This is a genomic window from Oscillospiraceae bacterium, from assembly GCA_009780275.1.
Taxonomy (GTDB): Bacteria; Bacillota; Clostridia; order Oscillospirales; family UBA929; genus WRAI01.
The window spans coordinates 1-54422 of record WRAI01000016.1 but is presented as its reverse complement, the minus strand read 5'-3'; the positions used below and the strand labels follow the sequence as shown (position 1 = coordinate 54422).

At 50.0% G+C, this 54422-nt stretch carries 45 protein-coding genes, 1 tRNA gene and 1 pseudogene; 20 read left to right on the top strand and 27 right to left on the bottom strand.

The features are described 5' to 3' along the window. The 3 genes from FWE06_06115 to FWE06_06105 all read left to right on the top strand — a co-directional run. The coding region (locus tag FWE06_06115; GenBank protein ID MCL2546754.1) for a hypothetical protein at nucleotides 1-853 on the top strand (853 nt) is incomplete at its 5' end. Between the two features lie 17 nt (nucleotides 854-870). Beyond that, nucleotides 871-1422: a hypothetical protein gene (locus FWE06_06110; protein MCL2546753.1), complete on the top strand. Its 552-nt coding sequence runs from the start codon at nucleotides 871-873 to the stop codon at nucleotides 1420-1422. A 91-nt stretch (nucleotides 1423-1513) separates the two neighbouring features. Then, nucleotides 1514-2194, top strand: coding sequence for a 3'-5' exonuclease (locus FWE06_06105; protein ID MCL2546752.1), 681 nt, complete (start codon nucleotides 1514-1516; stop codon nucleotides 2192-2194). 20 nt (nucleotides 2195-2214) lie between these two features. On the opposite strand, the gene FWE06_06100 is transcribed toward FWE06_06105, so the two are convergent. The 7 genes from FWE06_06100 to FWE06_06070 all read right to left on the bottom strand — a co-directional run bounded on the left by FWE06_06100 (nucleotide 2215) and on the right by FWE06_06070 (nucleotide 10700). Beyond that, the gene (locus FWE06_06100) at nucleotides 2215-2799 is read right to left on the bottom strand and encodes a hypothetical protein (GenBank protein MCL2546751.1); all 585 of its coding nucleotides are present in this window, start codon (nucleotides 2797-2799) and stop codon (nucleotides 2215-2217) included. A gap of 76 nt (nucleotides 2800-2875) precedes the next feature. After that, nucleotides 2876-5266 (bottom strand): DUF3488 and transglutaminase-like domain-containing protein, encoded by a 2391-nt coding sequence (locus FWE06_06095; protein ID MCL2546750.1) that lies wholly within the window; start codon nucleotides 5264-5266, stop codon nucleotides 2876-2878. Next, nucleotides 5263-6504: a DUF58 domain-containing protein gene (locus FWE06_06090; GenBank protein MCL2546749.1), complete on the bottom strand. Its 1242-nt coding sequence runs from the start codon at nucleotides 6502-6504 to the stop codon at nucleotides 5263-5265. Before FWE06_06090 ends, FWE06_06095 begins: the two co-directional genes overlap by 4 nt. Continuing rightward, nucleotides 6476-7414 carry a MoxR family ATPase gene (locus tag FWE06_06085; GenBank protein ID MCL2546748.1) on the bottom strand — a complete coding sequence of 313 codons (939 nt, stop codon included), beginning with the start codon at nucleotides 7412-7414 and terminating at the stop codon, nucleotides 6476-6478. The genes FWE06_06090 and FWE06_06085 overlap by 29 nt, the downstream gene beginning before the upstream one ends. 56 nt (nucleotides 7415-7470) lie before the next feature. After that, on the bottom strand, nucleotides 7471-8457 hold the full coding sequence (locus tag FWE06_06080) for a hypothetical protein (protein ID MCL2546747.1): 987 nt from the start codon (nucleotides 8455-8457) through the stop codon (nucleotides 7471-7473). Continuing rightward, nucleotides 8450-10321: a hypothetical protein gene (locus FWE06_06075; GenBank protein MCL2546746.1), complete on the bottom strand. Its 1872-nt coding sequence runs from the start codon at nucleotides 10319-10321 to the stop codon at nucleotides 8450-8452. Before FWE06_06075 ends, FWE06_06080 begins: the two co-directional genes overlap by 8 nt. 97 nt (nucleotides 10322-10418) lie before the next feature. Then, complete coding sequence (locus FWE06_06070) at nucleotides 10419-10700, bottom strand: hypothetical protein (protein MCL2546745.1); 282 nt, start codon at nucleotides 10698-10700, stop codon at nucleotides 10419-10421. A 120-nt stretch (nucleotides 10701-10820) separates the two neighbouring features. On the opposite strand from FWE06_06070, the gene coaW reads away from it, so the two are divergent. Then, nucleotides 10821-11642, top strand: a complete 822-nt coding sequence (gene coaW, locus FWE06_06065) for a type II pantothenate kinase (GenBank protein MCL2546744.1) — start codon at nucleotides 10821-10823, stop codon at nucleotides 11640-11642. A gap of 122 nt (nucleotides 11643-11764) precedes the next feature. After that, nucleotides 11765-12583 (top strand): hypothetical protein, encoded by an 819-nt coding sequence (locus FWE06_06060; protein ID MCL2546743.1) that lies wholly within the window; start codon nucleotides 11765-11767, stop codon nucleotides 12581-12583. 131 nt (nucleotides 12584-12714) lie between these two features. Here FWE06_06060 and FWE06_06055 read toward each other — a convergent pair whose 3' ends face one another. The 14 genes from FWE06_06055 to FWE06_05990 form a co-directional block, all read right to left on the bottom strand. Further along, nucleotides 12715-14919, bottom strand: a complete 2205-nt coding sequence (locus FWE06_06055) for an ABC transporter ATP-binding protein/permease (protein ID MCL2546742.1) — start codon at nucleotides 14917-14919, stop codon at nucleotides 12715-12717. Nucleotides 14920-14991: 72 nt separating this feature from the next. Continuing rightward, nucleotides 14992-16293, bottom strand: a complete 1302-nt coding sequence (locus FWE06_06050; protein MCL2546741.1) for a replication-associated recombination protein A — start codon at nucleotides 16291-16293, stop codon at nucleotides 14992-14994. After that, the gene (locus FWE06_06045; protein MCL2546740.1) at nucleotides 16280-16468 is read right to left on the bottom strand and encodes a hypothetical protein; all 189 of its coding nucleotides are present in this window, start codon (nucleotides 16466-16468) and stop codon (nucleotides 16280-16282) included. Before FWE06_06045 ends, FWE06_06050 begins: the two co-directional genes overlap by 14 nt. A 123-nt stretch (nucleotides 16469-16591) precedes the next feature. Further along, entirely contained in the window at nucleotides 16592-17821 is a 1230-nt protein-coding gene (locus FWE06_06040) for a serine hydroxymethyltransferase (protein MCL2546739.1), read from the bottom strand. Between the two features lie 243 nt (nucleotides 17822-18064). After that, complete coding sequence (gene tyrS / locus FWE06_06035) at nucleotides 18065-19306, bottom strand: tyrosine--tRNA ligase (protein ID MCL2546738.1); 1242 nt, start codon at nucleotides 19304-19306, stop codon at nucleotides 18065-18067. 90 nt (nucleotides 19307-19396) lie between these two features. Next, complete coding sequence (locus FWE06_06030) at nucleotides 19397-19657, bottom strand: hypothetical protein (protein MCL2546737.1); 261 nt, start codon at nucleotides 19655-19657, stop codon at nucleotides 19397-19399. 392 nt (nucleotides 19658-20049) lie between these two features. Further along, entirely contained in the window at nucleotides 20050-21732 is a 1683-nt protein-coding gene (gene recN / locus FWE06_06025; GenBank protein ID MCL2546736.1) for a DNA repair protein RecN, read from the bottom strand. A gap of 56 nt (nucleotides 21733-21788) precedes the next feature. Continuing rightward, nucleotides 21789-22100 (bottom strand): hypothetical protein, encoded by a 312-nt coding sequence (locus tag FWE06_06020; protein MCL2546735.1) that lies wholly within the window; start codon nucleotides 22098-22100, stop codon nucleotides 21789-21791. An 86-nt stretch (nucleotides 22101-22186) separates the two neighbouring features. Next, on the bottom strand, nucleotides 22187-22636 hold the full coding sequence (locus FWE06_06015) for an arginine repressor (GenBank protein MCL2546734.1): 450 nt from the start codon (nucleotides 22634-22636) through the stop codon (nucleotides 22187-22189). 4 nt (nucleotides 22637-22640) lie between these two features. Further along, entirely contained in the window at nucleotides 22641-25154 is a 2514-nt protein-coding gene (locus tag FWE06_06010; GenBank protein ID MCL2546733.1) for a YfhO family protein, read from the bottom strand. Continuing rightward, nucleotides 25151-25963 carry an NAD(+)/NADH kinase gene (locus FWE06_06005; GenBank protein ID MCL2546732.1) on the bottom strand — a complete coding sequence of 271 codons (813 nt, stop codon included), beginning with the start codon at nucleotides 25961-25963 and terminating at the stop codon, nucleotides 25151-25153. Before FWE06_06005 ends, FWE06_06010 begins: the two co-directional genes overlap by 4 nt. 5 nt (nucleotides 25964-25968) lie before the next feature. After that, nucleotides 25969-26685, bottom strand: coding sequence for a TlyA family RNA methyltransferase (locus FWE06_06000; protein MCL2546731.1), 717 nt, complete (start codon nucleotides 26683-26685; stop codon nucleotides 25969-25971). Further along, the gene (gene dxs, locus FWE06_05995) at nucleotides 26673-28502 is read right to left on the bottom strand and encodes a 1-deoxy-D-xylulose-5-phosphate synthase (GenBank protein ID MCL2546730.1); all 1830 of its coding nucleotides are present in this window, start codon (nucleotides 28500-28502) and stop codon (nucleotides 26673-26675) included. The genes FWE06_06000 and dxs overlap by 13 nt, the downstream gene beginning before the upstream one ends. 478 nt (nucleotides 28503-28980) lie before the next feature. Next, nucleotides 28981-29739, bottom strand: a complete 759-nt coding sequence (locus FWE06_05990) for a M23 family metallopeptidase (protein MCL2546729.1) — start codon at nucleotides 29737-29739, stop codon at nucleotides 28981-28983. Between the two features lie 285 nt (nucleotides 29740-30024). Between FWE06_05990 and FWE06_05985 the strand changes: the two genes are divergently transcribed. The 7 genes from FWE06_05985 (at nucleotide 30025) to FWE06_05955 (ending at nucleotide 37705) form a co-directional block, all read left to right on the top strand. Then, nucleotides 30025-30113: transfer RNA gene (locus FWE06_05985), tRNA-Ser, on the top strand. Nucleotides 30114-30537: 424 nt separating this feature from the next. After that, nucleotides 30538-31119, top strand: a complete 582-nt coding sequence (locus FWE06_05980) for a hypothetical protein (GenBank protein MCL2546728.1) — start codon at nucleotides 30538-30540, stop codon at nucleotides 31117-31119. Between the two features lie 1027 nt (nucleotides 31120-32146). Beyond that, nucleotides 32147-32329 carry a PspC domain-containing protein gene (locus tag FWE06_05975; GenBank protein MCL2546727.1) on the top strand — a complete coding sequence of 61 codons (183 nt, stop codon included), beginning with the start codon at nucleotides 32147-32149 and terminating at the stop codon, nucleotides 32327-32329. A 12-nt stretch (nucleotides 32330-32341) separates the two neighbouring features. Then, a complete protein-coding gene (locus FWE06_05970) occupies nucleotides 32342-32890 on the top strand; it encodes an inorganic diphosphatase (GenBank protein ID MCL2546726.1) in 549 nt (182 codons plus the stop codon). After that, on the top strand, nucleotides 32884-33246 hold the full coding sequence (locus tag FWE06_05965; protein MCL2546725.1) for a hypothetical protein: 363 nt from the start codon (nucleotides 32884-32886) through the stop codon (nucleotides 33244-33246). The genes FWE06_05970 and FWE06_05965 overlap by 7 nt, the downstream gene beginning before the upstream one ends. Nucleotide 33247: 1 nt before the next feature. Next, nucleotides 33248-34933: a hypothetical protein gene (locus tag FWE06_05960; GenBank protein ID MCL2546724.1), complete on the top strand. Its 1686-nt coding sequence runs from the start codon at nucleotides 33248-33250 to the stop codon at nucleotides 34931-34933. A 129-nt stretch (nucleotides 34934-35062) separates the two neighbouring features. After that, nucleotides 35063-37705 (top strand): cation-translocating P-type ATPase, encoded by a 2643-nt coding sequence (locus FWE06_05955; protein MCL2546723.1) that lies wholly within the window; start codon nucleotides 35063-35065, stop codon nucleotides 37703-37705. Nucleotides 37706-37954: 249 nt separating this feature from the next. Here the strand turns inward: FWE06_05955 and FWE06_05950 are convergent, their stop codons facing one another. Genes FWE06_05950 through FWE06_05935 form a run of 4 tightly spaced genes read right to left on the bottom strand, consistent with a single transcriptional unit; the run spans nucleotide 37955 to nucleotide 41114 of the window. Next, complete coding sequence (locus FWE06_05950) at nucleotides 37955-38203, bottom strand: DUF3006 domain-containing protein (GenBank protein MCL2546722.1); 249 nt, start codon at nucleotides 38201-38203, stop codon at nucleotides 37955-37957. Beyond that, nucleotides 38158-39096 (bottom strand): MBL fold metallo-hydrolase, encoded by a 939-nt coding sequence (locus FWE06_05945; protein MCL2546721.1) that lies wholly within the window; start codon nucleotides 39094-39096, stop codon nucleotides 38158-38160. The genes FWE06_05950 and FWE06_05945 overlap by 46 nt, the downstream gene beginning before the upstream one ends. 2 nt (nucleotides 39097-39098) lie before the next feature. Then, nucleotides 39099-39743 carry an HAD hydrolase-like protein gene (locus tag FWE06_05940; GenBank protein MCL2546720.1) on the bottom strand — a complete coding sequence of 215 codons (645 nt, stop codon included), beginning with the start codon at nucleotides 39741-39743 and terminating at the stop codon, nucleotides 39099-39101. Between the two features lie 48 nt (nucleotides 39744-39791). After that, nucleotides 39792-41114 carry an alpha-glucosidase/alpha-galactosidase gene (locus FWE06_05935; protein ID MCL2546719.1) on the bottom strand — a complete coding sequence of 441 codons (1323 nt, stop codon included), beginning with the start codon at nucleotides 41112-41114 and terminating at the stop codon, nucleotides 39792-39794. Between the two features lie 500 nt (nucleotides 41115-41614). Here FWE06_05935 and FWE06_05930 point away from each other — a divergent pair, with 500 nt between their 5' ends. The 4 genes from FWE06_05930 (at nucleotide 41615) to FWE06_05915 (ending at nucleotide 44911) form a co-directional block, all read left to right on the top strand. Then, nucleotides 41615-42880 carry a serpin family protein gene (locus FWE06_05930; protein ID MCL2546718.1) on the top strand — a complete coding sequence of 422 codons (1266 nt, stop codon included), beginning with the start codon at nucleotides 41615-41617 and terminating at the stop codon, nucleotides 42878-42880. 143 nt (nucleotides 42881-43023) lie between these two features. Then, on the top strand, nucleotides 43024-43392 hold the full coding sequence (locus FWE06_05925) for a GntR family transcriptional regulator (protein MCL2546717.1): 369 nt from the start codon (nucleotides 43024-43026) through the stop codon (nucleotides 43390-43392). Beyond that, complete coding sequence (locus FWE06_05920; GenBank protein MCL2546716.1) at nucleotides 43389-44087, top strand: ABC transporter ATP-binding protein; 699 nt, start codon at nucleotides 43389-43391, stop codon at nucleotides 44085-44087. The genes FWE06_05925 and FWE06_05920 overlap by 4 nt, the downstream gene beginning before the upstream one ends. Beyond that, nucleotides 44081-44911: a hypothetical protein gene (locus FWE06_05915; GenBank protein ID MCL2546715.1), complete on the top strand. Its 831-nt coding sequence runs from the start codon at nucleotides 44081-44083 to the stop codon at nucleotides 44909-44911. The genes FWE06_05920 and FWE06_05915 overlap by 7 nt, the downstream gene beginning before the upstream one ends. A 30-nt stretch (nucleotides 44912-44941) precedes the next feature. On the opposite strand, the gene FWE06_05910 is transcribed toward FWE06_05915, so the two are convergent. Beyond that, on the bottom strand, nucleotides 44942-46036 hold the full coding sequence (locus FWE06_05910; protein MCL2546714.1) for a trimethylamine corrinoid protein 2: 1095 nt from the start codon (nucleotides 46034-46036) through the stop codon (nucleotides 44942-44944). Continuing rightward, nucleotides 46033-46896 (bottom strand): MBL fold metallo-hydrolase, encoded by an 864-nt coding sequence (locus FWE06_05905; protein ID MCL2546713.1) that lies wholly within the window; start codon nucleotides 46894-46896, stop codon nucleotides 46033-46035. The genes FWE06_05910 and FWE06_05905 overlap by 4 nt, the downstream gene beginning before the upstream one ends. Nucleotides 46897-47058: 162 nt before the next feature. On the opposite strand from FWE06_05905, the gene purF reads away from it, so the two are divergent. From purF to guaA, 4 genes and pseudogenes are all read left to right on the top strand, one after another. Then, the gene (gene purF, locus FWE06_05900) at nucleotides 47059-48435 is read left to right on the top strand and encodes an amidophosphoribosyltransferase (protein MCL2546712.1); all 1377 of its coding nucleotides are present in this window, start codon (nucleotides 47059-47061) and stop codon (nucleotides 48433-48435) included. A 149-nt stretch (nucleotides 48436-48584) separates the two neighbouring features. Next, entirely contained in the window at nucleotides 48585-49631 is a 1047-nt protein-coding gene (locus FWE06_05895) for a carbamoyl phosphate synthase small subunit (GenBank protein ID MCL2546711.1), read from the top strand. Beyond that, entirely contained in the window at nucleotides 49631-53542 is a 3912-nt protein-coding gene (carB, locus tag FWE06_05890) for a carbamoyl-phosphate synthase large subunit (protein ID MCL2546710.1), read from the top strand. Before FWE06_05895 ends, carB begins: the two co-directional genes overlap by 1 nt. A 108-nt stretch (nucleotides 53543-53650) precedes the next feature. After that, a pseudogene (gene guaA / locus FWE06_05885) lies at nucleotides 53651-54422 on the top strand (glutamine-hydrolyzing GMP synthase).

Genomic DNA, 54422 nt, shown 5'->3' with positions numbered 1-54422 from the left:
TTCGGCAAAAAATTCCGAAGCTGTGTTGTCTGTGTTGGACAGAAAAGTAGATGACATTGACAGCGAAGTAGCACTGTTACATGAACTGAAAGAAATCGTATTGGAATTCATACGACAAATGCGCCAAGCCGATTTTCACAACGAAACCGACGTAAAAATGTTATTTGACAAAGCGATAGAGATTGAAACGTCGCTGACAAGCGCAAGTCCCGACATTGCGGGCTTGCTTGATACATCTGATGTGGTTGACGAGCAGTTGATGCGTGTTGTGGTGGATGATAAACCTAACGAGCCAAAGGAATATGACCGCTTTGAAATCGAAAAATGCGGGCCGTATCGTTTTATTGGAAAATCCGTGTACACGCGGGCATTTGATAAAAAAGGCTCTCCGGAATTACACAGCAATTTCAGGAAGCAATGCAATTGGGTATTTGAAACATTGGACGCGATGAAAGAGTTTGATTCTGATGTAGCCAACAATGCCGCAATTCAACACTGGGAGCGGTTTAGTCAACCACATGAAACTATGACGCATTGGCCCGATCAAATGTTATTCGGAGGAAATGAGCTTCTGGGGTATACAATCGGACGGTTTATGAAAGCCGAAACACCTGTGCCGGAGGATATGGACTGGATTGATATTTCAGAAATGTACATCGCCAAGGGGTGGAAAACAGTAAAACCTTGCGGCGACATCGGAATGCCCGATGAAGGCAGTATGTTTGTAGCGATTGAGAAGTCGGATAAATTCAAGCCCGCATCGTGGTTGTTTGCGGCTGATATTTTTCCGTTTGTGGGTAAAGATGGCACGCTGATACGCGGTACTTTTATGGCTTGTATTGAAAATGTATAATAGTGGAGAGGTACAAAATGTCAGACATCACTACTTTGAAAGTACAAAGGGAAACAAGGCCGAAAATTGAGGATATTATCCCTTTCGTTGTTGCCGACGATAAGCAACAAACCGCATTGGATTTTGTCAAATGGCTAAGAGAAAGTCAAATGGCTCCCGGATGGTCGGGCGTTCACAACGCATGGGATGCAAAATGCAGAAGCAAAACGATTTGCAAAATTAGTTTGATAGATAAAAACTGGGCTAATTCAGGGCATATTCGCGGCAAGTATTCGTGGGAAGTAAAGTTATATTGTCCCCATATCTTTTGGGAAAAATATGGGGAAGATATCGTTATTGCCGAGGGACTGCAAGAGATATTATGGAATAATATATACAAATGCACTCATGCCTGTCTGGACGCCGCAAAGCCCTGCATAGGCGGCGGTACACAGATGTTATATGGCAAAAAGTTCAAAAAGGTTTGCCCTTCATCAATGTGGCCTATATTATACGATCCCGATGACGTTACACTCAACAGTGTAAAGAGATTGTTGGAATTAGAGAAACAAGCGAGAGTGACAAAGTAGACACTTGCGACACACAGCAGCCCCTTATGCATTCATGCTTGCATTATCGGCACCAGCGATGTATAATGGCGAAAAATGGAGGCGTAGTATAATGCCGGATTCGCTGTTTCATCAATTTGAAAATATCATCGTCTTTGATGTCGAGACAACGGGCCTCAACCCCAGGCAAGCGGAAATTATTGAAATCGCCGCACTGCGGGTGGTCAGCAAGCAAGGTTCACCTGAAATTGAAGACGAGTTTAATCTTCTCGTCACATTGCCGCCCGATAAAACATTGCCTGCTGTCATTACAAACTTAACAGGCATCACTGAAGCGATGCTTATATCGGAAGGTGTCTCACGAGACGAGGCATATGAGGCGCTAGCAGAGATGCTCGGCCATCCCGATTCGTTATTGGTAGCATATAACGCCCAGTTTGATCTATGCTTTTTGTATTACTTTCTGCAAAAATTTCAAGATGAGGCATTGTTAAAGAACTTCAAAATGCTTGACGCAATGACTGTTTATAAAGACCGCAAGCCATTCCCGCACAAGCTTGTCAATGCCATTGCCGCCTATGCCGTAACCACACCCAATACACACCGCGCAAGCGATGACGCGCGCGCAACGTTTGAGTTGCTTTGCAAAATGAGCACAGAAGCCGACGACCTTGACCGCTATATCAATTTATTTGGCTATAACGCGAAATACGGCGTTCCCAAGCCCCAAATCTCATCGGTCAATTATTTGCCGCAACGGTATACCGGACGGGGGAAATTGTATGAGGTTTAATGGGCAAACAGTGTTTGTCCCTACAATATTTCTTCGAGCAATTTCCGCAAAGTGTCGGCCGTTTCGCGCTTGGTATTATAAGCATATTCGAATAATTCGCGCAGACAAGTATCGTCACCTATAAGGCCCGCTTGTTGATACTGCGTTGTCGCTTTTGTCTCTTGGAAAAACAATGCCCGCACATCGAGCAGCCAGTCGTCCGACGGTTTGCAGGGCATTTTTTTTGATGGCGGCAGGCGCTGTCCCGTCAGCAAATAGCACGCCGAAACCAGCCGCCGCGTCAACATTATCTGCCGTGTTTTGAGCATGGCAAATAACCGCGTAGCGCGACGGTTTGGCAGACGCGATGCCATACAGGTATAGGTATGTACCAGCGATTGCTCGCACTCAATGGCTGTGAATAGATGCTCGTGCAAACCCTCCCCTGCCGATTCGAAACAAGTCGTTTCGACAGGTTCTTCAAGCGGCATCTCGACAGGCACCGGCATCGGTTCAGCGGGGATTAAAAAATCAGCCGGTGTTTCGACTGTATCAATACGCTGGCGCACGTTGCTCCACAAAGTGTTCAGTCGCGCGGTCTCGTCAGGAGAAATAATGGAATTCATGGGACACCTCACATGATGATTTATAATATCATTCTATGAGTATAGGGGGCGAATTGTGTTCGCCCCTACCATTAGATTAAATCACCCCTGCACCAAAACGTAAAATTGCGTACCGCCACCATGACAAGCAACGCAGCGAATCGCGCCACGCATCGTAAAATTCGCCATACGGCGCGTCTTGCGGCGGCACATTTCCGTAAACCAAGGCATCCAGCTGCGCGGCATACGAGCGCAATTCGGGCAACGACAATTCACTGCTCAACCGCGCGGCATATTCACGGACGGTTTCATCATCATGTTTGCCCAAACCATACAACGGCATAATTTTTAACACCGTTTTCCATAACAGTTTTACGCCATCTGCGCCGCCATCTGCAATTCTTCTTGCCTTACGTGCTGAACGACGGTTGTTAAATAGCAGCATGGCCGCCTTTGCTGTGACTATGCCTGACACAATCCAAACCCATGGCGGAATCTCAATGCCACCGGTGTCACCGGGGTAATCGGGGTCACCGGGTCTTGGCGGCGGCGTGATGTCCGGCCTGTCTGGCGGCGTCGGCGTATATCCGGGCGGAGGCGTCGGGGTTGGTGGAGGTGGGGTCGGGGTTGGCGTTTGTTCGCCCGGCGGCGGTGACGGCGGCAACGGCGGCGCGATTGGCGGCGGCGCAGCATCGGCAAAGCCGGGTGTCGGTTCAAAAATTACCCACCCAAGGCCCTCAAAAAACACCTCTCCCCACGCGTGCGCATCCCAGCCAGTGGCCTCATATTCACCCTCTTCGCCGTCCTCAACGGGACGCAACACAAAGCCCTGCACATACCGTGCCGGCATACCCAGCGTTCGCGCCATAACGACGAAGGCTGAGGCAAAATATTGACAATGCCCTCTTTGTTCCTCAAACAAGAAGTGATCAACGAAATCGACGTTGCGCGGCGGGTGCCTCATTTCGGTATAATATTCAAAATTCTCGCGCAGATATCGCTCCAATGCCATAGCGCGATCGAACTGATTGTTGTATGGCGCGGTAATCTCACGCGCCAGCACTGCAACACGATGCCCTTGTCGATAATGCAACGCGCCCGGCAGTTCGCGTGCCTCGGCCGGCGTCCAGCGCGGCACAAGCCGGTTTTGCAGCAATTCACCGTGCGCAAAGAACAGCGTGCCTGCCTCCCGCACGGCTTCACGTTCGGCTGCCGCAATTTCCTCGGCGATTGTCCGCTCCTCTGATGTCATGTTATCTGTAATGCGGGCAACGCCCTGCGGCATACGCAAGATGGCATAGTAGTCTTCTCTGTCAATGCGCGGGTAGAATGCTGTAACGGTGTATTCAAAGCCTTGTCCCTGCACGGTATCGACATAGATAACATCGCGCGCCGGATCTTCAAATACGGTCACTTCTGCCGGCCCCGAATAGCGCACCATAAATTGCGGCCGCAGCAACAGATTGGTTTGCAAGGCTTGATATTCGATGGTCATTTGCCGCGTGCGTCCGTCTTCGAACAGCACTTGATCAAAAATCTCGGTATACGAACGTGCCGTGCGATCATCATCGATTCCCACGGAATGCCAGCGCGAGCCATCATAATGCAAGAATGTATACGCGCGCAAGTATGTCTGATAGCCATTGGTCACGCTGACCATTACGGTATCACTGCCACGAAATGGACCGCCCAACTGTCCGCCGCCCAAGTTTCCTGCGCCAAACGTGGGGCGAAACATCGCCCAGTTACGAACGTCTAAGTTGAGCGCATCGACAATGTCACTGACGGCGGGAATTTGCAGCGGCGAAGGCGACTTCGGCGTAACGACGCTCAACAGCAACGCAATCACGCACAACGGAATGATGCCACCAAACAACGTACTTAACCCTGTTCGATTATGTTTTGATACGACTTGCCATGCCATGACAACCACGAGCAGCAATAGGAACAACACAAAGAGCGGGAGTGAAAACTCGTCAACCGGCTGCGACAAAAAGAGCATGGCACCGGCAACAAAAATTGGGATATACAAATGAATGCGCATACAGACGTACGCCGCGACAAAAAACGCAAGCAACAATGCGCCATATGTAAAGTCAATATAAGCGCGGTCGTAGCGGATTTGTACCGCGATGAATTCGTACAGCCACTGCGCATAATCGCTGATAAAGTTGACAAAAAAGTTATCCAGCGAAAGTGCAAATGAAACACCGACAAGTACGGCTAGCAATATGCCCACGCCCCACACCACCAAGCGGAACACGCGGATGTGGAGCAGTATAATGACAGGCGCAAATAAAATTAACCGCGTAACAATAAAAAGCGGCTCGATCGGAATGGCGAAAAAGGCACTCATTGCCAGCAAAAGACAGAACGTAATCATCGCGGCAAAGCCTAAATCAATGCCGCGAAGCTTCCATATATTGGTTTTATCCTTCGGCATTTTACCAATGGCGATTTGCTCGTTAGTCATACTCTTTTTGCTCATGAAGCCACCTCCAATGTGCGGCGCACATCGGCGTCGGGCGCGACGGTGTGTACTTTAAGTGAATGGCTCGGCGTGTGCGTCCGCGGCTTGTCGTTGTCATTGCTGACAACAAAGGCTTCGACGCGGCGATTGGGGTTGTCCAGCACCACATTGAAATCGGCATCTTCTTGTGTGGTGAAAACAAGTGTCTCACGCACCGGCATTTGCTGCTTGATAAAATCGCGCAACGACACTGCCTCATCAAAAGGTGCCGATGCCAACGCAGCGTAAATCATTTCGAAATCGCCGATGGTTCGCGCCTCTTTTGTGACAAGCGCGCCGTCGCAATGATAGCATACCATCAGCGGAATGGCGTTGCGCAGGCAGAAATCGACCACAGAGGCCACAAGTTCCATCATCTTTTCCTGCATTTGCAGGCTGTTTTTGCTGTTGGGACGAAACATATCAAGCCAGAGCAACAGCTCGTCATCGTCGCTTGTTTCGTAGTGCTTGCTCATTAAATTATCGCGCGCCGCACTCAATTTCCAGTGGATGCGCGATTGACTGTCTCCGGGTTGGTACTCGCGGATATCGCTGTACAGCCCGCTTTCTTCGAAGCCGCGCTTTAATACACGCTCCTCATGCTCGGATAAAATGCGACTGCGCCCCATGACTTTGACTTGGTGCAGTTTAGGAAAAACCGTGATTTTCGTACTTTGATTGAGCCTCTTGTCACGAAAGCGCGCAATGCCCCACATATCACGGTATAAACCCGATGTGGCAGTAAATTCATATACGCCGCGATATTGCATGGTGATGGGCGTTGCCTGCACACTTGTCGCTCTGGGCGGCACGGCAAATGAGCAGTACATCTGTTGCTCAAACCCTTGCAAGTCCGACTGCAACGTACAGGTAAACAGCGACACAGGCAAGCGCGAACCGTTTCGCACTACCATATTCAGATTGGTTGCCGCGCCACTGACATAGCGGCTGCTCCCGTGCCGCAGCTGCAGACGCAATGATTTTCGCAAAAAATAGATATTGAACGGCACGAGAATCACCAATGCGCCAAGCATATACAACAGCGCATACGGCACAAAACCACCGTAATGCGATGCCATGATAAACATGAAAACGGTAAGAATCAAAAAGGGAAGCTGCACGCGCACATGCCTGCGCTGCTGTTTTTTTCCCACCGGATACATACCAACCTTGTGCTTTGCCATGACTTTATAATTTGGCGATGGGCGCGGCGACACGCGTCAAAGCCTCTTCAACAATCGCCTGTGCCGTGATGTCGCCCAAGCGCGCCTCTTGCTTGAGAATGACGCGATGCGCCAGCACGGGCACAGCGAGCAACTTGATGTCATCGGGCAGAACATAGCTACGGTTGTTGTACAACGCGCAGGCCTGTGCCGCGCGGCACAACGACAAACTGCCACGCGGGCTGACACCCAGTGCTGCCGCCGCGTGGTTGCGCGTATAGGTCGCCAAGTCAACGATGTATTGGTGCACCAAATCGTCGACAAAAATTTCGTTGACTTTGGCTTGCAGCGCCGTGATGGCAGCGCCGTTGACAACAGCTTGCAGGGCTTTGAGCGGGTTGGTGCCCTGATAGTTTTTCAGAATAGCGGCTTCCTCAGCTTTTTCGGGATAGCCCATGGATATACACATCAAGAAACGATCGATTTGCGCTTCGGGCAGCGGATACGTCCCAACATATTCGATGGGGTTTTGCGTCGCCAATACCATAAATGGCTCGGGCAACTTATGTGTCACGCCATCAACGGTAACTTGCGCTTCTTCCATGGCTTCGAGCAATGCCGACTGCGTTTTAGGTGATGCACGGTTGATTTCATCGGCTAACACGAAAGACGCAGATACTTGCCCCATGCGAAAATCGAAATCACCGGTCTTTTGGTTATAAATGCTAAATCCGGTAATGTCGCTGGGCATCAAGTCGGGTGTAAATTGGATGCGTTTGAATGAGCAGTCTACACTTTTTGCCAATGCGGCGACCATAGAAGTTTTGCCTACGCCAGGCACATCCTCAATAAGAACATGACCTTGGCACAGCAGTGCCATGAGCAGAAATTCGATGGTTTGTCGCTTGCCGAAGATAGCCTTTTCCATGTTTTCGACGATGTGGTGCAGTTCTTGGTAGTGCATGATGGTGGTTCTCCTGTCTTTTGTGTGGGGCATACTTTCACTTTCCGACCATTCTATCATGAATCGCTATTTGGCGCAACCTTATTTTTACGTCGGCGTATGATACGCATTGTTAACGTCACTGCCGCCGCGATGGTTATCGCCGCGATGAGGTAGTCGACTGCGCCGAAACGACGCACCGACGCATTGCTTCCGGCAGGTTGTCCATATTGCTCATACATACGACGCAGCTGTGACGGGTCGTGTGTGATCAAGCCATCGGGCGCCTGAGCGACCATACCATGCAAGTCGGTTTCAGCGACATCGGGCGGCACATCGACCCAGACCTCTAATCCGCTGTCTTGCAGGGCCTGTATGTATTCTGTCTCTACGCGACTGCTACCGGGCGGCCCTGCGGGCAAGACAACAATGTTTGCCTCGCTAAGGCGCGCGTCTTCAACAATATATGCCGGATTTTCCGGCCGCATAGGTATGTTTGAATCGCCCGGCGGCGACTGTTCATCGAGAGGGATATCCCAAAACATCGGCCGCACCCAAAAGGCACGTGCCATGTTCGGACGCTCTGCCGCCACACGGCGCAAAATAATAAAGTATTCGCTCATGATAACGCCATCTTGCAGATCAAGTTCATCAAATAAGTTGAATAGAGCATCCAGCGTGTCTTCATCATAGACCGAAAAAATGGGCAAAATGCCGTATTGTTGGCCGACAGTTAAAATGCGCCGCAATTCGCTTTCACCGCCGTCCCATTCGAGCGTCAGGCGCAATTCGCGCTCTAACTCGTTATATGCATCGTCCCACCAATGCCGCAGTGACATGGTCAATACGACAGCTGTTGCGTCTGTCATACGCTCATCCCATGCCCCCGACGCGATAATGTGCGGCGGGTCTTGCACCACTGTTTCGGGGAAGTTGAGGTGCTCAATCGCGGGAAAGCTTGTGGCCTCCGGCACGTCAAATTGATGAACTGTCGGCGGTGCGGCGGCAAATGCCACCGGCACGAATACAGCAAAGACCAGCAGAATAACGGAAAATTTACGCATGGTTATTTCTCCTTTTTTTAGTGCGCCGTATTATCAGTGTAATTATCACCACTGCCGCAACAACCACTACGCCGCTTAGAAGGAGCGTGAGTGCGTTAATACGTCTCTCTATAACCAATGAACCGGCATCTCCCGTTCCCTCTTGCTCGAATGGCTCACTGAGCAGCGCGAATTCATATTCACCCAACGAGATGATCGTTTTAGCTACTTCTACACCATCTGCAAGCGTTAGAATTTCAATCTCAACTTCAGTTTGCGTACCATCCCGCGCCGTAGCAACGCCATCCCGCGTCAAATGCACGGGAATGGCCGCGCCGACCGTCACATCAGCCGTTGTCATAACGGCCATGCCCGTGACATAGTTGGCCGCAAAGGTCGGGAACGTTGCCTCTTGGCCGAGCAGCGATGAATTATACGTCCAACCGCCTGTCAGCACACCGCGGGCGCGGGCGTCGCGCACTTCCTCCATCGTAAAATCGCCGGCGTTACGGTTGAGGGCCGCGAAGTTTGACGTTGTCAATTGCACCTGGGTGCGCGTGCCGAAACGTCCGCCCGAACGCGATGTCAAGTAGGTCATCGGCACTTCAGGCAGCAATTCTTTCATGCGCTGCGACTGCTGGCTCAAATTAAACGAAATGAAGACAATGCGGTCTTGGAAATTGAACTCTTCGACTAAGTCACGCAACAATTCAGCGTCAATGTCAAACAATTGCCCTTGCGACTTGATTTCGATAAATAATATGCCGTCGAGATGATTTTCGTCAAAATATTCAAAGTATTCCCGCAATGTCGGCACGCGAATATCGGGAAAATCTTCCGGCAACCATTGCGCGACATCGGAGCTGGTGTAGTTGGTGTCCATGACGTTGGCCGTCAACTCGCGGATTTGTTCCAGTGTCATGTCACGCACGCGTCCGCGCCCGTCCGTCGTGGCATCAACGGTGTCGTCATGCATAAGGACCAGGTGACGGTCGGCAGTATGTAGTGCATCCATTTCAACACCATCGGCACCTTGCGCCATCGCCAGCATCGCACCTTCGAGCGTATTCTCCGGCGCCCACATCGGTGCGCCGCGGTGACCGATCAGCAGCGGCGAACGGAGCAGGATAGGCGTGCCGGTATATTGTTCTATGGCGTTGCGCAACAGCGTTGGGTCGCCCATCAAGCCGTCGGGAGCTTGCAGTATCGACTGATGCCACGCATCAAAATGACCATCGGGCAAGCTAACCCATACCGTCAGCATACGTCGTTGCAGGGCACGTATGTAGGCCTCCATCTCGGCGTCCGTCGGCATGACATTGTGCGTCACAACAATACTTGCTCCGGCGCGATGCGCCTCGGCCGCGACTTCAATGGCATTTGGCTCGTCTGACGCCATAGCCCACAACGCCCGCGACATTTGCGGGCGTTGCGTGTGCATTCGGCGCAAAATGTCTGCACTCACGCTCAGTATAACGCCATCTTGCATATTGATGTCATCGAGGAATTCAAGCAAAGCATCGACAACGTCCTCTTCCCAAACCTCGAAAATCGGCAAAATGCCATGTCGTTGGCAGAGCGTCAACACACGCCGTAAGTCGCTTTCGTATCCGTCATAATTGAGTCTGAGTTTTCCGTCCTCGTCGATTGAAATATACAACCGCACAGCCGTAGCGTCAAGCATGCTTTCGCTCCATGCGCTGCCTATCACCATCGGCGCATCAATCAGCGCAGTGTCCGGCCAATTAAGTTGCTCTATAAAGGGAAAGTCTGTCGCTTCCGGCACGTCATCAACAAACGGCCATTCCCACCGCGGCTGCGCAGCTGCCAACCCCATCGGTGCGAGGATAACAGCGGCGAGCAGAATAACGACAAGTTTACGCATGACAATCACTCCTAAAATATAGTATAAAAGTAATACACACCACGGAGCCGAATCAATGACTACTCTTTTGGTATTATACGTTAATTCCCGCCAGCCGTCAATGCACAAGCACCCAAACTAAACTTGCCAGCCCCGCACCCCACACAAGACAAAAAATCCGCGCGCCCCAACTCAGCCGCGACCGATGAGAGATTTGCACAGGCTGATACGCTTGCTCACGCTGAACTTGCGCGGCAAGCTCATTGGCCTCTTCTAAAATCTGCGCCTCAGTCACGCCCTCATTTTCGCAACCGTCACGCATAAGCAAGATTGCCTGCTCGAACAGCTGCACATCGGAAAAGCGTACAACAACGACGCGCTTTGCAATGCCTTTGACCATAGAATAATCCCCCTGATGATGGTAATCAAGGGGATTATTGCCGGTTTTGGGCAGGAGTATACTTGCAATCATGGCATTTCTATGTCATAATGAGGCATCAACCTTGAAAGAAGTGATTTCATGTCTATCATCATCGGCATTGACGTCGGCGGCTCGACGACCAAAATCGTCGGCATGCGCGACGGCACCATGCTCCAACCCCTGCTCGTGCGCGCTGATGACGCTCTTACCAGCGTTTACGGCGCATTTGGTAAACTATTGAGCGAAAATAAGCTATCTCTGCACGACATTGAGCGCGTGATGATTACGGGTACGGGAAACAGCTATGTGGAAGGGCCGTTGTATGACCTGTCGACCTATCGCGTCAATGAATTCCAAGCCATCGGCAAAGGTGGTTTGACCCTGAGCGGCATGGACAAGGCACTCATTGTCAGCATGGGCACCGGTACGGCGTTTGTGCTGGCTGAGGGCGACGATTGGACGCACTTGGGCGGCACCGGCGTCGGTGGCGGCACATTGCTGGGCTTGGGCTACGAGCTACTCCATGTGCGCGGCTTTGATGCCGTGATGGAAATGGCCTTGCAGGGCGACTGCCACAAAGTCGACCTGCGCATCGGCGATATCAGCATCGGCGAATCGACAGGCTTGCCGCCTGATATTACCGCTTCAAATTTCGGTAAAATTGAAGACATGGCAACTAAGAACGACACCGCCGCCGGCATCGTCAACATGGTCATCGAAACCATCGGCATGACATCACGGTTCGCGGCGCGGTCAGTAGGGATTAAAAACATTGTGCTGATTGGCAATCTATCCGTTTCTCCGCTGGGGCGTAATATTTTCGACAGACTGGAAGTGCTGTTTGATGAGCGGTTTGTGATACCTGAGAATGCCGAATTTGCCACGGCGATTGGGGCGGCGAAATCGCCGGCGGTTGAATAGGGGACAATGGTAATTGGCGAAGGACTTACTGCCCAAAGAGTCACGGTAGAAACACTCGCTACATCACGCATACTCGCGCCATGTGGGCGGAATATTTATATTATTTGCACGGAGAACAGGATATGAATAAGATGGTGAACCCTTATATAAATTACCTGCTGGATAATGAGCCATCTCCGTTTTGTGAGTATATTATCGAAAAAGAATTATTACAATCCGATGCGCAGACCATATATGACGCATATGAATGGACGAAAAGGTTCACGTTGTACACAGAAATGGCGGAGGAGCAGTTTCCGGACGGTTCGTGGGGCGATTTTTACCCAATGGACACAAGCCCTTCCGCAAGGAAAAAGCATAAAATAACTGACAGGTCCACAATCAGGCGATTACACGACTTGTCACTTCCAGTCGATGATGAGATGGTCGCTAAAACCCTTAAATTATGCCGTGAAATTATCACTGGCGAGTTCACGTGTGATAATCGGCGAGGTGACCGCGCCACGCATATTTCCCCGGCTTGCAATGTTTTATACAGCTTCTGTCCTAATGACCCGCTTGTCGCGAAAATACAGGCAGAGCGGACGCTCAACGATGAAAAAGAACGCGCATATATGATTTATTGGTGGGACCACGGCCCGTTCGATGCAGTTAAACTCTCTGACTTAGTCATGCCCGATGACAAAAGCTTCGTTTTTTGGATGGCCGGACTTGAAGACGCCGCACATAACAGATATTTTGGCGAGTTCATGGCGCAATCTACCGTGCCGTTTTTGCATTCACTCTGTGACAGGCTTGTTAATCTCGACGATTCTATATCGATACTAACAAATAGATACTATTCCAAAGTTGGGCAATATAGCGAAACGTGGAATAACCATGCCATAAAAAAGAAAGATTTGCTGTTGAGGATTGTGCGTCTGCTGGATAAATGCGGCTAACTTCACAGTAAACAAGCATTTGCAACATCACCGCGAAACACAGCAGTTTATATTAAGCGGTATGCCATGTAGGGGCGGCAATCACCATATTCAAATAAAACAGGCGGGCATGGAAACCCGCCCCGACCATTTTACGCACTCGCTCCCCGCACCCTATGCGTCTGCAACTGCGCCATCACCAAGTTGTAATAAATGCCTTTTTTGCGCAACAACTCATCATGCGTACCAAGCTCCATACAGGTATGTTTGTCAATGACCATAATCCTGTCGGCATTGCGCAATGTTGACAACCTATGTGCAATCGAGAATGTTGTCCTGCCCTTGATCAAACGATTGAGGGCTTCTTGGATTTGAAATTCGCTCTCACTGTCAAGGCTGCTGGTGGCTTCATCCAGGATTAAAATCGACGGGTCGTTCAAAATCGCGCGGGCGATGGATAACCGCTGTCGTTCACCACCGCTGAGCATAAAGCCGCGTTCGCCGACGCGCGTGTTGTAGCCGTCGGGCGTTTTGCAAATAAAATCGTGTGCGTTTGCCATTTTGGCTGCCAAGATAACATCTTCTTCAGTAGCGTCAGGCTTGGAAAATTTGATGTTGTTGTAAATTGTGCCGGCAAACAAGAACGGCTCTTGCAATACCACGCCGATTTGATTGTGATAACTCTCTTGCTTGTAGTCGCGGATGTCAACGCCGTCAATGAGAATTTTACCCTCATCAACGTCGTACAACCGCATAATGACATTGATCAGCGTCGACTTTCCCGCACCGCTGGGGCCAACTAAGCCTATCATTTCACCGGGCTGCACTTCCAAATTGATGTTTTCCAACACTGGCTCATAGGACTTATACCCAAAACTGACGTTTTCGAGCACAACGTGCCCTTTCATGCGCTTGTCGACAGCATCTTCTGCGTCAACTTGATCTGGCTCTTCATCCAACACGTCACCAATGCGCTCCATGCAAGTCATTAGCGTAATAATGTCGCGCGGCAAAAAGCTCATCCAGCCCAGCGGACCGTACAACATATTGGCATACGCCATAAACTGCACCAGCTCACCCACCGTCATTGTGCCGCCTAAGATCAAGCGTCCACCGAAATAAATGACAATGCAAGTTGTCAGGCTCAACAACAACGTCAACAAGGGATAAAAGGTAAAGAAGAACTTTTCGTTGCGGCTGGAAACATCGGCAAATCGTCCTGTCAATTCGTTAAACCGCTCGGCCTCCGATGCCTCACGCCCATATGCCTTGACCACGCGAATGCCGCTGATGACATCTTGCAGGCGTGTGCTGATGTCATCGTAACGCCGCCGCTGCATACGGAAAATGCGGATGATAAACTTCCAAAACACTTGGTTGAGAACGATAATCACCGGCACCATCGCCAACAGGAGCAGCGTAAAGGCCCAGTTGAGGATAAACATGACAGTAATCGCGCCTGCCATTGTGATGATGTTGGAGAACAGGAAGGTCACGTTGTCATTGATAAATCGCTGAATATGCGCTGTATCATGCCCCACGCGCGCAATAATTTCACCGGCCTTGCGCTTATCAATAAACGCTAGTGATAGTTCCTGAATTTTATGGTACAACGACTGCCGTAAATCGGCTGTAATATCGGCACCCAGTCGTACTGTCATGCGAAATCGCATGTACATTGTGAAAATATTGAAGAACGCAATCGAGCTGATGACGGCGATAAAGACAATCAAGCTGCGCACCATTGTCGGTGTTGCGCCATCACCATGGTATTGATCGAGCGTACCGTCGATGAAGTTCTTAAAAAATTCCTGTTGCCAAATCATAATGCCGGCACCTACCAGCATCATCAAGGAAATCATCGCCACCCGTTTCCAATGCGGTTTGCAGACTTCCAAAAGCCGTTGTATTGAACGACTACGCCCATCGCACTTCGGACAATGGCGTGTGCCACGCAGAGCGAGTCCGCACAACGGACAATGGTTTTCCACCTCGGTGCTCTCAATCAAGTGCGAGCCGCCCTTGACAAAGACACGGACGCCTCGTGCAACAAAGGAAAACCGTGACATATGCCGCATGCCGTAACGCAAAATAACTGTCTTTTCGCCATCTTTCTCAACGTACAAAAACCCGCACCCAACACCGGCTTCCGATTTAATTTCGTCAATGTCAGCATAGTGGAATTGCCGAACAATTTCGCCATCTAAGAAGACCGTCAACGCCGTACGCGTCGCGGCAAACCAACCGTTCTCAATGTAATTACCCGCCATATCAATATCAAACGGCGCACAATATTGTATGTCGTTATCTTCCAGCAGCGAGAATTCTCGCTCTGGCAACTTAAATCTTAGTCTCATGAAAATCTCCCAGATTGCAGGGCACGGCGACCTCGACACACCGTGCGCACTAAAGCAAACAATACAGTATAGTTATTGCTGCGGCGCGTCGAGGTCGCCGCGCCCTACGATTTTGTCCCAATACGTTTTTGCCGCTTGCTCAACTTTGTTGTCACCATAGCTATAATACGCCACACAATCCAGCGCGTCAGGCAAATATTGCTGTTTCACATAATGGTTGGGAAAATTGTGCGGGTACTGATACGTCACACCACGCCCCAGATTTGCCGCCCCGCCGTAATGCGAATCCCGCAAATGTTGCGGCACTTCGCCGCCACGCCCTTGCTCAATATCGGACATTGCCGTGCCCAACGCACCCGACGCACTGTTTGATTTCGGTGCCGTCGCCAATAATACAGTGGCCACCGCCAATGGGTGCATGGCTTCAGGCAAGCCCAATTGCACAGCACTGTCACAGCAACTTTTCACAATCGCGCACGCCTGCGGGTACGCCAAACCAATATCCTCATGTGCCGTAACGAGCAACCGCCGCACGGCAATCGCCAAATCGCCACCCAACAACAACCGCGCCAAATAATGTAGCGCCGCGTCAGGGTCAGAACCGCGAATCGACTTCTGTAACGCCGAAATAATGTCGTAATGCGCGTCACCGTCACGGTCGTAGCGCAATGCCGATTTCTGCACAACAGCTTCCGCCGCATCAAGTGTCAGTGTCGCCACGCCGTCATGCACATCGGCTGTTGAAACAAGCAATTCCACAGCGTTTGCCGCCTTGCGCATATCACCGCCACAGCCGTGTGCCAATATATCGCATACTTCATCGCCACATTCTACTTGACAATGATACAGTTTCCCCGCTCGTGCAAACACACGCGGCAATGCTTTCAGTACATCACCGGGCTCAACAGGCTTAAATTCAAAAACCGTCGAGCGCGATAAAATGGCGGGATAGACATAAAAATACGGATTCTCCGTCGTCGAAGCAATCAGCGTAATTTTACCATTTTCCATATGTTCGAGCAGTGACTGCTGCTGCTTTTTGTTAAAATATTGGATTTCATCCAAATACAGCAACACACCGTCCATTGCCATCATGGTATCAAGCTGCGATACAATGTCTTTGATGTCGCTCAACCCTGCCGTTGTGGCATTTAGTTTATACAGCGTCCGCTTTGTCTGCGCCGCAATGATGTTGGCAACTGTCGTCTTGCCTGTGCCGGGCGGACCGTAGAAAATTAAGTTTCCCGTATTGCCCCGCGCTATCAACTTGCGCAACAGCCCCTTTTCTCCCAAAATGTGAGATTGCCCGGCAACCTCGTCAAAGGCTATCGGGCGAATCTCATCAGCAAATGGCGTGTGATTATTTTGACTCATCTTGGCTGTTAATAAATAATTCTTCCGTCTTTTGTTGAGCGAGTTTCGCTTTTTCTGTTAACTCTACCAATTCCTTAGAAATTGAGTGCAACGAGTTTGTCGTTGTTTCCAACAGCTCAATGACTGTTTCCATACGCCCTGCGAGGTGATGGTACCTTGCTTTGTAATCTGCCATATAAACCTCCCATCATACGTTGCAGGGGACGCACACCCGAACGTCCCGTGCACGTTGAAACAAAATCAACTTATACGATGTAGGGCCTCGGGTGTGCGTCCCCTACAAATTTATTGCCAATCCCTATGCGTATAACGGATACCGCCCACAAAGCTCGTCAATTGTCGCTACAATCTCTGCCTTTTTGTTTTCAAAATCAGTTGCCGTCATATAGATGCAATCGGCAACCGTTTCCATGTCCGCCGTAGTAAATCCACGTGCTGTAACGGCAGGCGTACCCAGCCGTACACCGCTTGCCACAAACGGCTTTTCGGGGTCAAATGGAATGGCGTTCTTATTCGCTGTAATATGCACAGCATCCATACGTTTTTCCATCTCACGACCTGTGATTTTGAACGGCCGCAAGTCTACCAGCATCAAATGATTGTCGGTGCCGCCGGAAACAAGATCAAAGCCCTTAGCCAACAATGCTTTAGACAATGCTTGCGCGTTGTCTAAAATACGCTGCTGGTACACCTTAAAATCGGGCTGCAATGCTTCGCCAAACGCCACGGCTTTGCCTGCGATAACATGCATCAACGGGCCGCCTTGTTGTCCGGGAAAGACGGCTTTATCAAACAGCGGGCCGTCCTCTTCATTGCACAAAATCATACCACCACGCGGTCCGCGCAATGTCTTGTGTGTCGTCGTCGTCGTCACTCGCGCATGTGGAATGGGTGACGGATGCAAGCCTGCCGCAACCAAGCCGGCAATATGTGCCATATCGACAAAGAGCGGAATGTCCAGCTCCTTAGCAATGTCGGCAAAGGCTTTGAAGTCAATGATCCGCGGGTACGCCGACGCACCGGCGATAATCATTTTAGGTTGTTCGCGCTTGGCAATGGTGCGCACTTCATCGTAGTCGATCAAGCAGCTGTCCTCACGAACGCCGTAGAACACTGCATTGTAATGCTTGCCGCTGAGATTCAGTTTCATACCGTGCGACAGATGTCCGCCATGGGCTAAATCCATACCCAGCACGGTATCGCCCGGCTTGACAAGTGCGAAATGCACCGCCGCATTGGCCGATGCACCGCTGTGCGATTGCACGTTGGCATGTCCCGCGCCGAACAGCTCTTTAGCACGATCACGCGCAATGTCTTCCATCACGTCAACACAATGACAACCACCATAATAACGTTTGCCGGGGTAGCCCTCGGCGTACTTGTTGGTCAATACCGAACCGACGGCGTGAAGCACCGTTTCACTGACAAAATTCTCGCTGGCAATCAGCTCAACGTGACTGCGCTGGCGTTGCAGCTCGGCAGTAATGGCGTCCGCCACCGCAGGGTCTTTGGCCTTGATATAATCAATTTCTTGTTGAATTAGCATAGTGATATTCTCCTTAGTATTTATGTTTTATTGCTTTTTGCGATGTAGGGTGCGATATCTTCAGCGCGCCGTGCCGTCAACAGACGACAAAATCCATAAATCACAGGGAGTATCACCCTCGATACGCCGTCACGAATTCAATCATCAATTGCATTTTAATTGTCATAAGCGTATCTCCTTGTTTGATTTGCACAACCTTGATAGTATCACAGAATTCGCCGCATGTCAAAGGTTTATTGGGCCTCTCAACGTAATTTTGTGGTAAACTTTTTTACCTTTACGCAACACCACGCCGTTTTGCAATACTTCCCGCGCTATCGTCTGCGCAATATCGGCCACTTTCTGCTCATCCACTGTCACGCCGCCTTGTTCTATTAGTCGCCGTGCTTCACCTTTAGACTTGGCAATGCCACACAGCACCAGCGCGTCAATGACGGTCAGCGCGTCGTCCATCAATTGCGCCGCCGTGATTTCCGTTGACGGCATGGTTTCCGCTGCGCCGCCTGAAAATAGCCCACGTGCCGTTTCTTTTGCCTTGTTGGCCTCTTCCCCGCCATGCACCATCGCCGTCATTTCAAACGCCAACCGCTCCTTGATTTCATTGACAGCACTGCCTGTCAGCCCCTCGTATTCACGAATTTCGTCCATCGTCACGAAGGTCAGGCGTTTCAGATAGCGCAAGGCATCATCGTCATGCACATTGCGGAAAAATTGGAAAAATTCATATGGCGATGTTTTGCTTTTGTCCAGCCACAACGCGCCTTTTTGCGTTTTTCCCATCTTCTGCCCGTCATGCGTCAAAAGCAATGCAATGGTCAACGCATGCGCCTGTTTGCCCGATTTGCGCCGCACCAAGTCGGCACCCGCCAATATATTTGACCATTGATCGTCGCCGCCAAGCTGCAAGTTGCATCCAAACTGCTCATTGAGATGGTAAAAGTCGTACGCTTGCATAATCATGTAGTTGAATTCGAGGAACGTCAAGCCTTGCGCCATGCGGTTTTTGTAGCATTCGGCAGCCAACATGCGATTGACCGAAAAGTGCACACCGATGTCGCGCAAGAAGTCTAAATAATTTAACTTCATCAGCCAATCGGAATTATCCACCGCCATAGCGTCAGTTTTGCCGTCTCCAAACGTCATAAACCGCTCGAATTGCGCTTGAAACCTCTTAGCATTGGCGCGAATATCATCAATGGTTAACATCGAGCGCATATCCGTCCGCCCCGATGGATCGCCCACCATCATCGTGCCGCCGCCGGTCAATACAATAGGCTTGTTGCCCGCACTTTGCAGGCGTTTCATCAACGTCAACGGCACAAAATGCCCTGCGGTCAAGCTATCGGCAGACGGGTCAAACCCTGTATAGAATACAGCCTTACCGTTGTTAATCAGCTCGGCAACCTCATCGTCACCCGATGTTTGTGCGATAATTTCGCGGGCTTTGAGTTCTTCAAATAATGTCATGGTTTTTCTCCTTTGGTGTGTAGAAAATGCTCATATTATGCGCGCTATGTAGGGCGTAAACTGGATGTCACTGCTGCATGTGTTCCGCACCTAATACAATCCCAAGCCACTCAACAAGGTCATAAGCCACAGCAGTGCCATGCCAAACCAAATGTAAGGATATATTCTATTGGATTTTCCATCATTACGTTTCCGCCAATAATCACAACCCCAAAGCAGTGACCAAAGCATCACAACTAGCGATTGCTCGACTCGGAACAGCATATATGTGCCAGCAATCAGAGAATGCAACGAAATGACTACAACAAGGAGTGAAGTTGCGATAACGCCGTATTTAACATACTTTTTCATAGTGAAATAGCCTCCTGCTTGTTTATGGGATTGTCGTCCGTGTAGCCCGTGAAGTGACCCTCATATACATTTTCTACACTAACATTTCCCCAAACAAAAATACCACCCAGATCCGTAATCTGTGTGGTGTCGTCACTCTTCCGAGCTACTATGCCGCGCAACACAAATTACCATTACTCCTTGCAGTAATAGTTCCCCGTCCCGAAAACGTTGTTGCGTGTCATGGCAATGCCCTCTTTTTCAAAAGATGGTGGCAGTATATCACAGAAAACTTTTCCTGTCAAGCCCTCGCTACGCTCACAAACGAAAAAAATCGCGACTTTTGCGAAAAGGTCGGTTTCCGCAACCCCGCTCCAATTTTACCGGCTCACAGCGCTGGCTCTTCCCGGTTGTCAATCCCCGATTTTATATTTTTTCGCACTCTCTATAAGAGCTTTGGCATTCTCCAACGCCATGTCGCCCGTTGTGCCGGCACCCAACAACCCGCCGATTTCAGCAACGCGCCCGGCTTCATCTAACGCCACCACCTGCGTGTCGGCACGCCCGTCGACAATACGCTTGACAACGTGTAAATGCGTGTCGGCAAATGCGGCAACCTGCGGCAAATGCGTGACACACAACACCTGTTTCTGCCGCCCGATGTTGCTCATCTTCTCGGCAACGCGCTGCGCTGCCCGTCCGCTGACACCGGCATCTACTTCATCAAACACCAATGTCGAAATGCTGTCGCTCAACACATTCTGCAACGCCAGCATAATCCGTGCCAGCTCGCCGCCCGAGGCAATTTTATCCATTGGCTTTTCAGGCTCGCCGGGGTTGGTAGCAATCATAAAGCATGCCGTTTCACGCCCGTCAGGCTGATAGTTTCCCGTGTCAATCATCTGTGCTATAAATGAAACACGCGCCATGTCCAAATCTTGCAACTGGCCTTCGACTGCCTCTTTTAATGCATCCGCCGCCCTGCGCCGTGAGGCTGTAAGCGCGTTTGCCGCTTGCTCTAAAACACCTTCCGCCGCCGCAATGGCACGCCCAAGTTCAGCCAAGCGCATATCGGCATAGTCCAGCTTATCCAGCTCGGCTTGCAATGTCTCTCGCCGTACAACGAGTTCCGCCGCCATTACACCATGCCGCTGCTCGGCACGCGCGATAATGTCCAACCGCATTTCGATGGCTTCCAGCTCTTCTTCGGAAAACTCCACGCCATCGAATAAATCCAACGCGACTTCACCCGCGTCGCTCACCTCAGCACACAGGGCTTGCAATCGTTCCGCCGCCGCCGTCCACGCCTCGCCCATCGAAGATGTCGACTGCATGGTATCGGCAGCCTGTTCCAGCTGCGCAATCGCGCCATCAAGCTCATCGTCACCTTTCAACAACTCACGCACCGCCGCCGCCACCGCCGATAACTTACTGGCCGAACGTAAAATTTTGCGCCGCGCCTGTAATTCCTCATATTCGCCGTCCTGCAACGCCAAACGCTCTAAATCGTCTAAATGAAAACGCAATAAATCTATCCGCGCCCGCTTATCGTCTTCACTCAACCGCAAGGCATCGCGCTCACGGCACAACGCATGCCATGCCTGATACGCCTCGCCGTATGCCGTGCGTTCGGTGCGGTTGCCCAAGAAGCTGTCTACATAGCGCATATGACTTTCAGGGCGAAATAATTGGTAAGTGTCATGCTGCCCGTGAACACTCAAAATTAACTGACCCAAGGCTTTTAGCATAGCGACCGTTTGTACTTTGCCATTGACGCGGCAAACTGTCTTGCCGTCTGCCGACAACTCACGGCTAAGTAACAATTCACCATCGGGACACCCATCCATGCCGTTTTCGCTCATCCATACATTCACGCTATCGGGCAAGGCTTGAAAAAGAGCCGTCACAAGTGCCTTGTTTTGCCCTGAGCGCACCAATTCTTTTTGCGCCCGCGCGCCCAACGCCAACCCTAGCGCGTCCAAAATGATAGATTTACCGGCACCCGTTTCGCCCGTCAGCACGTTCAATCCATCGCCAAAAAACACGTCCACCGCCGTGAAAATCGCCATATTCTCGATATGTAAATTGCTCAACATAATAGACCTCGTATGTGGAAAGATATGTCTGGGAAAATGCTTATTAGGTATAGTATTTACTTATTCCAGTAATCACAACCTGCTTCTATTTTTGGTCGTCCATAAAATGGACAGCCGGTCGTATCTTCATGCTTACAACTACTACATTCGCCCATCTTCATTGCCTTGATGTCTTTCATTGTCAGAAATTCGCCTGACATTTTGCTCACTTTAATAATAAACACCCAAAATCCAGCCACAAGTACAATAGGAATCAGCCACACTAACGAGCTATTGACCATCCTGCCATAGATGAATACAAGTGGTGCAACAACTATTACCAAAATGGCAATGATACACATAAGAAGTTGAAATTGCCAATTACGCATACTCATTTCCTGCCTTATGTTTGATGTGTGCCTTGCCGTCTACCATAGCATAAAATATAAATTTCCGCTCACTTGAAATAAATCCACTATGCAATCAAATTCCCAATGTCCAGCGCAAACTTCTTCGCCGCGGCAACATTCCGCATGGCGACAAATACCGTATCATCGCCTGAAATCGTACCAACGATGTCGTCATGATGCAGCGCATCAATCGCCGCACCCGCCGCACTCGCCAGTCCCGGCATAGTTTTGACAACAACAAGATTTTGCGCGTGTTCACACGCCAACACTGCTTCGCGGAAAATGGCGTTCAGTCGCGACGACGCGCCAATCGGGTCAGATGGCGCGGCATAACGGTACAGCCCGCTTGCAGCGTCGAGCGTCTTGTGTAGCCCTAACTCCCGAATATCCCGCGACACCGTGGCTTGCGTGGTCGGGCAACGCATTTCAAGCAGACGTTGCGTCAATTGCTCTTGCGTAGCGATGACCTCGTTGACAATGAGGTCTAGTATCATTTTGTGCCGTGCATGTTTCATATCATTACTCCTCCATTACGGCGGCATTCTGCTCCTTGCCAAGCCGTTTTAACGCAAATTTCCCGAACACCCAAAACAGAACAACGCCCAAACCTCCAACCAATGTCACAATGCCTCCCAGCCTTAGAAAGGGCGTTCTGAACCAAATTTCTATCTCAAAATCCCCCTCGTCAAGCAAAAGACCCATAAATCCAATGTTGGCTTGCAGAATATCTGCCGGCTCTCCATTGACATGTGCATTGAACCCTCTGCTATACGGAACGCTGAAGAAGACAATTCCCGGCTCGCGCATGGTTATACTCCCACGTATTCTGCCGGCGTCATAACTGTAAAGCATCAGCGATTCTCGTGCATTGACGGCCGCTATTTCTTCAGCAAACCCGCCCATATCGCGCAAGTAGACGGCAATGTCTGCAATGACGAAATCCCCGTCGGTTAAGGATACACTGACAGAATAGTCGTCTTGCCATTCGGCCAAATAGCCCATGTTAACCACAAAAAAATTGTTCCAGTCATTGAATAAATTGATATCGGCAAAGGATTGAATTTGGTTGACGTACCCGCTTTCACTCTTTAAATTGGCGACAAATGCGCCGCGATGCGTCTTGTTTCTGATGTACAGCTGTACAAACACTTCACTGTCACTCTCCCGCGGAAATGTCAAATTAAATTCCCGCTCACAGGCCCACTCAATCGAAAGCCCCTCGCCGGCTGTCAGCATTGTCACATTGTCTATGCGATTGACATCAAAGCGACCCAAAGCAACGTCTTGTTCCAAAACAACTGCTTTTGTCAGGAGACTCTCTCTGGCGATGGGGTTGAGGGCGGCCGCTTGCTCTCGCGTTACAAACGACCGATACACAAACCCAAACGGCAGGGCGTTGCTGTTTGTATAAACTTGTGTGTGCCGGTTTCCTCTTGACCCATCATGTATATAACCATAAGGGGCAAGGAAAGTTTGCTCATTTTGCAAAAGCATGTAGCGATTGTTAAGAATGGCAAGAATATGTCCTCTGTTGTCGAATCCGTTGTATGACACGTTATAAAAATTGTGATGTGCATGAAAAAATCTTGCAAAATCAAACTTGCCGGCATGCATCGACGATACATAGGCGTTTGTGGCAAAATACCCGTCAATAAGACCTTCAGTGCCTAAATTGGGGCGTCGGACGTTAGGCCGTACGGCATTGTAACGTACCGGTTGTGTAACTCTGAAAAAGTCAAACGATCCGTCAGAAGTCGTGTGCGAAAAATTACGATACCTTGCATAATTGATTTGTGCGTAGTCACCCCATCTTAAAAACTCCCTTGAGTAAATTAAATTGAATGAGAAACCAAAAGCAATACACAACACAAGACCGACCGCTCCGACCTTTTTTGTATTTATTTTCCTCTTAAAAAACTGCTTTTGATTTTCGAGCCCATATACAATGACGTAAATACCGACCAGTGCCACCATATAGTTCCAGCGATTGTTTACATAGACAAACCCGTTCATCAAATATCCGACAAAAGGGAGAGCCAACCCGGAAACGCAGAACACAAGCATAATTTTCATTGTGATATTGCCCTTGCGCAAAAAGAAAAAGGGCAGGAATGCAAGGAGCAAGATATTGGCAAACGGCGGCGAAAAAACATCTAGTGAAGGCGTAGGCAAAAAAAGTCCGACGATGCCTAACGCTATGCTCTGAACGCTAAAAAAGAGAATGCCCTCCGCCCCTGCTCCCCTAGAGCTGTCAATAATCATATACGCGAATGGAAGCAAAACAACAGATGAAAGAATGATTCCCGTAAGATAGGCTGCCGCAAACTTGCCAAGCCGCAGAGTATACGCTGCCCAATTCTCGCCTTTATACAACTCTCGCATTCTGAACAGCACATATAGTGCGATAAACACGCTATTAAAGAAAAAGAAGTAATAGCCCATAAACGCATGAATGACCACAACACTCACGAGGAGACCCCATTTTCTATGGTTCTCCAAAAATCTCTCAGTTGCAATCACAAGAAGCGGCAACATCACCGCCCCCGCCGCAAAAAAATAGTGCCGTGTAAACGCAGACAGCATAATGGGCGAAAAGGCATACATCAATGCCCCCGTCATGGCGGCACACGGATTAAACTTGAAACGCCGAAGCATGATAAAACAGAAAAGCCCGGCAAGATAAAAGTGCAGCGCGACACTCAGAAAATGGCTGATTTCAATGATACTGTCCGGCAAAACAACCATTAAAACATTAAGTGGATACCAAAAATAAAATGCCAGCGCAGTTACCGAACAGTTTCCAAGCCCAAAATAGTTGCTGAACTGAAACTCTTGCCCCGAGAGCATGGCACCCCAAAGCCGCCCCGTTTCCATAACGAAAGGAATATGATGCCTATACCCGTCAATGACCCAGATGAACGTACGTCCCGAAAGCAAAAACGGTGAATAAACGGCAAAAAAAACACCCAAGAATAGTGACGAGTACTTAAAAAGCCATGAGCGCATCCAAAGTGCCGTAACGGCTTGTCTCATGACAATTTCTCTCCAATCCGTTCCATAAACCCGTTCTCTTTGACCCGCATCAGCGTTAGCTTCTTCGCCCATCGTGCCACAGTGACAATATCGCCTTGCCGCACAGCAAACGCCTCGTTGCCGTCCACACTCAACCATGCGTCAGCACGCGCACTGACCGACAACTCCAGTTTGCGCTCTGCTGATAAGACCACGCTACGCACATCCATGCGGTGCGGACAAATTGCCGTCACAAGCAAGCATTCGGCACACGGTTCAACAACTGGCCCGCCTGCCGACAACGAGTATGCTGTGCTCCCCGTGGGCGTTGACACAATCAACCCATCGCCCGTCACACGCAACAGCGACATATCACCATTCCGAACATTAATTTCCACCATCCGTGCCTCCGGGCCGCCACTCAACACCGCATCATTTAAAGCATAATCAGCGTAAATCTCCGTGCCGCCGCGCTCGACCGACAACTGCAACATCATGCGCGGGTCAGGCTGCCAACCACCGCGCAAAATACCGGGCAATTGTTCAAGTTCGGCCACTTCCAATTCAGTCATAAAACCCAAATTACCCATATTGACGCCAATAACGGGCACTCCCGCCTGCGCCGCACGTTTGGCAACATGAAGTAGTGTGCCGTCACCGCCGATCGTAATAATACACTGCACCCGCGCCAACACTTGCCGCCAATCGACATCATGTGTCGCGATAAGTGAGTCAAGACCGTTTTCCAACAACACTGCACACAACTTGTTTGTCACTGCCAAATCCTTATCCTTGTTGCCATTCGGGCAAATCAATACACGTTCGATCATCGTTATCACCTACTCGCATGTAAAAAATACTCGATATTCCCGTCACCGCCCGCAAGCGGCGAAATCTCGCGCCCCAGCACACGCCATCCGCACGCCTCTGCCGATTGTGCCACCGATTGCACTGCGATCTCCCGCACTGCTTTATCTATTACAACACCATGCTTGTTCTTGCGCGATTTTGATGTTTCGAACTGCGGCTTGACGAGCAGTAAAGCCAGTGCATTCGATTTTGCGTAAATTGCCAAGTAGTCGATAATTCTCGTCAATGAAATGAACGACACATCAACGACTATTAAATCGACCAACTCCGGCAACGCCAGTCCGCGAATATCCGTCTGCTCCATCGCGACAACACGCTCGTCGGCTCGCAAACGTTTATGCAACTGCCCCTTGCCCACATCGACGGCATAAACACGTGCCGCGCCGTTTTGCAACAGACAATCGGTAAAGCCGCCTGTTGACGCACCGACATCTAAGGCCACACGACCGCCCACGTCAATGCCAAAACACGCCAACGCATGCGCCAATTTTACGCCACCGCGCCCAACATAGTTGTGCGGCAGAGCTTTGACCTGCACATCATCGCTGTCAACGATTTTCATGCTTGCCTTGTGTGCAATCGCACCGTTCACTGTCACAAACTCCGCTGCAATTGCCTCTGCCGCAACGGTTCGGCTGGAAACAACCCCGCGCTGCACCAACGCTACATCTAACCGCACCATGCTTCCGTCAACTTTTCCGTCAAGCTATCCGTATCCAGCCCCGCCGCCGCGCGTTGTTTTGTAATTGAGCCGTGCGGCATAAATGTCTGCCCGAGATTAAACAGCACAGGCGAAAATTCACCGCCGCGCGCCGCGCACTCTGCCGCCATTCGTTGCCCAACCGAGCCGTTTCGCACAACATCTTCAATAACAGCAAAGCGTTTCGGCAACTTGTCGTGCAACGAATCGCACGGCAAGGGCGACAGCTTATTCAGTTTGATAACAGACACTTGCAAGCCCTGCTTAGCCAAACGCTCCGCCGTTTCAAGCGCCGTATGCGTCAGTGTACCGTAAGTCAGCAGGCAAGCATCGTTCCCCGGCCGCAATACGGCAAAGTCACAATCGGCATAATTTCCGTTGTATGCGCCCTCACCGCCCCGCGGGTAACGGATGGCCACCGGCCCTTTTAGGTCGGCCAGTGCCGCGGAGAGCATACTTTCCAGTTCATCCAGCGATGCCGGTGCGTAAAGCGTCAAATTGGGAATCTGTGACAAAAAGCCAACGTCAAATGTACCTTGGTGTGTCGCGCCATCCTCACCAACCAGCCCCGCGCGATCAACGCAAAAGACCACAGGCAAATTGCCAATTGCCACATCATGCAAAATATGGTCATATGCCCGCTGCAAAAAACTGGAATATACAGCCACCACAGGCTTTATGCCTTGCTTCGCCATTGCCGCCGCCATCGTAACAGCATGACCCTCGGCAATGCCGACATCAAAAAAACGCGACGGATATTGCTTGACAAACTGACAGAGCCCCGTGCCATCAGGCATGGCCGCTGTTATGGCAACAATTTTTTTATCATTTTGCGCCAATTTGCACAATGTTTTGCCAAAGCGATCGGAAAACGTTTCACCATTCTTAGCCGCCAAGCCATTCTGCAAATCAAACGCCGGCACACCGTGAAACGCCGATGGGTTCTGCTCGGCTTGCTTATAGCCTTTGCCCTTGCGGGTCATCAAGTGAATCAATACCGGGCGTTTGAGCGACTTGGCGTGGCGGAACAACTCCACCATCTCGTCAATATTATGCCCGTCAGCAGGGCCCAAGTAGGCGAAACCCATGCTTTCAAACAGAGAACTATCGGATAAAATAGTGTCACGCACGCCGCGTTTCATGCGATGCAGCGCACGGTTGATGGTCTTTCCACCCGGCAACGGGTCGGTCAGTTTATGATAGGCGATCTTCATTTTGATATACTGCGGGCGCGAGCGCAGCCGCGCCAAATGTTTCGACATACCGCCGACATTACGTGAAATCGACATGCCGTTGTCGTTGAGGACTACAATCAACGGCTCGCGACTATGCCCCGCATCGTTAATAGCCTCATAGGCCAGTCCGCCGGTCAGCGCGCCGTCGCCCAATACGGCAATACACCGCGCGTCAGAGCCTTTCAACCGCTCAGCACGCGCCATCCCCAAGGCAAGCGAAATTGACGTCGAAGCGTGACCCCCGACAAAAGCATCGTGAACGCTCTCATTGGGGCAGGGGAAACCCGACATTTCGCCCCATTGTCGCAGTTTATCGAAACCTTCGCGCCGTCCCGTCAAAATTTTATGCGAATAGGCTTGGTGTCCCACGTCAAAAACCACGCGATCAACTGACGTATCAAAGACTTTGTGCAACGCTACAATCAAGTCTACTGCGCCCAAACTGGGCGCCAAATGTCCGCCCGTCTGCGACACATGGGCAAGCAAAAAACACCGAATCCGCTTAGCCAGCCGTTCCAGCTGTGCCGGCGTCATTTTTTTTACATTGGCATCAAGTATATTCATGGCCACATTGTAACATATCCGGTATATTTATGCAAGCACAGCACGACGAAAGCATCGCACCGTGTGCACCTTGTATTGCTGCACCTGCACCCTTTTGCAATAGATTCAAATAATATAAATCCAAAGATAACATCTCCGCCGCAAAATATTCATCACTCACACGCATGACAATCCTGCGCCTGCGGTGACATGGCGCACAAGCTAGACGCCCCAAATTAAGCTCTATTGAAAAGAAAGAGGAAAACATTGAAATGAAACCCCACACTAGAAAAAGCAGAATGGAAGCGAGAATCAGACAAACCGCGCCAAACGCTATCATATAGCCATGAGGTTTCTTTTTCACAGTTACACCCTCTGTCATTTTTGCGTATTTAGGAAAGTTCTTTAACGTTTGTGATTATGCTAAAAGTGGGTGCACTTGTAAATATATGTAGGGCGCGATATCTTCATCGCGCCTTGTTTACTGCCGAGCAATCCCCTATCCCGGTAAATACTTCAACGGATTCACTACTTCCCCATCCTGCCGCATCTCAAAATGCAGATGCGCCGCCTGCAAGGCTTTTCCCGGCGCGCTGTCACCGATGGCCCCAATGACATCGCCCGCCGATACACGGTCGCCGATGCTCACGAACAGTGCGTCGTCAAGGTTGGCATATAGGCTGATCACCCCCCCTGCGTGACGAATGACCACGAGATTGCCCAACAACATATCAATGTCCACTCGCTCAACTTCGCCATCGGCAACAGCCATCACCGGTGTGCCGAGTTCAGCGTAGATGTCGATGCCGCCATGAAACCGCCACACACCCAGCGTCGGGTTATACGTCAGCTCGTCCTCAGCAAACATTGTGGGCAACGCTGCTTCAACCGGCCGCACAAAAAACGATACGGCAGCGACTTCTTGTGCCTCCTCATACTCGTTGATCACAGGCACGGGTGTCGGTGCAACGGTTGCCGCCGGTTGCGGTGACGGTTGTGGCGTCACATTTTCCGCAGAGCGATTTTCGTCTGCGGGGCTGGGGCGCGGCGAGGGCGACGAAATATTCCCCGCGGGCGGGGCAATGCTCGGGGTTGCCGCAGGAAAAGTCCACGGCGTATTTTGCACGGGATTTACGGTCAAGCTGTTGGTTGAGCGCATCAGTGTAAATCCGGCTACACCGATTACGGCAACACATAGCAATAATACGATGTAAAATCCCTTGCCGGTAAATTGTCCTGTGCTTCTGTCTCCTTTCAAGTACAACACCTCCAATTGGTAATGATGGTAGTATTGACCAGTCCGGCGATAATTTATACATTGACAACCCGGCACGAATGTGATATAGTGATTCAGCGTCACGGAGGAATAGTGAAGTGGTCATAACGGGGCGGTCTTGAAATGCGGTATTTTTTCTATCCGCTAATGGCTGAAAATCCTTGACACCACAGCGTTTCTGCTGTATCATAACAACTGAATATCTGCTGCTGTTGCCTTAAAGTGTTGCCCGATTTCTGAGCGGTCATCACAAGGTCAACGTCATACGGAGAGGTACCGAAGTGGTCATAACGGGGCGGTCTTGAAAACCGTTAGAGTGCAAGCTCACAAGGGTTCGAATCCCTTCCTCTCCGCCATCCAAAAAGTCAGCAACCATGCGGTTTTGCTGGCTTTTTTAACTGACGTGACTGGCTGGGTTTTCACTTGACATTTGCACGGGCTCTCTACAAATGTGCCTGGTGAAGTTAGAGGAATTGGCTATCCAGGGCCTGGGTTTTGGACTCCTCAAGGAACAAGATACACGCGGAAGAATGGTGCATAGTCGGGGGCCTACTCGTAATATCCAGTCGGGATATTTTTTAATGAATACTTTTGCGATTGGTGGAATGAGCGGCTCGCCCATCATTAACCCCGCTAACAATTTAGTTGTAGGTATCCAAAGTACGCTACTTTTGACAACAGGTGAGGCTCGCGCCATTAGAATTGATCAGAGTTGGATAGATCAAATAGCGTTGGTGCGAGGCCAATTACAATGGTGGGGTTAAATAAGGGGTATATTTTATGAAAAAGAGAGGGTGTATTCTTTGTGTAATTATCCTACTTGCTTTGCTTGCCGGATGTACACAGCCGGGTTTTCCTGAACCGGGTGAACTTTTTGAGTTCCCAACCGAAACTTGGCCGGAAGAGATAAGCTTTGTCATGGAGCATGAGACCTACCCCATTCGTTTTTCGCGTATTTCGGCGATATTGACAAATGCAACGGAACCGATAGACGAGCGGCATATTACAGTGAATTATGCCTTGTATCCTGGATTTGGCTTTACTCTTGTGAAACAAACAAAACAGGGATGGGGTGTTATTGAGTTTCCAGATCCTGGAGTGGCAGAGATTCGACTAATAGTGCAACAGCCATTGCGTTTTGGGGAAGTGGTTTCATATGCATTTCTTTATAGTTACGATTCTGCTGCTCCCATACGTCCACCTCATACAAACGGGCGCGGACTCGCTCCCGGCATATACCGCATTGTCACCGGTGCTCGTTTGATGCGGAGCACAGTAACGAGGGGCTACCCTGAAATGACACGAAGCACGGAGCTAGTTTGGGACGGCCCGGTTTGGACTGAGTTCGAGATTGTTGGGTAGACCATAATTAAAAATCTTTTGCATTATTACGCTTACACCCTGTAACAGGGTGTAAGCGTGGCATAAAACTGCAGACAAACGCTATTATATGGATAAAGGGGCACTACAGTGAACACTTTGAAAACATCAAATACAGTGGCGGAAAACAGCTTATCCGCGAATTTTATTACATTGCGGACGAATCTTGCCTCGCTGACGCCTATGATATATTTTCGATCGATTTGCCCCAACGCATAAAAGATAAAGTTGAAGCATTACACGAACGAGATGAACATATCGTACTCAAAGATACAAATAAGGAAGGCTATAATACAATAAAAGACAAGTCGCTATGTGGTTGCAAATGTGAAGTGAAAACCCAGCCAGTCACGTCAGTTGAAAAAGCCGCCAAGGCCGTGATAATATCATGGGGGACAACTCCTGACTGGCGCAGTGGTGCGTATCTGATGAATGTAGTCTATCGGGATGCATATCTCTCTCGTCCAAGTGCTGTGCGCGGGGAACACGAAAGAGTTCCTTTTTGGTTTGTTGATATATTCTATAATGGTCTGTATACCTGCTTTATGGCTTATGTTAGGGTTGGGGATTTTTGTCGTCGGTGTTTTTCCGAAAGCAGCTGCTCTCTGCTGGGCGTACTTTATCTATATCTTCATTGTCGGGTTCTTTGGAGACTTGCTGCACATGCCCTCGTGGGCAATGAGCCTGTCGCCGTTTCACCATATACCGCAACTTCCCTTAGAGAGCATGTGCACGTTTCCCCTGTTGACTTTGACTGTGATAGCATTGGCTTTAACTGTATGTGGACTGACGTTTTGCAAGCGACGGGATGTGATTGTGTAGCTAAATTGATTTCTCAATCATAAGTGAATACAACTCTTGTCAAAGCGTGTTCAATGTGGTATAATTGTTGCCAAGGCATCTTATGTAACACCAGAAACACAGCAGTTCAATTACGCCGCCAACGGAGCGCTGGTTTTCAGCATATCTGACGGAAGTCAGGCCATTTATTTTGTAAAGGAGAATACCCATGGAGCCGTACAAACGCCTATACCGTTCCCGCAAAAGCAAAATACTTACCGGCGTATGCGGCGGCATTGGAGAGTACTTCAACATCGACCCCATGATTGTTCGCATCATTGCCATAGTGGTTCCGGTAAGCTGGGTGGCGTACTTGATTGCTGCGATTATATTGCCCGAAGCGCCGGAGTGAGTTGGTGCAAACATGAATATATGGCATGATATCCGCGCCGACAGAATCGCGAAAGACAGCTTTATTTCTGTCATCGAAATCACAAAAGGCTGCAAAAATAAATATGAGCTGGACAAAGAAACAGGCATGCTTATGCTGGATAGGGTGCTCTACACAGCCACGCACTATCCGGCAAACTATGGATTTATCCCCAGAACCTATGCCGACGACAATGACCCATTGGATGTTTTGGTGCTGTGCCAAGAGAATATAGATCCCATGACACTGGTTGAAACCTATCCCATCGGCGCCATTATTATGACCGACCAAAATGAGCGCGACGAAAAAATCATTGCCGTTGCAAAAAAAGATCCGTTTCTAAACGTGTACAAGGATATTTCTGAATTGCCGGCACATATATCAACAGAAATCATGCATTTTTTTGAGGTGTATAAGCAGTTGGAGAAAAAAGATACCGTCGTCGACCAGGTGCTGGACAGAAAAGAAGCCGAGAAAATTATACAAAAGAGCATCGACAACTACAACAACGGAAACTTTGCGCGGAGGACGCCGTCATGCTAAAAAAATATGCCATGTACCTCTTGCGTTGGCAGTTGTCCACACCCATCTTGGCAGCAGTGCTATGGTTACTGGCCAGCCATACCTCCGCTTTGATTGCCACGATTGTCGCCAACCTTATCGGCGGCTTGATTTTCTTTTGGGTCGACCGGTTTATTTTTAAATCCAAAAACTTTTTTACCGTTTGGGAAACCCGCGCCGACATCGAATGCAGCGATTGCGGCGCAAAATGCCTCGGACATCGCCTTGTCAAAACCGACAATTACGACAAAACTGACGACAATACGCCGCAATTTCGATGCGCAGACTGCTCGGCAAAAAAAACCGAAGCATTGCGCGAAAGAGGGGTCAGCGTATAACATGAAAAAATCGGTTAAAATTATGCTCGTTTTGTTGGCAACAACAGTTGCTGCGTTTGCAATTGCTGTGGGGTTGTTTTTAGCCGCGCATGAGGATGAGCCGAATTACCCAACGATAACCGGCCCGCCGGCAAACAACTCAACCTCAACCACAGGGCAAGACGGTCGCCAACCGCCGGAACAAGATCCAATGAGCCGGGTTATTGCCGGCCGCGGCACGTCGTTTGTGTTGTTGCCAAATGGGGACTTGTGGGGTTGGGGCGCGAATGATACGTGGCGTGCAGCGTTTCAACCGATGACTGTGGGCCAAAATATTGCCGCCGTTTTGACAAGCCGGGAAAATAATTTTGTGCTTAACACTGACGGCGAGCTTTCATATTTAAGCGCATCGGGGTATTTTAATGCGTTTATGGATAATGTTCGCGCTATTGACGATGGCATGACGTTAACTAAAGATGGTGAACTGTACACGTGGAATTTTTCCCCGCATTCAGCAGAACGGCTATGGACGGACGTCGTTTCAATTGCCGCAAGAAGTTCGGCGGGTGGATATTTTATTACAGGAGACGGTGAGTTATGGTGGCAAAGTTTTTTGCTGCCGACACCGGTGATGGACAAAGAAAATGTGGCTATGGTGGCGGCCGGTCCGGACCATACGCTGATTGTTACCACTGACAGCGCGCTATATGCCCGCTACACTCGCTTTGATGAAAATCCGGCACACACACGGCTGATGGATAATGTTGCCTATGTTTCGGCGGGCTCTTGGCACAGTATGGTGATTACACGCGACGGCGCGCTGTACGGCTGGGGCAGCAACACTCACGGTCGTGTCGGTGACGGCGGCACTGTCAGCCCGATTCAACTTCATTGGCAGCATGAGATGCAGAACCCTCATGTAACAGACCGCGCTACGCCTGTTCGCATTATGGAAAACGTTGCACACGTTGCCGCCGGCGACACGCATACATTGGCGGTAACGCAAGATGGGCAAATTTGGGCGTGGGGCTCTAATCTCAACGGTGAAATCGGCGATGGCGCATTTTTGCTTGACCGTCATGAGCCTGTAAAAGTTGCCTTGCAGTTTGACTTTACGCCGACTGCGACGACACGCGGTGAGGCAATCAATGCCTACTATGAATTTTTGACCGAACTTTGGGAAATTCACGGTGAAGTAACAACAACAGACAATAATGGGCGCTGGCCGTATTACGGCGTTCTTCACGTTGAAATAATAGATGTTGGCGATGATATACCGTTGCTTTTGGTGACGTTTAGTATGCCGAACCAATGGGCACACGCTGACATTTATATTTTCCGATACATAGGACGGATAGAACTTGTTCATCACGACACTACATGGATAGAAGCTGCCACTACTGTAACGTTTGAGGTCGGCGAAGGTATGGCACGGTACTTTGTTAGTGTAACTATCGGCGACGGCCCCATCGCCAGAACTTTTATGCGTTGGCAAGACGGTACATTTGAGACAATACTAACAACCTGGCATAACCCTTGGGGCGCAGACGATACCGGCGAGTCGTCAAGCTACTACGTCAATGACGAATCCGTCACACAAGCGCAATACGATCAAGCAATCGCTGCACTCGGCATTGTCAATTTCCGCGAAATTACCTGGAGCACACGCACCAACTTGCGCGAATTTATTGACACATTGCGGATGTGAGGTATTGACATCCCGCTTGCTGCATAGTATAATAAAAATAATAAGAGCGGGGCAAAATCGCATCATGCGTTTTTGAGATGCTATTTCTCCGCTTTTTTTTGCTATCAAAAAATTATAGGAGGTACGCGAATGAAGTATATCAAAGAATCACTGCAAGATGTTTATCTGGATTTGGGTGCAAACCCGCAAACAGGGCTATCTGATGCGCAGGTCGCCGATATTCAGGAAAAAAAAGGTCTAAACAGATTTGAAGAAGAGAAAAAAGAAACCATTCTGCAAAAAATCTTCCATCACGCAACGGAATTTACTATGCTCATCCTGCTGTTCGGCACGGCAGTTTCACTGTTTATGGCAATTAGAAGCGGCACCGGAGAGGCACACGCCAAATGGATTATCATCTTCTCGATTGTCATTATCAGTATCGCGTTGGCAATTTACCAAGAACTGGGTGCAGAAAAAGCACTTGACGCATTACGGAATATGAATGCGCCAACAACAACGGTATTGCGCAATGGCGTACAGCAGACCATTGACGCGTCTGAGCTTGTGCCGGGCGACATTGTTGTGCTGTCAACCGGCGATTTGATTCCCGCCGACGCACGGCTGATTGAAAGTGTAAATTTGCGGGTCGATGAGGCGATTTTGACAGGGGAAAGTGTGCCTGTCGAAAAAGATGCCGGTGCTATCGTCTGTGAAACGGCGACTGTCGGTGACCGCTTCAATATGTTATTTTCGGGTTGTTTGATTACCAACGGCCGTGCGTTGGCTGTCGTAACGACTACCGGCATGAATACCGAAATGGGGCGCATTGCCAGCTTGCTGTCGAACACTAAGAAAGTACGTACACCGTTACAAGACCGCCTACATCGCTTAGGCAAGATACTTGCCATTATTGCCATCGCGTCAGCAGTGATTCTATTCGCGTTCCAACTGCTTATCATCGGTGAAGCCGATATAGATATCGTGCTGCTCAATGCCATCGGATTAGCCGTTGCCGCCGTGCCGGAAGCATTACCGGTCATCGTCACTGTCGCGCTGGCGTTCAGCGTACAAAATATGGCCAAGAAAAATGCCATCATACGCCGTCTTGCCGCTGTTGAATCTCTCGGTTCGGCCACAGTAGTTTGCTCTGATAAGACTGGCACATTGACCATGAATCGCATGACCATCAAACGCGTTTGGGCACAGGGTTTTGATCCCGCAGCCGTTGAAGATGGTTTCAACGATGCCGAAACCAATCTGCTCAAAAAAATCAGTCTTGCCACCAACGCTACAATTGATACGTTTAACGGTGAGGAAGTTGCCATTGGCGACCCGACTGAGACAGCAATTGTGCGTTTACTGATTGACAAAGGCATGACAAAAAAATCATTAGAAGAAGATGAGCCGCGCATCTTTGAGATACCATTTGACTCCGACCGCAAACTCATGACAACGGTGCATAAAACAGAAGGCGGCAAGTATGTATCGATTACCAAAGGCGCGTTCGACCGCATTCCTGTCAATTTCACACCTGACGCGGCGGAAAAAGCGCAAGCCGTGCATGATGAATTTGCCCAAAATGCCTTGCGTGTGCTTTCCGTAGCTACCAAAACATTTGATACAAAGCCGGAGATGACTTCGGAAGTGCTGGAAACAGATCTCAACTTCCTCGGTATTGTTGGCATGATTGACCCGCCGCGTCCTGAGAGTATGGAAGCCGTGCGGCAAGCCGACGAGGCCGGCATTCGCACCGTGATGATTACCGGCGACCACGCCATTACAGCGGCCGCCATTGCGCGTGAAATCGGCATTCTGCACGAGGGTGAAAAGGCCATTACCGGTGCCGAGCTCAACGACATGAGCGATGAAGAGCTGACCGCGCGCGTCCGCGATTACAGCGTATACGCCCGCGTCAGCCCCAACGATAAAATCCGCATTGTGCAAGCATGGCAGGCACACGACCAAGTTGTCGCCATGACGGGTGACGGCGTGAATGACGCGCCGGCACTCAAAGCTGCCGACATCGGCGTTGCCATGGGTTCAGGCACCGACGTCAGCAAGCACGCCAGCGAAATGATTCTGACCGATGACAACTTCTCATCTATCATCTCAGCGGTCAAAGAGGGGCGGCGCATTTACGAAAATCTCCGCAAAGTGTTGTTCTTCCTGTTGAGCGCCAACATCAGTGAAATTTTCATTATGCTGCTCGGCGTATTTATCTTCTGGCAGACCCCACTCTTTGTAACGCAATTGCTCATGATCAACGTACTCGCCGACGGCGTGCCGGCACTGTTTATCTATAAAGAAGAAGCCGAGGCCGACGTCATGCGCAAAAAACCCCTCAAAAAAGGCGCGAGTGTATTCAGCAATGGCCTGGGCATTCGGTTAGGCCTGATGGCGGGCATGTTTGCCGTTGCCGGCTTGGTTGCTTACTGGATCGGATATGCCATGTCGCTTGGCGGGCTTAACCCCTCGGCAGACATCGCCATGACGATGGCATACATGGTCGTTGGCATTAGCAGCGTTGTCAACATCGTAAATGTCAAGAGCAATACCGTATCGTTCTTCAAAACCGGATTTAGAGGCAACATGGCACTGATGTGGGGCGCGGTATTCTCAATTGCCGCACTCGTTGCCACGGCAATCATCGGGCCTGTCCAAGGCATATTCCGCACTGTGGATATGAGTGCCTGGCATTGGGTTATCACGGCAGTACTATCGGCCACCCCCTTCTTCTTCGGCGAGCTGCTGCGGTTCCTGACACGTAAGAATGTAATTAAAATTGTGTAAAAATATAACAATGCCCTCTTGCGATAGCAGGAGGGCATTGTTAAAATGTTTTCACCCCCCCTTGCCTCTACCTTTGGGAAGAGTTTACACTATGCTTATCTCCGCAAAACAAACGAAACGAAGACATGGGGCTGATACACAGCACCCGCAGCGACGATTATGCATGCAGCATGTACGACGAATGCGCAGTATTGCACGAGCCGAAAGATATTGTACTCGACTTCATCCGCGAAATCGAGAGAGTAAACTTCAAGGAAATGACTTATCAAATAACTTCTTCAACCGCTCCGCCATCTCTGCACGCCGTTGCGCCGTCAATGCAACATCAATCGCCCATACCCCATCAACCACATGAACCAAGTCGCCTTCGCAAGCATTTTCGGGCAAATCTTTCACGGCAACATCCCGTTTTGCACCGCTTTCAATGCACTCACAAACGGCAATGCCGCCTTCTATCCGATCAATTGCGTAAACCATTGCGTCACCTGTTGCAGCCATCCGTTGCCGCTCCCTGTTGTCACTGTAATGTATGTACCGTCCGTCACCATAACGATATGCCCATGCCGGTCGGTGCGGTAAACGGTAATATCTTCCAACCGTTCGCGCACAGCCCTGTGCGGGTGGCCATACCGATTGTCCGCACCCACGCTGATGACAGCGATTGCCGGACTGACGGCAGCAAAAAATTCTTGCGCTGTACTCGTATGACTGCCATGGTGCCCCACACGCAAAACATCCGAGTTTAACACATGTCCCGCGTCAATCATCTCCTGCTCACTCAATGCTTCAGCGTCGCCGGTGAACACAAAACTTGTTGTGCCAACAACCAGCCGCAAGCCGATGGAGTAATCATTCAGGTTCGCATAACCCGATGAATTCGGCGCAATCACAGTAAATTGCGCATTGCCCAACATGATGACCTCTCCAGCAATCGGTTCTCGCACCAACGCGCCGTTTCGCTCAATGGCATTGATAAAGTGCCGGAATGTTTCGGTTGTATGCGTGATATTCGGCATAAGAATCTGCCCGATTTGAAACGCGTCAAACACACCAATCAGACCGCCAATATGGTCAGCGTGCGGGTGGGTGGCAACAACATAATCGAGCCGTTCGATGCCCGCATCGCGCAGGTACTGCACCACCCGCTCGCGCATATGATTATCGCCGCCGTCAATCAGCATACTCCCCTGCCCTGTTTGAATGAGCGTAGCGTCGCCTTGTCCTACATCGATGAAATGTACGGCAACTTCGTTGTCTTGCAGTACGACGGGTAATGACGAGCCACTTTGGGTGATAAAATAACCAACTGCACCCAGGGCGGCTATAATTAAGAATACGATAAAGGCTCTGCATCCTCGATTTCGGGTACGCCTGCGGCGTCTTTTTGACATATTTATGTCCCCCTCAACAGTCCCCGCAGTGCGGCTACTGATTCAACCAGCACACTCGCACCGGCCAGTTTCTCACGACCACCATAACCGTATAACACGCCAATACAATCCATGCCATACGACTTTGCGCCATCAACGTCTGTATCCATATCACCAATCATCACACACGATGCTATGTCACTGACTGCCACCATCTCTAACACCCGCCCAATATTCAGTGCCTTGTCTGCTTGTCCGCCTTCTGGCACATCACCGGACACCGCACTAAAATACTGCGCCAAACCAGCTTTTTCAAGAATGAGTTCACAAGTAAATTGGCTTCGCGCTGTTGCAATCAGCAGGGTTCTCCCCTGTGCTTTTAACTCTGCTAACAGTTCGCAAATGCCATCGTAGGGTTCTATTAAACCATAATTTTTCGCCATATATTTACGGTAAATCTCTACCGCAACTTCAACTTCATCTTCGTTCATGCCGAACAGCTTGCGCCAAGAATCTCGCAACGCCGGGCCTATAACACAATACGCTAAATCCTCTGGTTCGTCTAGCCTCAACGCATCAAGTGTATGCCGCCACGATGCTAAAATCATGGCGGTCGAATCTACCAATGTGCCGTCGAAGTCAAATATAATGGTTTGTTTATTTTGCATAATTTCCTTCCAAAAAGTCACAGGGGCGCGCAAAGCGCGCCCACATTCTTAATACTTAAACTGCCCCGCCAAGAAGTCCCGATTCGCCTCAAACATCTCATCCACCATTTCACGGATTTCGTCCAGCGACAGCACAGCACTCGTCAATGGGTCAAACGCAATGGAATGGAAAACTTTATCTTTATCGCCGGTAAAATATCCATCGACGGCCAATTCTTCGCTGCGAGCCGGGGTGTTTAGCATCAATGCCAAATGGTCGGGTAAAGGCCCAACTTGCAACGGTTCAAGTGCGCCTTTGCGTGCCAGTACAGGGATTTCTACGCAGCACGACTCGGGCAAGTTCGGAATCGAGCCGTTATTAGGGACATTACCGTTAAACACAAAAGGCTTACAGTCGCCAAACATGGCATTAAAGATAAATGCCGCGTATTCGTTACCGCGCGTCAGGTTAAAATTGCTGTCATTGAGGTCGTTCTTAATCGCGTCACGCCACGTGTCTTTACGTGCCAAATACTCGTTGAGAATAAAGGCATATGTACCCGGATTCCAACCGTCGTCTTGATGACAGTATTTTTCAATCAAATCGTCGCGCTTGCGGTACCACGCCACATATTCGGAGTTGTGACCGCTGCTTTCGGTAATGTAATACCCTAAGTTTAAAAACATATTATTACGTACAATTTCGTGATTGTACCATTTTGGGTCTTTCAATGCTTCACGCAGCATCGGATAGGCATCTTCGCCTTTATACTTAAACTCAGTGTAAAACGCCTGATGGTTAATGCCTGCACAGGTATATGTGATATCCTCAACGTCAACGCCCATAAATACCGACAGCATACCAACCGTACCTTGTACACTGTGGCAAAGTCCTGTGATTTTGAGGTTCGGGAACTTCTTTTGCATACCGCTGCACAGCATAGCCATGGGGTTGGTGTAGTTAAGAAAAACGGCGTTGGGGCAATGCTCTTCGATGTCTTTACAAATGTCGAGCATCACCGGCATGGTACGCAACATACGGAAAATACCCGCCGGACCGCGCGTATCACCGACGTTGATATCCACGCCGTACTTCTTAGGAATTTCAATGTCATACCGCCAGACGTCAACATCGCCTGACAGAATGGTGCAAAGCACACCGTCGGCACCTTTGAGGGCTTCCACGCGATCCGTTGTTGCCGTGACTTTGGCGGGATAACCGCCCTTTTCTACAATTTGCTCGCAGGCTTGCTTGATGTAGTCGAGCCGCTCAGAATCGATGTCCATGAGCGCAATTTCGGCGTCACGAAACGCCGGAAAGGTCAGTAGGTCGCGTACCAGCGTGCGGGTAAAACCAAAGCTACCGCCGCCGATAAAGGCAAATTTTTTCATGAGTGTTCCTCCTATGTTGCGAAAAAGACTTGACAATGGGTCTTTTTCTGTTTATAATGCAAATAGAGGCTGCCGCACTGGGAAGCGCCAAGGCGGAAATTGCATTTTCGCCGCAGTGCGTGACACCGCTAAGCGGCTCGGTCACTAGCTAAATTAGTTATTTATGCAAAACAACCGCTCTACCTTTGCCGAGGGAGCGGTTATTTTGCGTTTGGCGAAGAAATTATGGCGAATAGCAAAGCTATAATAACTGCTATTATGTACCGTAATACTCATTTCCACACTGGCGTCACCTCCTTTCACAAGGAGTTTACGCCGAACCGCTCAACTCTTCTCTACTTACACGACATACTCTACCATACCCGCCTAAAAATTTCAAGCAAAATTTATGTCTGCTTGCCTGCAACTTTACAAGATATCTCCCGGTGTTATATAATGAGATGGCAACCCGATACTTTACTCAGCTCGATTGTATTATAATTGAAGGGAGCGTGATTCACATGAATACCAAAAGAACATTCGCCATGATTGCTGCGTTAGCTTTGCTACTCAGTCTGTTTGGCTGCACCGGCAGCGATGTTATCCCGGCTGACCCGCTTGCCGGCAGAGCCGATGTCGTTAATTTAATGGAAACAATATCAAACGACATATCAGATGGTGCACTTGATATTGATGTGCTTGACGACGCATTTATCGAAAACTCAGCCAATTTTGCTTTGGACTTGTTTCGACTTTCGCTATCGGAGAGCAACGAAAACACATTGATTTCACCGCTGTCGGTACTGCTGGCTCTCGCCATGACAACAAATGGCGCACAGGGCGACACCCTCGATCAAATGGAGCAAGTACTGGGCAATGGCATGCCTATCAGCCATTTGAATTTACACCTGCGTATATTAGACGAACGACTGACCAATGATGATTTGCATATCGCCAACTCAATTTGGTTTGCTGCCGGACGCATTGATGTGTTAGACAACTTTTTGCACACCAACGCCCATTATTTTAACGCCGCAGCTTATCAATTGCCATTCAATCCTGCCGCCGCCGATGTTATCAACGCATGGGTGTACGCCAAAACGCACGGTATGATTGACAGTATTGTCGACGAAATCTCCGCCAACACCATTATGTACCTCATCAACGCCATCGCCTTTGAGGCCGATTGGGAAGACGCATTTGACGCAGTATTTTCGGGGCAGTTTAATGCCCACGGCGGCACAGTACAGAATATTGACATGATGCGCTCGACCGAAAGTACATTTATTTCCAACCACCGTGCGACCGGCTTTATCAAGCCCTATGCCGGCGGGCAGTTCAGTTTTGCAGCAATGCTGCCTAACGGCGATATTGACGATTTTGTTGATTCGCTCACCGGGCAAGAATTTATGGCGTTAATGAACAGTGCTCGGCAGACCGATGTTTTTGTTCAAATGCCGCGATTTACTTTTGAGTACGAAATAAACATGAATGAGTCCTTACAAGCACTCGGCATGAACGATGCCTTTAATGCAGGCTCGGCCGATTTTAGCGGCATCGGCACATCCCCTATCGGAAATATCTACATCGGAAATGTATTGCACAAAACCTTTATTGAGGTCGATGAAGCCGGCACGCGGGCCGCGGCTGCCACGGCGGTTGAGATACAGGAAGAAAGTATGCCTGTCGGCGAATATGTCACTCTCGACAGACCATTTGTGTTTGCAATTATCGACAATGCCACGCATTTGCCGATATTTATTGGTACAGTGATGCAGGTAGATTGAAATTGTGTTGTAGGGGCGGGTTTTCATGCCTGCCCTTTTTGCTGCCAAAAAATTAAATTTTTTTCTAAAAAAAGCTTGACAATCTTACCTCCTTGTGTTATTGTATTAGTTGGCTAGCACAATAACACAAGGAGGTAAGGCTTTTGAAGTTGCATTTCGACAATGCCCGCCCTATTTTCGAACAAATCGCCGAGGCATTGCGGCATGACATTCTAAACGGCAAGCCGCCGCCCGGCGGACGTATCACGCCCGTGCGCGAAATGGCATTGCAATACGGCGTCAACCCCAACACATTGCAGCGCACATTGACACTGCTTGAAGACGAGGGGCTGCTCTACACCGAGCGCACCAGCGGTCGATTTGTTACACAAGATGAATCCGTTATCAACACACTGCGCGAACAACTGCAAGCACAAATTTTGCGCGAAAGCATGGCAAAATTTCGCGACCTCGGCATTACGAAAGAAAACGCCATCGCGCATATTGAACAACATTGGGAGGAAGAAGAATGAGTAATATTTTATCAGCCAAACACATTTCTAAAAATTATGGCCAAACACATGCCTTGCGCAGCATCAACCTAGACATTGCCGAAGGCAAAATTGTCGGCTTGCTCGGTCCAAACGGCAGCGGCAAGACGACACTGATTAAAATTATCAACGGCCTGCTGCTCGACTACGATGGCGAACTAACCATTTGCGAACATAAGCCCGGCATGGAAAGTAAATCCATTGTATCATATCTGCCCGACCGCGAAATTCTGCCGGGCTGGATGAAAGTTTCACAAGCGGTTGATATGTACGCCGACTTTTATAAAGACTTTGACAAAGTACGAGCATTTAATATGTTGCGAACGCTCAATGTCGACGACAAAAAGCGCGTCCGTCAACTCTCCAAAGGTATGCGCGAAAAACTGCACCTAACGCTCGTCATGTCGCGCCGTGCACGACTTTATATCCTTGATGAACCGATTGCCGGCGTGGACCCGGCGGCACGTGAGGTGATTCTCAACACGATTTTGACCAACTTCAACGAAGGCAGTTCCATCCTCTTATCCACACACTTGGTCAGCGACGTTGAGAGCGTTTTCGATGAAGTTATTTTCCTTAAAGAGGGTGCCATTGTGTTGCATGATAGCGTTGATGCTGTGCGTGAGAAAGAAAATAAGTCACTCGATGAACTGTTTCGGGAGGTGTTCAGATGCTGAGGAAATTATTGAAATACGATTTACTATATGGCTACAAAGTATATATACTCTGCGCAATTGTGACATTATTCTACGGCGTAACAATGGGCACTCTGATGGCGAATGGAGATTCATTTTTACACCGCGGCGGGCTCATTGGCGGACTCACCCTGCTGTTTGTGCAATTTTTGCCTTTTGGCATTGCCATTGCAACGGTTGTTTTGATTATCCGCTCATACCATCAAGGGCTATTCGGCCACCAAGGCTATCTGACCATGACTTTGCCGGTCAAACCATTCAATATACTACTGTCTAAAACCTTGACGGCTCTCATGTGGGTAAATCTCATCGGCCTTGCGGTGATTGTTTCCATCATCATCATGCGTTTGTATCTAGATGCACAACAAGTGGATTACGTACTGTCAAACATCGATTGGTTGGAGTGGGCCTCCCTTGTGCTAATGCTTAACTTAATACTGCTCAATGTCTTACAAGCCGTATACACAGCCATTTCAGCCGGTTTTGTAGCGATGCGAAAATTGCCGCGCTGGATTGGTGCGGGCATTGCCATTGTCAGCATTGTCATTGTGCAAAGCTTGACCTTCACCGGCTTAGGGCGTTTGCTTGACGGACGGTTTATCGGACAATTTAACGGTGACTGGGGCATTTATCGTTGGAGTGACGCGTATTATACCATTTGTTGCGATGTTGAAGGATTTTCCACAATCGATGGCCGCATGACCGCATATATTGATTTGAATTTGACCATTATAACAGCGGTCTTTGCCGTAGGGTTGTTTGTGCTGAACCATTGGTTGGTTAAACGAAAAGTGAATTTGGATTAGAAAGACGGGCGGAAAATTCCGCCCGTTTTTTTATGCGTGCCATTTTTCCAACGCGATTTCTTCCAGTTTCATTGCCTCCGCCATCGACATTGGCGGAAAAAGCAAATAGGTGCCCTTGCAGCCATAACGCCTGACAAACTTGTCAGCCGTCTTGACCCAGTCATCAAAGCCGCCGTCGCGAATAAAGACATGCATGGCCTTCCCCGCTTCTTTGGCCTTATCGTAGACTTGTTCATGCCAGTATTCGTTGCCGCCGTCGGGCATGCCCGGATTGGGCGTCCATTGCAGAGCTTGCAACGATTCGATGCCCATGATGGCGTCCAAATGGCGAATGCACTCCTTGCCGTCTAAATGAAAAATCGAGTGGTCAAGCTGATTGCATTGTTTTGTCAGCGACGGCACAATGAACTCGCAGAAATGCTCAGGCGAAATCAACGCCGCGAAGTCACATTGTACCTTGGCAACTTTGCCCTCGCCAAGCACGTCAAACGCCGTATACATCATGCTGTCACCGATTTTCAGCAGATCGCGGAAGCGGTCGAAATACTCAAAATAAATGTCGTCGGCACTGTCAATCAGCCGCTTGACATGTTCGGGCGAATCGAACAAGTCAAAGCACATATCTTCCGGCCCGCGCATGGCGGCGATGATGTCAATATTTTCAACAATGTCGGGCATACAGACGTAAAATTGGTCGTTGCTGCGGCGTTTTGCCTCAGCGGCAAGCGCGAAATGACGTTTGAACCAGTAGTTTTCTGGATCGAATTGTAAGTTCTGGTAATTTTCGACACATTTTATACACTCTGTATACCACACTGTGTCGTACTCAAAGCGCGGCTCACTACCCATATAAGCAGCAAGCGAACCGGGACCGAAGTTGATGTTGAGGTTGGGTACGGCTTCACAACGAAATTCCATGCTATGAATCTCGTTGAGAAAGCGCGGCATGATGATGTCAATGTCGCTGTGGTGCTGCTCGGCAGTGTAATTTTCCGGAACATTGAACTTCGCTGTCGGCTCGGCCAGCCAAGCGCGCACTTGCATCATCGGGCGCTGCGCATTTTCGCGCCGCCACCATTGCTCAAACATGGCTTGCGTCTCGGATAGGTTTGACTTATTAATCATGGGTTTGCCTCCTTCAACGTACAAGCAATCGTTGCCTTTGCATTTGCATAAAACGCCGCCTTAGGTTGAAACTGCAACAACATTTCGTCAGCATATTTCAAAAAGAACCCATCCAACATGGCTTCCTCATCCAAGCCCTGCACATACATATCCAAAATAAAAGCACGGCAGTCCATGTACGCTTGCAACGCCTTATCAAAATAATTTTCGGCCTCCGCGCCATCTACAATGCCGCGGTGCGGCAACGACAAATGCTTGTATGGCAGCTTGCGGCATCTTTCGATAGCGTTGATGGCATCTTGATAGCCCGTCAAGTAACAAACATATACATTGCCGTCGGGCAACAATACGCCGGTTGTTTCATTAAGACAAAGAATACCTAACTCAGGCACGAAAAAACTCAACGAATCCCGCGTGTGTCCCGGCGTTTCAATAATTTGCACGGTCAAGCCGCCTAAATCAATGCAGTCGCCGTCTTTGACAATCACATCGGCGCAAAAAGCGTCATCGCTGTAATCTCCCACCATTACACCATGATTTTGCGCGGCAATTTGTGACAATTCTCTAATAACGCGCCGCGGCGTGTCTTTAAGCAAAACTGTAGCGCCAACTTCAGTTGTCACGCCTTTGACTTGCGGGAACGCCTGTCGAAAAAATGGCAGTGCACCAATGTGATCATAGTGTGTATGCGAAAATAAAATATAGTCGAGAGAGCGTCCGTCAAGGGCGTCTTTTACTTTTTTAATGGTAGCGTCGGCACAAAATATCATTCCACAATCAATTAGAGCCGTCTGTGTGTTGCCGATAAGCAATTTCCCCTCGCTGGAATGGTCGGCAATACAGTTGATAAATGTTTGCATAGTTGCTCCCTCACCTCTGCTTTAATGGTACAGTCGAATGCAGTTCACTCCTACAACATAACGAATTATCTTCTGATTGTCAAGTAAAATATACGCTTGACTTTTTGTAGAAATTTCGATTATAATAATGAGCAGAATATGCGAAGGGGTATTGAGATTTTTATGATACGCAACGACAAATTAAGCGAAGAATGTGCCGTATTCGGCGTCAGTTTGCGCTCTGACGAAGCCGTCGGCGTGACGTATAACGGGCTGGTCGCCTTACAGCATCGCGGGCAAGAAGGTGCCGGCATCGCCGTGGTCAAGGATCAACGCATTTTTTGCCACAAAGCCGCCGGATTGGTAACCGAAGTGTTCTCCGGCGATGTGTTGGAGAATTTGCCGCACGGCAGCGTTGCCGTCGGACATACAAGCTATTCCACCAGCGGCAACCGCCGCCCCGAAAATATAGGTCCTTTTGTCACCGAATATTTCACCGGGCGCATTGCTACGGCGCACAATGGTGCCATTACCAACGCCGATGAAATTCGCAAGCAACTGTACGACAGCGGCGTACGCTTTAAGGCAACCAGCGACAGCGAGGTCATCAGCTCGCTGATTGTCCACCATACACTCGACAACAGCAATACCGTCAAAGGGTCCATCGCAGCGGCCAAAGAACTGCGCGGCGCATTTTCTTTAGTCATTGCCACAGGAAAAAACCGACTGATTGCCATCCGCGACGCCAACGGCTTCCGTCCGCTCTGCTTGGGTGAAAGTGAGCTCGGCGTAGCGGTCGCCTCAGAAAGCTGCGCGTTGGAATCTTGCGGTTTTAACTTTGTGCGCGACATTTTACCCGGCGAGGTCATTGTCGTCGAAAATGGCGAAGTCAATAGCAAAGGTGTGTTGCTGACCGAGAAAGTGCCAAACCGCGGACTGTGTATCTTTGAGTATGTCTATTTCGCGCGACCGGACTCAATCATTGATGGATTAAGTGTCTATGACGCGCGGCGCAAAGCCGGCGCAATTTTGGCCGAAGAGCATCCTGTGGAAGCCGACTTAGTCTGCGGCGTACCGGACAGTGGATTAGAGGCAGCTTACGGGTACAGCCAAAAAAGCGGCATCACACTCGGCTCGGCACTTGTCAGAAACCGCTACATCGGACGCAGCTTTATCTACCCCACACAGGCACAGCGCGACGCAGCCGTCCGCTTAAAATTAAACGTACTCGCCGCCAGCATCAAAGGCAAACGCATTGTACTGGTTGACGACTCGCTTGTGCGCGGCACAACAACTGCAAAAATTATCCGCAACCTCAAAGCCGCCGGGGCCGCCGAAGTACATATGCGCTTTGCCTCACCGCCCTTAAAGTATGTCTGCGGCTACGGCACTGATTTAGACGCACAAGAAAACCTAATTGCCAACAAAATGGATTTAGACAAAATATGTCGACAAATTGGTGCGGATAGTTTAGGATATATAAGTATGAACGGGTTGGTTCGCGCGTGCGGCAATAGCGCACGGTCGTTTTGCACCGCATGCTTTATGGGGCATCAATAGAGCTGCCAAGCAGACCAAACCATCATCACAGGGGGAAAGAAGGAGTAACAGCAGGATTGTGCAGGGTTAACCACCCCACCACTACGCAGCCCTTCTGCGCAAGAGGGGCAATTGGGAGGAAAACGAAAGAATATAGGAGGAAGAAAACAATGGCAAACAAAGCGTATCTCATTCTGGAAAACGGCACCATCTTTGAAGGCAAGTCCATAGGCGCATCCGGCGATGTTGTCGGCGAAATCGTCTTCACCACAGGCATGACAGGTTATTTGGAAACCGTAACCGACTCCAGCTACCACGGACAAATGATTGTTCAAACTTTCCCGCTCATCGGCAACTACGGCGTTATCCCCGCTGACTTCGAAGCTCCTGAAATCGCCGCCCGTGCCTATATTATTAAACATCCGTGTCAAGACCCCTCTAATTTCCGATGTGAGGGCGAGCTTGACATTTTTTTAAGAGAACGCGGTGTTATTGGCCTCAGCGGCATCGATACACGCAAGCTGACCAAGCTGATCCGCGACAACGGCGTCATGAATGGCAAAATTACTACCACGCCGCCAACAGCTGCCGACCAATCCGAAGCCAAAGCCTATACCATATCCAATGCCGTGGCAGCCGTTTCACCACGTGGCATCAAGAAAATCGGCGGTGAGGGACGCAAAGTTGTCATGCTCAACCTCGGCGCCAAGAACAGCATTGCCAACGCCTTAATTGCTCACGGTTGTGAGGTGTGGTCATTCCCGCACGATGCGTCGGCCGAGGACATCTTAGCGGCTAACCCCGATGGCATTGTGCTGTCTAATGGTCCAGGCAACCCGGCCGCACCTGAAAACAAGCCTATTATCGATACCATTGCCAAGCTCGATATCAGCGGCATCCCCATCTTTGGCATCGGGCTGGGACATCAATTGCTTGCCATTGTCAAAGGCTACAAAACCGAGAAGATGAAATTCGGCAATCGCGGCGGCAACCAGCCGGTCAAAGACCTGAAAACAGGGCGCGTATACAATACCGGCCAAAATCACGGCTATGCTGTTATTGCTGACGATAGTTGGTTCATCAACGTCAACGACGACAGCTGCGAGGGCTTGGATTACGGAAGCTCATTCTCAGTACAGTTCTACCCCGGCAGCACCGGCGGCCCGCTCGACACCGAGTTCTTGTTCAACGTATTTGCAGAAAGGATGGAGAAATAATGCCACTCGATAAAAGTATCAAAAAAGTTCTGGTCATTGGCTCAGGCCCCATCGTCATCGGTCAAGCGGCCGAATTTGACTACGCCGGCACACAAGCCTGTCGTGTCCTGCGTGACGAAGGCATCGAAATCGTGCTTGCCAACTCCAACCCCGCCACCATTATGACCGACAGCAATATTGCCGATAAAATTTACATTGAGCCGCTGACGCTCGAAACAGTCAAACGTATTATCAAAAAAGAACGCCCAGACGGCATTTTATCTGGCTTGGGTGGACAAACCGGCTTGACGCTCAGCATGAAACTGGCGCGCTCCGGCTTCTTGGATAAGTACAATGTTCGCTTATTGGGCAGCCTGCCCGAAACCATCGACAAGGCTGAAGACAGATTGCTGTTCAAAGAAACAATGGAGTCTATCGGGCAACCCTGCATTCCGTCGGAAGTTGCCACCGAGCTGGATGCGGCAGTTGCCATTGCGCGAAAGCTTGGCTATCCCGTTGTTGTCCGTCCGGCATTTACATTGGGCGGCTCAGGTGGCGGCATCGCCAAGGATGAGGAGCAATTCAAAGCCATCGCGGCAAACGGCATCGCGTTGTCACCCATCGGGCAAATCTTGGTCGAGAAGTCGATCGAAGGCTGGAAGGAAATCGAATTCGAGTGTATGCGCGACCGTGCAGGTAATGCCATCACCGTCTGCTCGATGGAAAACTTCGATCCTGTGGGCATACATACCGGCGACAGCATTGTCATCGCGCCGGCAGTAACATTGGCTGACAAGGAATTGCAAATGCTGCGTAGTGCATCACTTGACATCGTCACGGCGCTTGGCGTTGAGGGCGGCTGTAACGTGCAGTTGGCACTGCATCCCACCAGCTTTGAATACGCCGTTATCGAAGTAAATCCACGTGTATCGCGTTCATCGGCACTGGCGAGTAAAGCAACCGGCTACCCTATTGCCAAGGTTTCGACCAAAGTTGCCATCGGATATACACTCGACGAAATCACCAACGCCATGACAGGTACGACATATGCCATTGCTGAACCGGCGCTTGACTACGTTGCCGTCAAATTTCCCAAATGGCCGTTCGACAAATTCGTCTATGCGCAAAAAACGCTTGGCACACAGATGAAAGCCACCGGCGAGGTCATGGCGGTGGCCGACACATTTGAAGAAGCCATCTTAAAGGCCGTGCGCGGTGCCGAAATTGGGCTGAAAGACTTAAACATGCCTAAACTGGCAGCCATGTCAGACGACGAAATCCTCAAAGAAGCCGGTGCCAAAACCGATGAACGGCTTTTCTTAGTATACGCTGCCCTCAAACGCGGCATCAGCGTAGAAAAACTGCATGAAGTCACCGCCATCGACCCGTGGTTCTTGCACTGCCTTCTCAACATCATAAAGGCAGAGGACGATCCGAAAAACGAGCTTATATACAAGATGGTAGATACTTGCGCAGGCGAACACGAAGCCCAGGCACCCTATTTTTATTCGGTTCGGGAGGGCGAAGAAAACGAGGCATTGCCCTTTATCGAAAAGAGCAAAAAGCCCCGTATCGTCGTACTGGGCAGCGGTCCAATTCGCATCGGCCAGGGCATTGAGTTTGACTACGCCTGCGTGCATTGCGTGTGGACGCTGCGCAAAATGGGCTACGAGGTCATCGTTATCAACAACAACCCCGAAACCGTTTCAACCGACTTTGATACGGCGGACAGGCTATACTTCGAGCCGCTGTATATCGACGACGTCATGCGCATTATCGACTTAGAACAGCCCGAGGGCGTCATCGTCGCGTTCGGCGGCGGTACAGCCATTAAATTGACCAAAACGCTGCACGAGCGCGGTGTCAAAATCATCGGTACATCTGCCGATTCCATTGACATCTGTGAGGATCGCGAACGCTTTGATCAACTGCTCGAAAAACTCAACGTCAAACGCCCAAAAGGCTTTGGCGTCATGACCGAAGCCGAAGCCCTCGCAGCTGCGGAAAAGCTGGGATATCCCGTGCTGCTGCGCCCTTCTTATGTTTTGGGCGGACAGAATATGGTTATTGCTTTCGCGCCCGAGGATGTCAAAGAGTACATGGAAATTATCTTGCGTCAAAAACAGGAAAATCCCGTACTGATTGACAAGTACCTCAGCGGTCGCGAGATCGAAGTTGACGCCATCTGTGACGGCAAGGACATCCTCATCCCCGGCATTATGGAGCATATCGAGCGCACCGGTGTGCATTCGGGTGACAGTATCTCAGTCTATCCGGCCTTGAATGTTGACGACGACTTGGCGCAAGATCTCTTCGAGCTGACCAAGAAAATTTGTACGGCACTCGACGTACGCGGCCTGGTCAACATCCAATATGTGCTGTACGACGGTGAAATCTACGTCATTGAAGTAAATCCCCGCGCCTCACGCACCGTGCCGTATATCAGCAAAGTCACGGGCGTACCAATGTGCGAATTGGCGACAAGAGTCAGTGCCGGCGAGCTGTTGAGCGACAATGGTTATACATCGGGCATTGCTCCCATCCCGCCCTATGTCACCGTCAAGGTTCCTGTCTTCTCATTTGAAAAGCTGGCGGGTGTCGACACACACCTGGGCCCCGAGATGAAATCAACAGGCGAAGTGTTGGGCATCGGCAAAAACTTAGAAGAAGCCTTGTACAAAGGACTTGCCGGCGCGAAATATGAACTAAAAAAGAGCGGCGGCGTATTAATTACCGTGCGCCAAAGCGACTACGCCGAAGTTACCGACGTTGCCAAAAAGCTGGCAAAGTGCGGCTTTGACCTATATGCCACGGCAGGCACGGCGAAGTTCTTGCGCGGCAAGGGCGTACATGTCGAAGCTGTCAAGAAAATCCATGAATGTGCCGAAAACAACACCGAAACGCTGATTGAGAGCAAAAAAATCAGCTACATTATCTCAACATCGCAAAACCGCCGCGACACAGCACGCGATGATATTAAAATTCGCCGCCGAGCTTGTATTTTGGGCATTCCTTGCCTGACCAGCATCGACACGGCCAACGCGCTGGCGGACAGCCTACTGTCCGGTTACAGCGAAATCAATACCGAACTGGTTGACATCAACCAAATGCGCACCGAGCGGCTGAAATTGCCGTTTACTAAAATGCAAACCTGCCGCAACGATTATATCTACATCAACAGCTTTGATATGGACATCAACTCACCTGAGTCGCTGTCTGTCTTCCTGTCCGACCGCCATACCGGCATCGGTGGTGACGGCGTGGTACTGATGATGCGCTCAGATGTCGCCGATGCCAAAATGCGAATGTTCAACCTCGACGGCAGTGAAGGCAGCATGTGCGGCAACGCGGCACGCTGTGTGGGCAAATATCTGTACGACAATGGCATTGTCAAAAAGCGCAAGATAACACTCGAGACACTGGATGGCATCAAAACGTTGCAACTCACTCTGCGCAACGGCTTAGCGTCGAGCGTGCGCGTTGATATGGGCGCGCCGGAAGAGATTGAGACCGTCGCACCAACATCAATCGAAATAAATAATGTGCCGTACAACCTCATCTGCTTCAAGCTAGGCAATCCATATGCCGTAATATTCAGCGACGATGTTGAATCGCTCAACTTGAACTGCATCGGCCCGAATATTGAAAACAGCCCCCTATTCCCTGACAGAATCAACGCAGTGTTTGTTGAGGTACTGGGGCGCAATCACCTCAAAATGCGCGTATGGGAGCGCGGCTCAGGTGAAACGCAATCTTGCGGTTCGGGTGCAGGTGCCGCCGTTGTCGCGGCAGTGCGCACCGAGCATTGTGACAAAGACGTCGATGTTAAGGTTCAGCTCCCCGGCGGCAACCTCCTCGTGCGCTGCGCAGACGACACAGTCTACCTTACGGGAGATTGCCAAAAAGTCTTTGAGGGCGTTATCGAATTATAAATTAGGCCCTTGAAAAAGAATGTTTTGAAACGCAACTAACGGAGGAGGCTGTGAACTATGACTCGTATCACTATCAACAGCGATTACATCAACAAGCTGATTTCCGATATACAGCAACAAGTCGGCGACCGGAGAGTGCTCCTTGCACTCTCCGGCGGCGTCGATTCGTCGGTGTGCGCGACCTTGCTGTCGCGCGCTGTGCCGGGGCAGCTGACATGCATTTTTGTTGACCACGGCTTTATGCGCCTCAACGAAGGCGATCAAATCGAGCAGGCTTTTGCCAATGACAATTTGACTTTCATCCGCGTCAACGCACAAGACAGATTTCTTGCCAAAGTCGCGGACATCCGCGAACCCGAGGAAAAACGCAAACGCATCGGTGAGGAGTTCATCCGCGTGTTTGAGGAAGAGTCGCGGAAACTGGGCGATATTCCATTCTTAGCACAAGGCACGATTTATCCTGATATCGTGGAGTCCGGCGGCGAACACGGCGCGGTGATTAAAAGCCATCACAATGTCGGTGGCCTGCCCCAAGACTTAGGCTTTATCGGCCTTGTCGAGCCGTTGCGTGAACTGTACAAGGACCAAGTGCGCGAACTGGGACGGCAACTTGGTTTGCCGGCAAGTTTAACCGAGCGGCAACCCTTGCCCGGCCCGGGTCTGGCATTGCGTGTGGTCGGCGAGATTACCTTTGACAAATTGGAAACTGTACGGCAGGCCGATGCCATTGTGCGGCAAGAGCTGGATGCGCTCGACGAGCGCCCCGGCCAATATTTCGCGCTGCTGACCGACACGCTTTCCGTCGGCATCAAGGGCGGCAAGCGCACTTACAACTATGTCGTCGCCGTGCGTGCCGTAACGACCAACGATTTTATGACCT

Excerpts from the sequence above, each read along its gene's own strand:
- FWE06_06105 (MCL2546752.1), top strand. The coding sequence starts at position 1,514 with ATGCCGGATTCGCTGTTTCATCAATTTGAAAATATCATCGTCTTTGAT.
- carB (MCL2546710.1), top strand. The coding sequence starts at position 49,631 with ATGCCACTCGATAAAAGTATCAAAAAAGTTCTGGTCATTGGCTCAGGC.
- FWE06_06085 (MCL2546748.1), bottom strand. The coding sequence starts at position 7,414 with ATGCACTACCAAGAACTGCACCACATCGTCGAAAACATGGAAAAGGCT.
- FWE06_05935 (MCL2546719.1), bottom strand. The coding sequence starts at position 41,114 with ATGAAAAAATTTGCCTTTATCGGCGGCGGTAGCTTTGGTTTTACCCGC.
- dxs (MCL2546730.1), bottom strand. The coding sequence starts at position 28,502 with ATGAATATACTTGATGCCAATGTAAAAAAAATGACGCCGGCACAGCTG.
- FWE06_05910 (MCL2546714.1), bottom strand. The coding sequence starts at position 46,036 with ATGATTAATAAGTCAAACCTATCCGAGACGCAAGCCATGTTTGAGCAA.
- FWE06_06020 (MCL2546735.1), bottom strand. The coding sequence starts at position 22,100 with ATGCGTAATTGGCAATTTCAACTTCTTATGTGTATCATTGCCATTTTG.
- FWE06_05920 (MCL2546716.1), top strand. The coding sequence starts at position 43,389 with ATGAGTAATATTTTATCAGCCAAACACATTTCTAAAAATTATGGCCAA.
- FWE06_05945 (MCL2546721.1), bottom strand. The coding sequence starts at position 39,096 with ATGTCAAAAAGACGCCGCAGGCGTACCCGAAATCGAGGATGCAGAGCC.
- FWE06_05960 (MCL2546724.1), top strand. The coding sequence starts at position 33,248 with ATGAAAAAATCGGTTAAAATTATGCTCGTTTTGTTGGCAACAACAGTT.
- FWE06_06010 (MCL2546733.1), bottom strand. The coding sequence starts at position 25,154 with ATGAGACAAGCCGTTACGGCACTTTGGATGCGCTCATGGCTTTTTAAG.
- FWE06_06060 (MCL2546743.1), top strand. The coding sequence starts at position 11,765 with ATGAATAAGATGGTGAACCCTTATATAAATTACCTGCTGGATAATGAG.
- FWE06_06080 (MCL2546747.1), bottom strand. The coding sequence starts at position 8,457 with ATGCGTAAATTTTCCGTTATTCTGCTGGTCTTTGCTGTATTCGTGCCG.
- FWE06_06015 (MCL2546734.1), bottom strand. The coding sequence starts at position 22,636 with ATGAAACATGCACGGCACAAAATGATACTAGACCTCATTGTCAACGAG.
- FWE06_06045 (MCL2546740.1), bottom strand. The coding sequence starts at position 16,468 with ATGGCAGATTACAAAGCAAGGTACCATCACCTCGCAGGGCGTATGGAA.
- FWE06_06005 (MCL2546732.1), bottom strand. The coding sequence starts at position 25,963 with ATGATCGAACGTGTATTGATTTGCCCGAATGGCAACAAGGATAAGGAT.
- FWE06_06050 (MCL2546741.1), bottom strand. The coding sequence starts at position 16,293 with ATGAGTCAAAATAATCACACGCCATTTGCTGATGAGATTCGCCCGATA.
- FWE06_06055 (MCL2546742.1), bottom strand. The coding sequence starts at position 14,919 with ATGAGACTAAGATTTAAGTTGCCAGAGCGAGAATTCTCGCTGCTGGAA.
- FWE06_05970 (MCL2546726.1), top strand. The coding sequence starts at position 32,342 with ATGAATATATGGCATGATATCCGCGCCGACAGAATCGCGAAAGACAGC.
- FWE06_05905 (MCL2546713.1), bottom strand. The coding sequence starts at position 46,896 with ATGCAAACATTTATCAACTGTATTGCCGACCATTCCAGCGAGGGGAAA.
- FWE06_05965 (MCL2546725.1), top strand. The coding sequence starts at position 32,884 with ATGCTAAAAAAATATGCCATGTACCTCTTGCGTTGGCAGTTGTCCACA.
- recN (MCL2546736.1), bottom strand. The coding sequence starts at position 21,732 with ATGTTGAGCAATTTACATATCGAGAATATGGCGATTTTCACGGCGGTG.
- FWE06_05975 (MCL2546727.1), top strand. The coding sequence starts at position 32,147 with ATGGAGCCGTACAAACGCCTATACCGTTCCCGCAAAAGCAAAATACTT.
- FWE06_05955 (MCL2546723.1), top strand. The coding sequence starts at position 35,063 with ATGAAGTATATCAAAGAATCACTGCAAGATGTTTATCTGGATTTGGGT.
- FWE06_06030 (MCL2546737.1), bottom strand. The coding sequence starts at position 19,657 with ATGAAAAAGTATGTTAAATACGGCGTTATCGCAACTTCACTCCTTGTT.
- FWE06_05940 (MCL2546720.1), bottom strand. The coding sequence starts at position 39,743 with ATGCAAAATAAACAAACCATTATATTTGACTTCGACGGCACATTGGTA.
- FWE06_05915 (MCL2546715.1), top strand. The coding sequence starts at position 44,081 with ATGCTGAGGAAATTATTGAAATACGATTTACTATATGGCTACAAAGTA.
- FWE06_05950 (MCL2546722.1), bottom strand. The coding sequence starts at position 38,203 with ATGGCTGCAACAGGTGACGCAATGGTTTACGCAATTGATCGGATAGAA.
- FWE06_05930 (MCL2546718.1), top strand. The coding sequence starts at position 41,615 with ATGAATACCAAAAGAACATTCGCCATGATTGCTGCGTTAGCTTTGCTA.
- tyrS (MCL2546738.1), bottom strand. The coding sequence starts at position 19,306 with ATGACATTATTTGAAGAACTCAAAGCCCGCGAAATTATCGCACAAACA.
- purF (MCL2546712.1), top strand. The coding sequence starts at position 47,059 with ATGATACGCAACGACAAATTAAGCGAAGAATGTGCCGTATTCGGCGTC.
- FWE06_06000 (MCL2546731.1), bottom strand. The coding sequence starts at position 26,685 with ATGGTGCGGTTAGATGTAGCGTTGGTGCAGCGCGGGGTTGTTTCCAGC.
- FWE06_06070 (MCL2546745.1), bottom strand. The coding sequence starts at position 10,700 with ATGGTCAAAGGCATTGCAAAGCGCGTCGTTGTTGTACGCTTTTCCGAT.
- FWE06_05895 (MCL2546711.1), top strand. The coding sequence starts at position 48,585 with ATGGCAAACAAAGCGTATCTCATTCTGGAAAACGGCACCATCTTTGAA.
- FWE06_06110 (MCL2546753.1), top strand. The coding sequence starts at position 871 with ATGTCAGACATCACTACTTTGAAAGTACAAAGGGAAACAAGGCCGAAA.
- FWE06_05980 (MCL2546728.1), top strand. The coding sequence starts at position 30,538 with ATGAAAAAGAGAGGGTGTATTCTTTGTGTAATTATCCTACTTGCTTTG.
- FWE06_06095 (MCL2546750.1), bottom strand. The coding sequence starts at position 5,266 with ATGAGCAAAAAGAGTATGACTAACGAGCAAATCGCCATTGGTAAAATG.
- FWE06_06100 (MCL2546751.1), bottom strand. The coding sequence starts at position 2,799 with ATGAATTCCATTATTTCTCCTGACGAGACCGCGCGACTGAACACTTTG.
- coaW (MCL2546744.1), top strand. The coding sequence starts at position 10,821 with ATGTCTATCATCATCGGCATTGACGTCGGCGGCTCGACGACCAAAATC.
- FWE06_06075 (MCL2546746.1), bottom strand. The coding sequence starts at position 10,321 with ATGCGTAAACTTGTCGTTATTCTGCTCGCCGCTGTTATCCTCGCACCG.